General features: G+C 60.7%; 52 protein-coding genes and 2 pseudogenes (1 of these 54 cut by a window edge). 33 read left to right on the forward strand and 21 right to left on the reverse strand.

Translation table 11 applies throughout. The features are described from left to right. Both NK667_RS23800 and cueR read left to right on the forward strand, forming a co-directional pair. On the forward strand, positions 1–315 hold the 3' end of the coding sequence (locus NK667_RS23800) for a heavy metal translocating P-type ATPase (protein ID WP_054616324.1). Its footprint begins 2,076 nt before the window's first position; the window shows 315 of its 2,391 coding nt (coding positions 2,077–2,391); its start codon lies off the left edge, out of view; its stop codon occupies positions 313–315. Continuing rightward, entirely contained in the window at positions 312–725 is a 414-nt protein-coding gene (gene cueR / locus NK667_RS23805; protein WP_054616325.1) for a Cu(I)-responsive transcriptional regulator, read from the forward strand. The genes NK667_RS23800 and cueR overlap by 4 nt, the downstream gene beginning before the upstream one ends. On the opposite strand, the gene NK667_RS23810 is transcribed toward cueR, so the two are convergent. Then, entirely contained in the window at positions 679–1,893 is a 1,215-nt protein-coding gene (locus tag NK667_RS23810) for an MFS transporter (RefSeq protein ID WP_054616326.1), read from the reverse strand. The two genes, cueR and NK667_RS23810, sit on opposite strands and share 47 nt — an antisense overlap. A gap of 185 nt (positions 1,894–2,078) precedes the next feature. Continuing rightward, on the reverse strand, positions 2,079–2,972 hold the full coding sequence (locus NK667_RS23815; protein WP_054616327.1) for a PA4780 family RIO1-like protein kinase: 894 nt from the start codon (positions 2,970–2,972) through the stop codon (positions 2,079–2,081). Positions 2,973–3,062: 90 nt separating this feature from the next. On the opposite strand from NK667_RS23815, the gene NK667_RS23820 reads away from it, so the two are divergent. From NK667_RS23820 to NK667_RS32885, 3 genes and pseudogenes are all read left to right on the forward strand, one after another. Next, positions 3,063–3,272 (forward strand): hypothetical protein, encoded by a 210-nt coding sequence (locus NK667_RS23820; protein WP_152981071.1) that lies wholly within the window; start codon positions 3,063–3,065, stop codon positions 3,270–3,272. Positions 3,273–3,418: 146 nt separating this feature from the next. Beyond that, positions 3,419–4,507: pseudogene (locus NK667_RS32880) on the forward strand (cache domain-containing protein); the annotation flags it as partial. 129 nt (positions 4,508–4,636) lie between these two features. After that, positions 4,637–5,365, forward strand: a complete 729-nt coding sequence (locus NK667_RS32885) for a methyl-accepting chemotaxis protein (protein WP_401329489.1) — start codon at positions 4,637–4,639, stop codon at positions 5,363–5,365. 104 nt (positions 5,366–5,469) lie between these two features. Here NK667_RS32885 and NK667_RS23830 read toward each other — a convergent pair whose 3' ends face one another. Beyond that, the gene (locus NK667_RS23830; protein ID WP_054616329.1) at positions 5,470–6,261 is read right to left on the reverse strand and encodes an AraC family transcriptional regulator; all 792 of its coding nucleotides are present in this window, start codon (positions 6,259–6,261) and stop codon (positions 5,470–5,472) included. 363 nt (positions 6,262–6,624) lie between these two features. On the opposite strand from NK667_RS23830, the pseudogene NK667_RS23835 reads away from it, so the two are divergent. Continuing rightward, a pseudogene (locus NK667_RS23835) lies at positions 6,625–7,586 on the forward strand (IS110 family transposase). 29 nt (positions 7,587–7,615) lie between these two features. Here NK667_RS23835 and NK667_RS23840 read toward each other — a convergent pair. Further along, a complete protein-coding gene (locus NK667_RS23840) occupies positions 7,616–8,893 on the reverse strand; it encodes an acetyl-CoA C-acetyltransferase (RefSeq protein WP_054616330.1) in 1,278 nt (425 codons plus the stop codon). A 261-nt stretch (positions 8,894–9,154) separates the two neighbouring features. Between NK667_RS23840 and NK667_RS23845 the strand changes: the two genes are divergently transcribed. From NK667_RS23845 to NK667_RS23860, 4 genes are all read left to right on the forward strand, one after another. Next, positions 9,155–10,507 carry a 3-oxoacyl-ACP reductase gene (locus NK667_RS23845; RefSeq protein WP_054616331.1) on the forward strand — a complete coding sequence of 451 codons (1,353 nt, stop codon included), beginning with the start codon at positions 9,155–9,157 and terminating at the stop codon, positions 10,505–10,507. A 2-nt stretch (positions 10,508–10,509) separates the two neighbouring features. Beyond that, positions 10,510–11,364, forward strand: coding sequence for a MaoC family dehydratase (locus tag NK667_RS23850; protein WP_054616332.1), 855 nt, complete (start codon positions 10,510–10,512; stop codon positions 11,362–11,364). Positions 11,365–11,830: 466 nt separating this feature from the next. After that, positions 11,831–13,567 carry a collagen-like triple helix repeat-containing protein gene (locus NK667_RS23855; protein ID WP_054616333.1) on the forward strand — a complete coding sequence of 579 codons (1,737 nt, stop codon included), beginning with the start codon at positions 11,831–11,833 and terminating at the stop codon, positions 13,565–13,567. Between the two features lie 168 nt (positions 13,568–13,735). Then, entirely contained in the window at positions 13,736–15,403 is a 1,668-nt protein-coding gene (locus tag NK667_RS23860) for a ShlB/FhaC/HecB family hemolysin secretion/activation protein (protein ID WP_054616334.1), read from the forward strand. A 255-nt stretch (positions 15,404–15,658) separates the two neighbouring features. Here the strand turns inward: NK667_RS23860 and NK667_RS23865 are convergent, their stop codons facing one another. The 3 genes from NK667_RS23865 to NK667_RS23875 all read right to left on the reverse strand — a co-directional run bounded on the left by NK667_RS23865 (position 15,659) and on the right by NK667_RS23875 (position 16,613). Further along, positions 15,659–16,066, reverse strand: a complete 408-nt coding sequence (locus tag NK667_RS23865; protein ID WP_054616335.1) for a response regulator — start codon at positions 16,064–16,066, stop codon at positions 15,659–15,661. Positions 16,067–16,137: 71 nt separating this feature from the next. After that, positions 16,138–16,350, reverse strand: coding sequence for a Flp family type IVb pilin (locus NK667_RS23870; protein ID WP_054043992.1), 213 nt, complete (start codon positions 16,348–16,350; stop codon positions 16,138–16,140). Between the two features lie 53 nt (positions 16,351–16,403). Next, complete coding sequence (locus tag NK667_RS23875; protein ID WP_054043993.1) at positions 16,404–16,613, reverse strand: Flp family type IVb pilin; 210 nt, start codon at positions 16,611–16,613, stop codon at positions 16,404–16,406. Positions 16,614–16,943: 330 nt separating this feature from the next. Here NK667_RS23875 and cpaB point away from each other — a divergent pair, with 330 nt between their 5' ends. From cpaB to NK667_RS23915, 8 genes are read left to right on the forward strand one after another with little or no spacing between them, the layout of a single operon-like run. Then, positions 16,944–17,891, forward strand: coding sequence for a Flp pilus assembly protein CpaB (cpaB, locus tag NK667_RS23880; RefSeq protein WP_054616336.1), 948 nt, complete (start codon positions 16,944–16,946; stop codon positions 17,889–17,891). 20 nt (positions 17,892–17,911) lie between these two features. Beyond that, entirely contained in the window at positions 17,912–19,135 is a 1,224-nt protein-coding gene (locus NK667_RS23885) for a type II and III secretion system protein family protein (RefSeq protein WP_054043995.1), read from the forward strand. Continuing rightward, positions 19,132–20,322, forward strand: a complete 1,191-nt coding sequence (locus tag NK667_RS23890; RefSeq protein WP_054043996.1) for a CpaE/TadZ family protein — start codon at positions 19,132–19,134, stop codon at positions 20,320–20,322. Before NK667_RS23885 ends, NK667_RS23890 begins: the two co-directional genes overlap by 4 nt. Further along, positions 20,319–21,587, forward strand: coding sequence for a TadA family conjugal transfer-associated ATPase (locus NK667_RS23895; protein WP_054043997.1), 1,269 nt, complete (start codon positions 20,319–20,321; stop codon positions 21,585–21,587). Before NK667_RS23890 ends, NK667_RS23895 begins: the two co-directional genes overlap by 4 nt. Before the next feature lie 18 nt (positions 21,588–21,605). After that, a complete protein-coding gene (locus NK667_RS23900; RefSeq protein WP_054043998.1) occupies positions 21,606–22,490 on the forward strand; it encodes a type II secretion system F family protein in 885 nt (294 codons plus the stop codon). A 1-nt stretch (position 22,491) separates the two neighbouring features. Next, positions 22,492–23,376, forward strand: coding sequence for a type II secretion system F family protein (locus tag NK667_RS23905; protein ID WP_054616337.1), 885 nt, complete (start codon positions 22,492–22,494; stop codon positions 23,374–23,376). Positions 23,377–23,401: 25 nt separating this feature from the next. Next, positions 23,402–24,124, forward strand: coding sequence for a tetratricopeptide repeat protein (locus NK667_RS23910; RefSeq protein WP_054616338.1), 723 nt, complete (start codon positions 23,402–23,404; stop codon positions 24,122–24,124). Positions 24,125–24,133: 9 nt separating this feature from the next. After that, positions 24,134–24,397, forward strand: coding sequence for a DUF3613 domain-containing protein (locus tag NK667_RS23915; RefSeq protein WP_054044001.1), 264 nt, complete (start codon positions 24,134–24,136; stop codon positions 24,395–24,397). Positions 24,398–24,723: 326 nt separating this feature from the next. On the opposite strand, the gene NK667_RS23920 is transcribed toward NK667_RS23915, so the two are convergent. Continuing rightward, positions 24,724–25,509 carry a response regulator transcription factor gene (locus NK667_RS23920; RefSeq protein ID WP_054616339.1) on the reverse strand — a complete coding sequence of 262 codons (786 nt, stop codon included), beginning with the start codon at positions 25,507–25,509 and terminating at the stop codon, positions 24,724–24,726. 126 nt (positions 25,510–25,635) lie between these two features. Then, positions 25,636–26,106, reverse strand: a complete 471-nt coding sequence (locus NK667_RS23925; RefSeq protein WP_054044004.1) for an A24 family peptidase — start codon at positions 26,104–26,106, stop codon at positions 25,636–25,638. A gap of 75 nt (positions 26,107–26,181) precedes the next feature. On the opposite strand from NK667_RS23925, the gene NK667_RS23930 reads away from it, so the two are divergent. After that, entirely contained in the window at positions 26,182–26,628 is a 447-nt protein-coding gene (locus NK667_RS23930; protein WP_054044005.1) for a TadE/TadG family type IV pilus assembly protein, read from the forward strand. Continuing rightward, the gene (locus NK667_RS23935; protein WP_054616340.1) at positions 26,625–29,390 is read left to right on the forward strand and encodes an ATP-binding protein; all 2,766 of its coding nucleotides are present in this window, start codon (positions 26,625–26,627) and stop codon (positions 29,388–29,390) included. The genes NK667_RS23930 and NK667_RS23935 overlap by 4 nt, the downstream gene beginning before the upstream one ends. Here the strand turns inward: NK667_RS23935 and NK667_RS23940 are convergent. The 5 genes from NK667_RS23940 to NK667_RS23960 form a co-directional block, all read right to left on the reverse strand. After that, on the reverse strand, positions 29,375–31,207 hold the full coding sequence (locus tag NK667_RS23940) for a pilus assembly protein TadG-related protein (protein ID WP_054616341.1): 1,833 nt from the start codon (positions 31,205–31,207) through the stop codon (positions 29,375–29,377). The two genes, NK667_RS23935 and NK667_RS23940, sit on opposite strands and share 16 nt — an antisense overlap. Before the next feature lie 297 nt (positions 31,208–31,504). After that, the gene (locus tag NK667_RS23945) at positions 31,505–32,062 is read right to left on the reverse strand and encodes a DUF4136 domain-containing protein (RefSeq protein ID WP_054044008.1); all 558 of its coding nucleotides are present in this window, start codon (positions 32,060–32,062) and stop codon (positions 31,505–31,507) included. Between the two features lie 55 nt (positions 32,063–32,117). Further along, positions 32,118–32,732, reverse strand: coding sequence for a DUF4136 domain-containing protein (locus NK667_RS23950; RefSeq protein WP_054616342.1), 615 nt, complete (start codon positions 32,730–32,732; stop codon positions 32,118–32,120). Between the two features lie 12 nt (positions 32,733–32,744). Then, entirely contained in the window at positions 32,745–33,494 is a 750-nt protein-coding gene (locus tag NK667_RS23955; protein WP_054044010.1) for a methyltransferase, read from the reverse strand. Beyond that, a complete protein-coding gene (locus NK667_RS23960) occupies positions 33,494–33,796 on the reverse strand; it encodes a MazG-like family protein (RefSeq protein ID WP_007951009.1) in 303 nt (100 codons plus the stop codon). The genes NK667_RS23955 and NK667_RS23960 overlap by 1 nt, the downstream gene beginning before the upstream one ends. Before the next feature lie 265 nt (positions 33,797–34,061). Here NK667_RS23960 and NK667_RS23965 point away from each other — a divergent pair, with 265 nt between their 5' ends. Together NK667_RS23965 and NK667_RS23970 are read left to right on the forward strand one after the other, a co-directional pair. Then, entirely contained in the window at positions 34,062–34,355 is a 294-nt protein-coding gene (locus tag NK667_RS23965; protein ID WP_054044011.1) for a hypothetical protein, read from the forward strand. A 164-nt stretch (positions 34,356–34,519) separates the two neighbouring features. After that, positions 34,520–35,869, forward strand: a complete 1,350-nt coding sequence (locus NK667_RS23970) for an MATE family efflux transporter (RefSeq protein ID WP_054616343.1) — start codon at positions 34,520–34,522, stop codon at positions 35,867–35,869. Here NK667_RS23970 and NK667_RS23975 read toward each other — a convergent pair. The 7 genes from NK667_RS23975 to NK667_RS24005 all read right to left on the reverse strand — a co-directional run bounded on the left by NK667_RS23975 (position 35,863) and on the right by NK667_RS24005 (position 43,528). Then, entirely contained in the window at positions 35,863–36,738 is an 876-nt protein-coding gene (locus NK667_RS23975) for an alpha/beta hydrolase (RefSeq protein ID WP_054616344.1), read from the reverse strand. The two genes, NK667_RS23970 and NK667_RS23975, sit on opposite strands and share 7 nt — an antisense overlap. 18 nt (positions 36,739–36,756) lie before the next feature. Further along, positions 36,757–37,554, reverse strand: coding sequence for a DUF4123 domain-containing protein (locus tag NK667_RS23980; RefSeq protein ID WP_054044014.1), 798 nt, complete (start codon positions 37,552–37,554; stop codon positions 36,757–36,759). Beyond that, the gene (locus tag NK667_RS23985; RefSeq protein WP_054044015.1) at positions 37,551–38,843 is read right to left on the reverse strand and encodes a contractile injection system protein, VgrG/Pvc8 family; all 1,293 of its coding nucleotides are present in this window, start codon (positions 38,841–38,843) and stop codon (positions 37,551–37,553) included. The genes NK667_RS23980 and NK667_RS23985 overlap by 4 nt, the downstream gene beginning before the upstream one ends. Before the next feature lie 233 nt (positions 38,844–39,076). Further along, positions 39,077–40,990: an arginine decarboxylase gene (speA, locus tag NK667_RS23990; protein WP_054616345.1), complete on the reverse strand. Its 1,914-nt coding sequence runs from the start codon at positions 40,988–40,990 to the stop codon at positions 39,077–39,079. A gap of 213 nt (positions 40,991–41,203) precedes the next feature. After that, positions 41,204–41,575 carry a translation initiation factor Sui1 gene (locus NK667_RS23995; protein WP_054044017.1) on the reverse strand — a complete coding sequence of 124 codons (372 nt, stop codon included), beginning with the start codon at positions 41,573–41,575 and terminating at the stop codon, positions 41,204–41,206. A 324-nt stretch (positions 41,576–41,899) separates the two neighbouring features. Beyond that, entirely contained in the window at positions 41,900–42,457 is a 558-nt protein-coding gene (locus tag NK667_RS24000; RefSeq protein WP_054616346.1) for an NUDIX hydrolase, read from the reverse strand. Positions 42,458–42,460: 3 nt separating this feature from the next. Continuing rightward, complete coding sequence (locus NK667_RS24005; RefSeq protein WP_054044019.1) at positions 42,461–43,528, reverse strand: DUF2333 family protein; 1,068 nt, start codon at positions 43,526–43,528, stop codon at positions 42,461–42,463. Between the two features lie 438 nt (positions 43,529–43,966). Between NK667_RS24005 and gcbA the strand changes: the two genes are divergently transcribed. From gcbA to fis, 11 genes are all read left to right on the forward strand, one after another. Further along, positions 43,967–45,637, forward strand: coding sequence for a diguanylate cyclase GcbA (gcbA, locus tag NK667_RS24010; protein WP_054044020.1), 1,671 nt, complete (start codon positions 43,967–43,969; stop codon positions 45,635–45,637). 955 nt (positions 45,638–46,592) lie between these two features. Further along, on the forward strand, positions 46,593–47,636 hold the full coding sequence (locus NK667_RS32890; RefSeq protein ID WP_401329492.1) for a methyl-accepting chemotaxis protein: 1,044 nt from the start codon (positions 46,593–46,595) through the stop codon (positions 47,634–47,636). Between the two features lie 211 nt (positions 47,637–47,847). Next, a complete protein-coding gene (locus NK667_RS24020; RefSeq protein WP_054616347.1) occupies positions 47,848–49,611 on the forward strand; it encodes a protein-disulfide reductase DsbD in 1,764 nt (587 codons plus the stop codon). A 131-nt stretch (positions 49,612–49,742) separates the two neighbouring features. Continuing rightward, the gene (gene aroQ / locus NK667_RS24025) at positions 49,743–50,195 is read left to right on the forward strand and encodes a type II 3-dehydroquinate dehydratase (RefSeq protein WP_054044023.1); all 453 of its coding nucleotides are present in this window, start codon (positions 49,743–49,745) and stop codon (positions 50,193–50,195) included. 48 nt (positions 50,196–50,243) lie between these two features. Further along, positions 50,244–50,705: an acetyl-CoA carboxylase biotin carboxyl carrier protein gene (gene accB / locus NK667_RS24030; protein ID WP_054044024.1), complete on the forward strand. Its 462-nt coding sequence runs from the start codon at positions 50,244–50,246 to the stop codon at positions 50,703–50,705. Between the two features lie 17 nt (positions 50,706–50,722). Further along, the gene (gene accC, locus NK667_RS24035) at positions 50,723–52,078 is read left to right on the forward strand and encodes an acetyl-CoA carboxylase biotin carboxylase subunit (RefSeq protein WP_054044025.1); all 1,356 of its coding nucleotides are present in this window, start codon (positions 50,723–50,725) and stop codon (positions 52,076–52,078) included. A 157-nt stretch (positions 52,079–52,235) separates the two neighbouring features. Beyond that, a complete protein-coding gene (locus NK667_RS24040; protein WP_054616348.1) occupies positions 52,236–53,771 on the forward strand; it encodes a Fic family protein in 1,536 nt (511 codons plus the stop codon). A gap of 218 nt (positions 53,772–53,989) precedes the next feature. Further along, a complete protein-coding gene (gene prmA / locus NK667_RS24045) occupies positions 53,990–54,868 on the forward strand; it encodes a 50S ribosomal protein L11 methyltransferase (protein WP_054616349.1) in 879 nt (292 codons plus the stop codon). A 30-nt stretch (positions 54,869–54,898) separates the two neighbouring features. After that, on the forward strand, positions 54,899–56,113 hold the full coding sequence (locus NK667_RS24050) for a DUF3426 domain-containing protein (protein ID WP_054616350.1): 1,215 nt from the start codon (positions 54,899–54,901) through the stop codon (positions 56,111–56,113). Between the two features lie 185 nt (positions 56,114–56,298). Beyond that, the gene (gene dusB / locus NK667_RS24055) at positions 56,299–57,309 is read left to right on the forward strand and encodes a tRNA dihydrouridine synthase DusB (protein WP_008153758.1); all 1,011 of its coding nucleotides are present in this window, start codon (positions 56,299–56,301) and stop codon (positions 57,307–57,309) included. After that, the gene (fis, locus tag NK667_RS24060) at positions 57,306–57,626 is read left to right on the forward strand and encodes a DNA-binding transcriptional regulator Fis (protein ID WP_007907419.1); all 321 of its coding nucleotides are present in this window, start codon (positions 57,306–57,308) and stop codon (positions 57,624–57,626) included. Before dusB ends, fis begins: the two co-directional genes overlap by 4 nt. Positions 57,627–57,671 lie beyond the last annotated feature (45 nt).

The following is a 57,671-nucleotide window of genomic DNA, read 5'->3' on the forward strand; positions in this document are numbered from 1 at the left end:
GCCGCCGCAGACATTGGTATCGCCATGGGCGGCGGCACCGATGTGGCGATGCACGCGGCCGGGATCACCCTGATGCGCGGCGATCCGCGACTGGTGCCGGCGGCGCTGGAGATCAGCCGCAAGACCTACGCGAAGATCCGCCAGAATCTGTTTTGGGCCTTCGTCTATAACCTGATCGGCATTCCGCTGGCGGCGTTCGGCTTCCTCAACCCGGTGCTAGCCGGCGCGGCCATGGCGCTGTCGAGCGTCAGCGTGGTGAGCAATGCGCTACTGTTGAAAACCTGGAAACCCAAGGATCTGGAGGACAATCGATGAACATCGGCCAAGCGGCCCGCCACAGCGGCCTGAGCGCGAAGATGATCCGTTATTACGAGTCCATCGGCTTGCTCAAAGCTGCCCATCGCACCGACAGCGGCTACCGTGTGTATGGCGACGATGACCTGCACACGTTGGCGTTTATTAAGCGCTCGCGTGATCTGGGGTTTTCACTGGAAGAGGTCGGCAAGTTGCTGACTCTCTGGCAAGACCGCCAGCGGGCCAGCGCCGATGTGAAAGCCCTGGCACGTCAGCACATCGACGAGCTGAACCAGAAGATCCGCGAGCTCGGCCAGTTGCGCGACACTTTGCAGGACCTGGTCGAACACTGCCACGGCGACCACCGTCCGGACTGTCCGATTCTCAAGGAGCTGGCGTCGGGCTGCTGCGCCGAATCTGCCCGCGCCTGAGGGACAAACCCTTCACCACCAGCAACGTGGTGAGGGGAATACCGTGGAACAACAGCACCACCGCGCCGGGTGTCCACCAGGCGTAGAACGGCGCGGCGATCAGCATGCCGATGCCGAACCCGGTCATTTGCAGCAGAGTCAGGAAACTGAAGATCGGCAGGCGCAAGTGATCCGGTTCCCGTTGCAGACGTGACATCAGGCCGACTTCGGAAAACCCGTCGCCCAGTCCGGCCGGCAACGAGAACAGCAGCAAACCGTACAGCGTGTGCTGCTGGAACATCAGGATGAAACCGCAAGACATCAGCAGCACGCCGTAGAAAAAACGCCGCTCCAGGTTGATGTTGTCCGAGCCTTTGAGGCGGCTGGCGATCCGCGCGCCGATGAGTTTGCCGCTGGCCCAGACTGCCAGCATCAAACCCAATGTGGTGCTGGCGGATTCTGGCGTCAGTAGCCGCGAGATGATCGGGAACCCGACGTTGTGCGCCGCACTACCCAAGGTGTCCGCCATGGCCACCGCGAGCATCGCCGCCAGCACGGGAACCGAGCGCAAACCTTGCAGCAGCGCCGACCACTCCCCTCGTTCAGAAGTTGATTCAGCACTCGGGGCAGCTGCGCGGAAACGCAACGGCACCAGCAGCAACGCCGCCAGCAGGTACGTGACCACGTTCAGCGCGAACACTGCCTCAAAGCCAAACGCTGCAACGACCAACCCCGCCACCAGACTGCCGGCGACCATCGCAATCGACGCCGCCGAGGTGATCCAGGCGTTGGTCTTGAGCAAGTGCTCGCGGTCGATCAGGTTCGGCAACTGACTGTTTAGGCCGATGGCGAACATTGAATTGCCGAAGCCCAGGCCGAAGGCAATCACTGGCAGCAACAGGGCTTGCTGGGTCACCGGCAGAATCAGCAACAGACCGAGCACCCCGGCGCGCAGCAAGTCGAAGGCAATCAACGGGAGGCGGCCGGACCAGCGGCGATAGAACGTGGTGCCGATCAAACTGGCAAAAATCCCCCCGGCTACGCGGCTGGCGAGGAAAATCGCGACGCTCATGGCGCTGTTGCTCAGCACGTAGACGTAAGTGGCCAGGGCGACCATGTTGAGAAACGCACCGAAATCCGAGATCAGACGGGCGGTGATAATCAGGTGGGCATTGCGGGTGGAGTTCACATTCAATCCTTGAGTGTGGGGATGTCCTCTGTAGGAGCTGTCGAGTGAAACGAGGCTGCGATCTTTTGATCTTGTTTTAAAAAATCAAAGTCAAAAAGATCGCAGCCTCGTTTCACTCGACAGCTCCTACAGGGTATTTCGGAGCCTGCAAAAAACCCGGCCGAAGCCGGGCTTTTTTTAGCCGATCACTGCATCCATGGCGGAGGCGGTTCTTCGGTTTTACTCGGTGGAGCATCATCTGCCGCGCGCACCGCTTGCTTGCGCTCTTCGTCCAGGCGTGCCGCCTCGATTTCGCGGATGACGCCGCCAACATCGGCCAGCTCTTCCGGCTCATCGAACTCACCGGTCAACACGCTGGCCGGGTGCAAGGTGCCGGCTTCGTACAGGGCCCACATTTCCTTGGCGTACTTGGTCTTTTTCAACTCCGGCGCAAATCGCCCGAAATAGGACGCCATGTTGCCCACGTCCCGCTCCAGCATGCTGAACGCGTGGTTGTTACCCGCCGCGTCCACTGCCTGGGGCAGGTCGATGATGACCGGGCCGGTCGGGGTCAACAGTACGTTGAACTCAGACAGGTCACCGTGCACCAGACCGGTACACAACATCAGCACGATCTGGGAAATCAGGAACGCGTGATATTCACGGGCCTGGTCCGGTTCCAGCACCACGTCGTTCAGACGCGGCGCGGCATCGCCGTATTCATCGGCCACCAGCTCCATCAGCAGTACGCCTTCGAGGAAGTCATACGGCTTGGGCACCCGCACACCGGCGCCGGCCAGACGAAACAGGGCCGCCACTTCGGCGTTCTGCCAGGCGTCCTCGGTTTCTTTCTTGCCGAACTTGGAACCCTTGGCCATCGCCCGAGCCTGACGGCTGTTGCGCACCTTGCGGCCTTCCTGATACTCGGCCGCCTGCCGGAAACTGCGTTTATTCGCCTCCTTGTAGACCTTCGCGCAACGTAGCTCGTTACCGCAGCGCACCACATAAACAGCTGCTTCTTTACCACTCATGAGTGGGCGCAGCACCTCGTCGACCAGACCGTCCTCGATCAGGGGTTCAATGCGTTTTGGAGTCTTCATCAGCTTTTATTGTGGGTCCTTTATTACCAAACACGCGAAAGTCATTCGTTATACGGCAATCCTCGCAGCTCGGGGAGGGGTTACCGACCTATGAACATTGCCAATGCACACAATGTGCCGAATTTAAGCGGCAAATTTTGCGCCGTTCATCGACCGGTGGAGATCATAGCTGAGCCGCCGACACTTGTTGGCGAAGGGATGACAGGGCATTTACGACAGAAGCTGACATCCGTATTCCTTCTATTTGTAGGTTTTTTCTCAACGGTCCTCAATTTCCCGTTTTTTCAGCCGAAGTCCTGAGAGAGAAAAGGATTTGTCCGACAATCGTTCCGACTAAAACGACGATGCCGCCCTCAAGGAAACGAGTCGATCTATACCGTTTTCGGCTGCCAATAATCCGCGAGTCATCTGCACTGCGTGGGCCTACAAGAAAATCTGGAGCGCGGATGAACATCAAACAGAAGTTGACGTGGGCGTTTGCAATCATCGCCTGCTTGCCGGTGGTGTTGGTCGCCACCCTGGTCGTGTTGAACTTGCGCAGCGATGCCAAGGACAATTTCGTCGACGGCAGTGGTCGCGAGATCCGCCAGGTCGCGAATGCCATGCAGTTGTTTTTCGACGGCATCAGCCAGAACGTCGATTACCTGGCGTCCCAGCCGTTGATCAAGAACACCGACGACAGCCTCAAGACCTACATGGCCGCCAACGCCGAGAGCATTCCTCAGGGCGAGATGGACAAAAAGGTCTTCACGCTCCTCCAGGACCTGGGCAATACCCACCCGTCCTACGCCTACGCGATCGTCGGCACCGCGGCCGGCGGTTATGTGTCCTGGCCGGACGACGCGAAACTGAACAACTACGACCCGCGCCAGCGTCCCTGGTACAAAGCGGCGCAGGCCAAACCCGGCAAGCCGTTTCGCACCGAGGCCTATTACTGGGCCCAGGACGACGCGTCCTACGTCAGCACCGTGCGCACCATCGATAACAAGTTGGGCACCAACGGCGGCGTGGTCAGTATCGACGTGACGCTCAAGCAGCTCACCGAAATCGTCAAACAGATCAAGCTCGGTGAAACCGGCTACCTGATGCTGCTGGAAAACAGCGGCACCGTGCTGGTCGATCCGAAACAACCTGAGCACAACTTCAAGGCGCTGGGCAGCCTCGGCGAGGGCTACGCGCAACTGGCCAAGGCCGGCAAAGGCTTGGTGGAAGTAGAGCTGAACGGTGAGCGCTACATGGCCAACGTCTGGCCGTCGGAGCAACTGGGCTGGACCTTTATCGGTCTGATCAAGCAAACCGACGTGATGAGCTCGGCGACCCAACTGACTTGGCTGATCGCAGGCATTGCTGCGGTACTGGCAGTGTTCTTCGCCATCGTCGGCGCCAGTTTCGCCCGCGTCATCGTGCGGCCGATCAGCAGCGTGGCCAGTGGTCTGGAAGGTATCGCCCAGGGCGAAGGCGACCTGACCAAGAATCTGGAAATCCGTGGCAGCGACGAAACTGCGCAACTGGCCAGTTGGTTCAACCAGTTCCTAGCGGCGATCCGCAACCTGATCCAGAGCATCGGCGGCGCCGCGAACAAAATCCTCGCTACATCGCAGAGCTCGACTCGCGTCTCCAGCGACATGGCCGAAGCCGCCGGGCGCCAGCGTGAAGCGGTGGACATGGTGTCCACGGCGTTCCACGAAATGGTCGCCACCGCCAACGAAGTCGCGCGCTCGTGCAGCCAGGCCGCCGAGTCGGCCGACAGTGGCCAGCGCCAGGCCCGTGAAGGTCAGCAGCAGATCGATGCCGCGGTGACCAGCGTCGATCGTTTGAGCCAGGAAATCGAATCATCGGCCCAGTCGATGCAACAACTGGAACGCGACAGCAATGACATTCAGTCGATTCTGGGGACCATTCGCTCGATTGCCGAACAGACCAACCTGCTGGCACTGAACGCAGCGATTGAAGCAGCGCGGGCCGGTGAGCAAGGTCGCGGGTTTGCGGTGGTGGCGGATGAAGTCCGCGCCCTGGCCAAACGCACGGCCGATTCCACGGCGGAAATCGACGGTTTGCTCGGCAACCTGGCCAAGCGCACCAGCCAAGTGACCCAGCAAATGCATGCGAGCCTGGAAGTGTCGCAGCAATCCGTAACCCGGATTGGCGAAGCGCGCAGCAGTTTCGGGCAGATTCGTGAGTCGGTGGATGTGATTCGCGACATGAACACGCAGATCGCGACGGCGGCGGAAGAACAGCATCAGGTGGCTGAGGACATCAATCGGCACATCAGCCAGATTCATGGCGATGCGCAGTTGGTGGCGGAACTGGCGAACTCGGCACGACTGGATTCTCAGAGTTTGGCTGGTTTGTCGAATGAGCTGGATGGGTTGGTTCGACGGTTTAGAACCTGATCCAGAATCCCGGTGGCCGCTTCGCGGCCAATCGCGGGCAAGCCTCGCTCCTACAGGGGATCGGCGTCTAACTGTAGGAGCGAGGCTTGCCCGCGAAGACGGCCTCACTGCCGAAACAATTCCCCCGGGGTAAACCCGAACAACCCCTTGAACGCCGCAATAAACGCTGACGTCGAGTCATACCCGCAAGCCAGCGCCGCATTGGTCACGCTGTCGCCCTCCTCCAGCAAACTCAGCGATGACAACAGCCGCGCACGCTGACGCCAACCGCGAAAGCTCAACCCCGTCTCACGCTGAAACAACCGCATCAGGGTTTTCTCCGAGGTTCCCAACCGAGCCGCCCATTCCTGCAACGTCACGTTCTGCTCAGGGTTTTCGATCAGCTCGTTGCACAACCCAAGCAAGCGTTCATGCCGGGGCAGCGGTAGCGAGAATTCAACTTCGGGCAAACTCGCCAACTGATCCAGCAGCACATTCACCAGCCGCGCTTCCTGGCTGTCACCCTGTGGATACTCCACTGGCAGCAAGCAAAAACTCTTGATCAACTCCCGGGCCAGCGGCGTCACTTCCAGCACCCGACAGCGTCCGTCCGCCCATTGGCAATCCTCGCGACGCACATACAGGCTACGCATCTCGGCGCGCATCGAGGTGACGACTTGGTGTTCGAGATCGGCCGGAATCCAGATGCCCCACTGCGGTGGCGCGAAGAAACTGCCCTCAGCGGTGTGCACGCCGAGAACGCCGCTGATGGCGTAGGAAAACTGCACCCAGTCGTGGCGATGCGGCGGTGTCCATGAACCGGCGTTGAGGCTTTCGGCGCGGGCGAATAGTGGGCGCGGTAAAGCGGCCAGCGCTGGGATGGAGCGTTCGAGGGAGAGTTGTCCGTTGGACGTCATTGACGGGCCTTGTGTCGCAGGACGGCAGATAGCACGACGTTAGGCCAACTCGTCCGCCCTGACAAACACAATTCCCCTTGTGGGAGCGGGCTTGCTCGCGAAGGCGGTGTATCAGGCAATATTTATGTCGACTGACACACCGCTATCGCGAGCAAGCTCGCTTGTATGTTTAGACTTGAAGGGGTGGGCGGGACTAAAAGCTCGATTCTGACTCTGACCAGTACAGACCGTGGGAGACTTCTCATCCCGCCCCTTCTACCCAAAGCGCCGATAAGGAATTCATCGGTAAAACCGACGATAGAGGCAAGCCAGCGCAAGGGTAAACCCCGACAAGCACCTAAACCCTAGCTCCGAGGATTCGTCATGACAATCCTTACTTTGCAGACCGTGGTTGGCATCGATATCGCCAAGGCTGAAATCGTTGCTTATCGTACCGATCGTCAAATCACTGACACCATCAAAAACGATCGAACAGCCCTCAAACGCTGGCTTAAAACACTGCCCGCGCAAAGTGCTATCGCCGTTGAAGCTACCAACATCTATCACCTGGACACCGTCGAGCTCGCTCATGCAATGGGCCATCAGGTCTATGTCGTGGACGCTTATCGGGTGAGCAACTATCGCCGTGGTATCGGTCAGCGAGCCAAGAACGATCCCTGCGATGCTCGTCTGCTGGCGCGCTATTTGACGAATGAACAAGACGGGCTGCGGATCTGGAGCCCGCCACCCAAGGCCTACACTTCGCTGAAAAGCCTGCTCCACAGGCGTGCGACGCTGATCCAGAACCACGCTGGTCTGATGCTGAGCTGGGCCAATGAGCCCTTACTGAAGAAAGTGCAGGCCGCCCAGCAAAAGGCCTTCAAGCAAGCGGATCAGGCCATTCAGAAACTGCTGCGCAAGGTCAGCAAAGAGGCAGGTATTGACGACAATATCGACCGTTGCAAAGCCATCGAAGGGGTTGGCGAACTGACCGCCACTGGGTTGGCGACGACCTTTATGCGCGGTGATTTTGCCAATGGTGATGCGTTTATCGCGTTTCTGGGGATGGACCTTACGGTCGATGACTCCGGGAAGAAAAACGGGCCCCGGTATCTGACCAAAAAAGGGGATCCGGAAGTACGCCGGCTGGCTTACAACGCAGCCATGGCGGCCTGCCGTTCGGCTAAATGGAAGCCGTTTTACGAGGCGTATTTGGCAAGAGGCTTCTCAAAAACCCAAGCCTTGGTAGCCCTTGCCCGGAAACTCTGCCGGGTGGCATTTGCCCTGATGAAAAATCAGAGCGAATACCGACCGGCTTGAAGTTACAGGGTTGCCCTGCAACATAGAATCTCCCACAGGGGGGATTGTGCAGGGATCAGCGTTCGATGATGGCCGTGACGCCCTGGCCACCCGCCGCGCAAATCGAGATCAGCCCTCGCCCCTTGCCCGCCGCATCCAGCAACTTCGCCAGGTTGGCGACGATTCGTCCACCGGTCGCGGCAAACGGATGCCCAGCCGCCAACGAACTGCCCTTTACGTTGAGTCGGCTGCGATCAATGGAGCCCAGCGGCGCGTCGAGGCCGAGGCGGGTTTTGCAATATTCGGGATCTTCCCAGGCCTTCAGCGTGCACAGCACTTGCGCGGCGAAAGCTTCGTGGATTTCGTAGTAGTCGAAGTCCTGCAAGGTCAGGCCGTTGCGGGCGAGCAAGCGCGGCACGGCATACACCGGCGCCATCAGCAGCCCTTCGGCGCCGTTGACGAAATCCACCGCCGCCGCTTCGCCATCGCGCAAATAGGCGAGGATCGGCAAGCCGCGTTCCTTGGCCCACTCTTCACTGCCCAGCAACACCAGCGACGCGCCATCGGTGAGCGGTGTGGAGTTGCCGGCGGTCATGGTGCCCTTGGCGCTTTTCTCGAACGCTGGTTTGAGCGAGGCAAGTTTTTCCAGAGTCAGGTCCGGGCGCAGGTTGTTGTCGCGGGTCAGGCCGAGGAACGGCGTCATCAGGTCGTTATGCCAGCCTTCGGCGTAGGACGCGGCGAGTTTCTGATGGCTTTCGAGGGCCAGTTGATCCTGCTCGGCGCGAGGGATGTTCCAGGTCTGGGCCATCAATTCGCAGTGTTGGCCCATGGACAGGCCGGTGCGCGGTTCGCCGTTGCGCGGGAATTCGGGGATCAGGTGACCGGGGCGCAGTTGCAGGAAGGTTTTCAGTTTGTCGCCGGTGGTCTTGGCGCGGTTGGCTTGCAGGAGGATTCTGCGCAGGCCTTCGTTAATGCCGATTGGCGCATCGGAAGTGGTGTCGACGCCGCCGGCAATGCCGCACTCGATCTGACCCAAGGCAATTTTATTCGCCACCAGCAACGCGGCTTCAAGGCCGGTGCCGCAGGCTTGCTGGATATCGTAGGCCGGGGTGGTCGGCGACAGCCGCGAGCCGAGCACGCATTCGCGGGTCAGGTTGAAATCCCGGGAATGCTTGAGCACCGCCCCCGCCGCCACTTCGCCCATGCGCAGACCGTGCAGGTTGAAGCGTTCGATCAAGCCTTCGAGCGCTGCGGTGAGCATCGCCTGGTTACTGGCGGTGGCGTACGGCCCGTTGGAGCGGGCGAAAGGGATACGGTTACCACCAATGATCGCGACGCGGCGCAGCTGGGTCATGAAAAGCTCCTTAAAAATTATTTGTGAATGCGATCCCCTGTGGGAGCGGGCTTGCTCGCGAAAGCGGTGGGTCAGTCAACAAAGATGTTGAATGTGCTGGCCCCTTCGCGAGCAAGCCCGCTCCCACAGAGTCAGTGTTTTCCTGAAAGACCTGCTACACATCAATCACCTGTGTTCAAGCGTAGGCCTAATCTCATGGATCGAACGACTGATCGCCATTCGTGGTCCACACTTTGAACCCCAGCTGCCGGAGAGCGTTCCATGTCAGACCGTTATATCGACTTCGCCAATTCGTCCATCGGCCACCGTCTGGTCGGGGCCTTGGGCCTGCCGTCGCCGGTGCGTCTGGAACGCTGGCAGGCCGGACGCCTGCGACCGGTCGAAGGGGCACTGCTGATTGGCGGCGGACCACTGGCGGAAAATGTCAGCGTATTCGCCAATCGACTGACCGATGCGATCTACAGCTACGGCACCGAACCGTCCCTGGCCACCGCGTGGATTCCCGGGCATGGCCCGAAACTCAAGGCAGTGGTGTTTGACGCCAGTCACTTGGTGCAGACCGATCAGCTCAAACAACTGCGCGAGTTTTTCCAGCCACTGATGAAAAACCTCGATAGCAGTGCGCACGTGGTGATCCTGGGACAAGCACCGGAAAGCCTCAGCGATCCGATCGCCTCCAGTGTCCAGCGTGCCCTCGAAGGTTTCAGCCGTTCGCTGGCCAAAGAACTGCGCAGCGGCGGCACGTTGCAATTGATTTATGTCGGCGACGGCGCCGAGGATCAGCTTGAAGGACCACTGCGGTTTTTCCTCTCGCCCAAAAGCGCTTTCGTGTCCGGGCAAGTGATTCGCCTGGTCGCGTGCGATACGCCGGTGCAGGACTGGACGCGTCCGTTATCCGGGCGCAAAGCGCTCGTGACTGGCGCGGCACGTGGCATCGGTGCGTCCATCGCCGAAACCCTGGCGCGTGACGGCGCCGAGGTCATCCTGCTCGACGTGCCACCGGCCAAGGCAGATCTCGAAGCCCTCGCCGCACGCCTCGGCGGGCAGAGCATCACCCTGGATATCTGCGCCGAAGACGCCGCCGCACAGTTGATCGAACACCTGCCCGACGGCATCGACATTGTGGTCCACAACGCCGGCATCACCCGGGATAAAACCCTGGCCAACATGACCCCGGAATTCTGGGATGCGGTGCTGGCGGTCAATCTCAATGCACCTCAAGTGCTGACCAAAGCCTTGCTCGATGCCGGCACCCTGCGCGACAACGGCCGGGTGATTCTGCTGGCCTCCATCAGCGGCATCGCCGGCAATCGTGGGCAAACCAACTACGCCGCGAGCAAGGCCGGGTTGATCGGTTTGGCTCAGGCCTGGGCACCGCTGCTGCATGAGCGCGGCATCAGTATCAACGCAGTGGCGCCGGGGTTTATCGAAACCCAGATGACCGCGCACATTCCGTTCGGCCTGCGCGAAGCCGGGCGCCGCATGAGTTCCCTCGGCCAAGGCGGCTTGCCGCAAGACGTCGCCGAAGCGGTGGCGTGGCTGGCGCAACCGGGCACCGGCGCGTTCACCGGGCAGGCATTGCGGGTCTGTGGGCAAAGTGTCTTGGGGGCGTAGCGATGATTATTGACTGGCACACACTCAACCGCGAACCGAGCCTGCCCGGATTGTATGCGCGGGCAGCCCTGCGTCGAAAAATCACCGGTACGACCCTGCCGGATACGGGTTTGCATTGCTGGCTTGATGTCGATCCGAAACGCCTGGCGGATTATCGCAAGGTCTGTGGTTTTGCCGATAACGGGTTGCTGCCGCCGACGTATCCACATGTCTTGGCGTTTGCCTTGCAGATGCAGTTGCTGACGTCCGAAGAGTTTCCGTTCCCGTTGCTGGGGCTGATTCACTTGAGCAATCGCATTCGCGTGCTGCGGCCCATGGGCGGTGTGCATCGCGCGCGCGTCAGCGTGCAGGTGCAGAACCTGCAACCGCATGCCAAGGGCGCGACGTTCGATTTGATCACGACCCTGGATGATCAGTTGGGTACGCTGTGGGAAGCGCAAAGCCAGATGTTGTGTCGCGGGGTCAAACTCGAAGGCGAGCCGATTGAAGAGGTTTTGGCACCGACGCTGGCTCTGACGGAAGTGACACGCTGGAAAGCCCCGGCGGACATTGGCCGGCAATACGCCAAGGTGTCCGGGGATTACAACCCGATTCACCTGAGCGCGGCGAGCGCCAAGATATTCGGTTTTCCTACGGCGATTGCCCACGGATTGTGGAACAAGGCGCGAACGCTGGCGGCGTTGGCGGATCATCTGCCGACGGCGAACATCGAGATTTCGGTGCAGTTTCGCAAGCCAGTGCGTTTGCCCAGTGAGGTGACGTTGCTGGCCAGTGCGGCGGCGTCCAGTGGCGACCTGCAACTGGTCGGTGCCGGGGAGCTGGAGCATATGGTGGGGCATTGGCGGCCTGTTGCCTGAGTTTTTCGGCAGGTAGTTCTTTGGAGTCTGCCAGTCCGTCTTCGCGAGCAAGCCCGCTCCCACAGGGTGAACACGATATTTGTGTTCATCCTGTGGGAGCGGGCTTGCTCGCGAAGAACGATGACGCGGTACAACAGGAGCAGCCGAGGAATATTGACCGCAGAAAAACATGATTAATTGTGTATATATCTTAAGTGTCCTTCCCGCCCGCTCTTGCCTCGCTAAAAACCCGCGTCATTGATTTAAAACGAATTTACTTCAAGCAAACCACCCGACTTACACCCAAGGCATTAGTCCTTAGGCTGCATCCGCACGCCCCTGCATAAAGGGGTTAATACCAACTTGAGAATGGTACGAAAGCGCCCCCTGGATTGTGATGCACACAACGGACGAAGGCATTGCCGGCGAAAGATCGGCAGGCCATCGAAGACAACGAACGTTGTAACAGGTGCAAGGAATCTCTCTCATGAAAACTCCAGTGTGGTGCAAGTCGGCAACAGCTTTGGCGTTGATCCTTTCTCTCGGCCTCGCGGGTTGCAGCAGCGGCGGTGGTGGCCATCACAGTACTTCCGGCGGTTCTTCCGACGGTGCGGCAGGTGCGGCGGGCGCCGGCAGCGGCGGTTCCGCAAGCGGTGGGACTGACGGCTCGGGTGGTGGTACAGCCGGGACCGGAAGCACTGACGGCACCGGCGGCGGTACGGGTGGGACTGCCGGAACAGGTGGCACCGATGGCACGGGGGGCACAGGTGGCACCGCAGGTACCGGCGGAACCGGTGGCACGGCCGGAACGGCCGGAACGGGCGGCACCGGCGGCACCGGCGGCACCGGCGGCGGGACAGGTGGGACAGGCGGCACTGCTGGCACCGGAGGCACGGGCGGCACCGGCGGTGGAACTGGCGGTACTGGCGGTACTGGCGGCACAGGTGGAACTGGAGGAACTGGAGGAACCGGCGGCACACCCGTCACTCCGCTGGTCACCAGCACCGTGGTTTCCGACCTGGGCAAAACCGTCAGCGGCGTGGGTGACGGTGTCAGCGGCATCGGCAATTCTTTATCGACAGTGCCTGTCGTAGGAGGCGTTGTACAAAGCGCCGTCAACACCACCGGCAATGTCGTGGACAGTATCGGCGGCGGGCTGACTGGGGGCCTGGGCAAAATCGGCACCGACCCTCAAGCCGTCACCAAAACCACCGCCATCGTTGGCAACGTCGTGTCCGATGCCGGCACCGGCGTGACCGATATCAGCGGCAAACTGGCGACCGCCACCGGCAGCATTCCACTGGTGGGCGGTGTGGTCAGCAAAGTCACCCCGGTACTCGGTGGTGTCGGCGAAAAAGTCACCATGCTCGGCGATACCTTGAACGTCGCCACTAGCACCGGGCCTTTGGGATCACTCAGCAACGGCCTCGGCAACAAGGTCTTGGTGCCAGTGGTCACGCTGACCGAGGGCCTGACCGGCAAAGTCGGCAGCGCAACCGGCCTGGGCGCTCCAGTCAACGGCCTGGTCAGCAACGTCGCCGGTGCCGTCGGCGGTCTGGGCGGCAAAGTGACGGCGGCCGGCGACGGTAACCCGTTGACCAACACCTTAGGCGCAGCGCTGACCAATGTAGCGACCACCGCTGGTGCAGCCGGCGGCTTGGTGGCGGCTCCTGGCGCCGGTGCGGGCGGCCTCGGCACCACCGGATTGCTGCAAACCGTCGGCGGCGCCGTAGCGAATGTCGGCGCTGGTTTGAATGCCGGCAACACCAACCCGGTCGTCAGTGCCGGCGGTGTGAACCTCGGCGCGGTCGGCGGCACAGTGGCTTCGGTAGGCGGTGCATTGGGTGGCTCGAGCGCGCCCAACCTGACCCCGACCGCACCTCTTGCGAGTGTCGGTGGCGCCGTCGGTACGGCATTGAATCCAGTCACCAGCGCCGTCACCACCGTCACTCAACAAGTGGGCACCGCCACCGGCCTCGGTGCACCGGTCAACGGTCTGGTCGCTCAGGTTGGCGGTGCGGTCGGCAACGTCGGCAGCAGCATTGCCGCCGCCGCGCCCAACCCGGTGGTGGCAGCGGTCGGCAACACCGTCACGACTGTCGGCGCCACGGTTGGCGCGGTCGGTGGATTGGTCACCGGCGCAACCGGCGGCGGCACTTCCGGCACCGGCACAACCGGCGGAATTGGTGGCTTGCTGGGCGGCCTGACCGGCAACAAACGCTGAATTGCACCTGGCCGATTCGACGGCCTTACCTACAGCGCCTACGCTTGGTTGGAGGCGGAAGATTCGAATCGAGTCTTCCGCTTTTTCTTTTGGAGCATGACACCTCTGGGTTCCGGTTCAGTCAGCTGACGAACCTCGGGATGTTGCGATATGACCATGGAGTGTCCTATGCGCGTTATGGCTTCCCTGCTGTGCCTGACCGTCAGTACTTTCGCTTTCGCCGACACCCTTCCCACCTTCCTCAACAGTAACGAAACCATCCGCAATCTCCCCGCGCCGAACCTGCCCGCCGACGCCTACCGCCCGAAAGCTGCGCCGCTGCAAGTGCCGGAGCCCGGTGCGCCCCAGGCCCAACCGTTGACGATGGGCACCAAGATCACGATCAAGACCGTGCAGATCGAGGGCGGGACGCTTTACCCGCTCAACGAACTGGCGACGCTTTATCAACCGCTGGTCGGCCATGAAACCAGCGTCGCCGAGTGGATCGAAGCCACCCGCGGCATCACCCGCCGTTATCAGCAGGACGGCTACTTGCTGTCCTACGCCTTCCTGCCCCAACAGGATTTCAGTCAAGGCGTGGCGCGGGTGGTGTTGGTGGAAGGCTACATCAAGGATTACCAAGTGCAGGGCGACCTCGGACGGGTCAAGGGCCTGCTGGATAAACTGGTGGCCAAGCTCCAGGCCGAACGACCGCTGACCCGCAAGACCTTCGAGCGCTACACCACGTTGATGACCCGTATCCCCGGCGTGACCGTGCAAGCACAAGTGCCGCCGCCGGGCACCACTGACGGCGCGGCGTACCTGGCGGTGCAAGCCAGTCGCAAACCTTTCACCAGCAGCCTGAGCACCACCGAAGACAACCGCAACAGCACCCAGGCCCTGCTCGGTGTCAGCAGCAATTCCCAGACTGCGATGGGCGAACAGTTAAGCCTCAGCGGGTTGTTTCCGCCGGGACACGATGATGAGCATTACTATCGCCTGGACTACAGCCAATTCCTCAACGCCGAAGGCACGCAGCTGAGCTTGTCCGCCTCACGCTACCGCGCCGATCCTGGCACCAACGTATTGCTCGACAACGGCCTGGAGCTCAAGCCGCACCGGGAGAATGATCGCTACTCCATCGGCTTCAGCCATCCGCTGATCGCCTCGCCGACCGAACAACTCAGCGCCGGTGCGCGGCTGTATGCGGTCAACGACAAAACCCGCTACGACGTGGTCGACGACCCTCGCAGCGTGGAAATCCGCACCGACATCCGCGCCCTCGCCTTCGAGAGTGACTGGCGCCAGGCCGATGCCCGGCAACTACGGATTCTCAGTGGTGGCGTGTATCAGGGCCTCGACAGCATGGGGGCGAAAACCAATGCCGACGTTGACCTGAATTTCTTGCGCCTGCGTCTATCGGGCGTGCAGAGCGACAAGTTCTTCGACAACTGGCAAGGCGTGCTCTCGGGCGCGCTGTACTGGAGCGACGACACCCTGCCCGACAGCGAACGCGCGGTGTTCGGTGGGCAGAATTTCGGCCGCGGTTACCCCGACGATCAGGCGTCCGGCGACAAGGGTTGGGGTGTGGCGTATGAGGTGAACTACAGCTTCAACCGCGACGGCAATTGGGTGCGGGTGCTGCAACCGTATGTGGTGCTGGACCGCTCCAAGACCTGGTTCAACCAATTGCCGGTGCAAGGCAACAACTTGTCGTCGGCGGCGCTGGGGCTGAGGTTTGGCGATGCGAAGTACTACAACGTCGCGCTGGAAGCGGCCAAGCCGATGTCGGATGAAGCGCTGGACACGTTCAACCGACGGCCGCGTTATAGCATCAGTTTCAGTTATCAGTTGTAGGGGGGTGGTGGCGGTCAGGACGCCTTCGCGAGCAGGCTCGCTCCCACAGTTGATCGCATTCTCCTGTGGGAGCGGGCTTGCTCGCGAATTGGTCTTCAGCTTCGACATCATCGTCGACTGGCACACCGCCTTCGCGAGCAAGCCCGCTCCCACAGGGGAAATTTGGTGTGCACGATAATTGTGCCCGACGCCAAACAGTGTGGGAGCGAGCCTGCTCGCGAAAGCGCTGTGTCGGTCAACACATCAGCCGGGGAATTACCCACCCATTACCACTGGCTGCGGAAACAGATTGTTCAACGTCTCCAACAACCGCACGTGGTAGATGGGTTTGCGAAACAGGTCGAGCACCTGCAAGCGCAGCATGTCGCTGACGTCTTCCATGTCCGCATGCCCGGACGTGACGATCACCGGCAGATGCTGGCGTGAGGTGTGTTCGCGCAGGCGCTTGATCAGCGACATGCCGCTCTCCTCCGGCATGCGCAGGTCCGTGATGACCAGGGCGATATCCGGGTTGCGCGTCAGGTGATGCAGGGCGAGCTTGACCGAGGTGGCCGTAAAGCAACTGAAGCCCTCGCCCTCCAGCAATTCCGCCAGCTCCAGCAACGCGTCCTCTTCGTCGTCAACCAGAAGCAACTGTTGGCGCGGCGGCGAGGAAGCGTTCATGGGCAGCACCTGAGAACTGAATGTAGAACCGAGTGTAGCGGGTGATTCATCCACTGCGAGGTTCGCCGTGGTCAGGGGGTTTGCACCGGCGCGGTCTGGGCCGTTCCACCCAACGCCACCAACACACTGTTGAAAATCGCCAGGACCTTGGCGCCCACCGGAGTGATGAACACCACGACAACAACTGCGACCATCGCCACCACAATCGCGTATTCGATGGCCGATGCGGCTTCAGTGTTTTTCAGGAACAGACGTGCCCGCAGCATCAGGTATTCAAAGAGCATGGAATTCTCCTTTGTGCCGCAGGCACTCAGTCAACATCAATCCAGAACCTCGACTAAGGCACCACAGGTTTGACGACCGCCGTACCACCCAGCGATGTCAGAACCGCGTTGAAGATGTTCAGGACCTTGGTACTGACCGGCGACACAAACACCACGACCACCACCGCCACCATGGCCACCACAATCGCGTACTCGATCGCCGATGCACCTTCAGTACTTTTGAAGAACAACCGGGCTCTGAGCAACAGATATTCGAGAATCATACGTCTACTCCTTCGCGCCTCTGGCGCCGACGAAACGGTACTGCGACAGGGTTCCACTGTGCCATCAGAGCATTGCCAACAAACCTGCGACCAACAACTGTAACAACGGATTAATCACAAAGTATGAGTCGCAGCCCTCAGTCGAAAATCAGCGGTTAATTGGCCAATTCTCAGTACTTTGTACAGATATTTTCAAGCCCGTAATGGCGTTTTGCTTTAGATCGACTAGCGTGGAAATAGCGAAATAGTTGCATGTTCATAGCTGCCTGATTGCGAGAGCGACCCGTCAGGAATGCGGATTGTGAGAGCAGCGGGAAAGGGAGAGCCGTCATGAACAGCCGCGTCACCATAGGCCTTGCCGGCTTGCTTTTGCTCGGGGCGATTTTTGTCGGTTATTGGGGCTTGGTGCTCAGCCGTCAGCCGGTTCCCGTCGCTGCGCCTGTCGCCCCACCGATCGCCGCCGTGAGCGTGGAAAAAACCGTTGCCGCCGCCGAAGACCAGACCCGTCAACCGGTGGTCGTACTTACGCACGACGTGCCGCCGTTCACCCCGTTGACCGCCGCCGACCTGAGCGTGGAGAAACTTCGCAACCCGCCCGCCGGCAGCCTGAATAACATCGACCAGGCCATCGGCCGCACACCCTGGCGCCACCTCAGCGCCGGCACCTGGCTCAGCGATGACAGCTTCGAAGCTGGCGGCACCCTGGCGCGGATGATTCGCAGCAATGAACGCGCCCTCGCCGTGGCAGTGGACGAAGTGATCGGCGCCGCCGGGCAACTGGTACCAGGGGATTACGTCGATGTGTTGCTGTTTCTGCGCCAGGACACCAGCAACTTGCAGCAGTCGGCGCAGATCGTCGTGCCCGCGATGCGCGTGCTCGGTGTGGGCGAGCAATACGGCCTGACCAACGACGGCCAATCGGCCTCACCGGCCCTCAGCGCCGACGACAAACTAAAACAGGACCAACGCCGCATCGCCGCGCGCACCGTGGTGCTCGCGGTGCCCGAACAACTCTTGAGCCGGTTGATGCTGGCGACCCAGGTCGGCACCTTGCGCCTGGCGGTGCGCAGCAGTGAAGAGCAGCGCCTGGCCAAGTACTGGGCCGGCGAAAACCAAGCGACGGGCAAGCTCGACAGCGCCAACAGCCAGCTCTTCCAGTTCACTCAACTGGCCCTCGGCGCGGCACCGAAAAGTCCGGCCATTGGCGGCCACGGCGGCTCGACGCGTCCCGCCATCGAAGTGATTCGCGGCAATCAGCTGACGCAACAAACCCCATGACTGATCAAGGATGCCGCTGCATGCAGAGTCGTTCCATGCCGATAATCAAACCCGCGCTCTGGGCTTTGATGCTGCTGGCACTGCCCCTGGAAAACGCCTACGCGGTGACCGGCAATTGCGCCGCGCTGGGGCGTTTGCCGCCGGTGATCGAGATCGGCGAAGGCCTGCAACAGGACCTGCAATCGCCAGTGGCAATCACGCGCCTGGCCATCGGCGATCCGAAAATTGCCGACGTGCATCCCAATGGCAGCAGCTCGTTTCTATTGACCGGCATCGCCCCTGGCGCCACCAGCCTGATGATCTGGACCGCCTGCGCCAGCGAACCGCGCCAGAGCATGGTGTTCGTCCAGGGCCGCGCCACGGCTGCCCTGACCGGCGACGCGTTGCTGCCGTCGGATGACCCGTCGCTGCCGTCGCAGGTACAAACCGATATCCGTTTCGTCGAAGTCAGCCGCACCAAACTCAAGGAAGCCACCGCGTCGTTGATCGGCACTCGCGGCAACTTCCTGTTCGGCTCTCCCGGCACCTTGCCGCCCATCGACGGCGTGCCGACGCCCAGGCTGCCGGTGGATAACAGCCTGTTCAACTTCTCCTGGATTGGCGGCAAAACCATGATGATCATCAACGCGCTGGAGGGCAGCGGCTTCGCCTACACCCTGGCGCGGCCGAGCCTGGTGGCACTCAGCGGACAGAGCGCAAGCTTCCTCGCGGGCGGCGAAATCCCGATTCCGGTGCCGAGTGCCGGCAGCGATAACGTGTCTATCGAATACAAGGAGTTCGGCATTCGCCTGACCCTGACGCCGACCATCATCGGCCGCAATCGCATCGCCCTGAAAGTCGCGCCGGAGGTCAGCGAACTGGACTTCAGCAACGCGGTGAACATCGCCGGCACTACGGTTCCGGCCCTGACCATCCGCCGCACCGACACCAGTATTTCCCTGGCCGACGGTGAAAGCTTCGTCATCAGCGGCTTGATCAGCACCACCAACAGTTCTCAGGTGAACAAGTTTCCGGGGCTGGGCGACATCCCGGTGCTGGGGGCGTTTTTCCGCAGTTCTCAGATCAATCGCGAAGAACGGGAGTTGCTGATGATCGTCACCCCGCATCTGGTTCAACCCTTGGCCGCTGACGCGCAACTGCCGTCGTTGCCGGGGGAAAAACTGCGCAACTACGACCCGAATTTCTATCGCATGTTCTTCCTGGAAAACGGCAACTTCGACAAACGCAGCGGACTGTCGCAATGAGCCAGAGCCTGAGCCAGACCTTTCTCGCCATCACCCGCAACAGCACCGACCTGGAATGGCTGCAAGGCGCCCTTGCTCCTCTCGGTCAGGTGGTCAGCGCCGGTGGTGGCAGCCTCGATGAATTGCTAGCTCTGGTGGACGTGACCTTCGCCAGCCTGGTGTTCGTCGGCCTTGACCGCGAACACGTGGTGGCCCAGAGCGCACTGATCGAAGGTGCGTTGGAAGCCAAGCCGATGCTGGCCATCGTCGCCCTCGGCGACGGCATGGACAACCAATTGGTGCTCAACGCCATGCGCGCCGGGGCGCGGGATTTCGTCGCCTATGGTTCGCGTTCCAGCGAAGTCGCCGGGCTGGTGCGGCGCCTGAGCAAACGCCTGCCGCCCGTGACGCCGAATACGCAACTGGGCGGCCTCACTGTGTTGTATGGAACCCAGAGCAATGGCGACGGCGCACTGTTGGCCAATCACCTGGCGCTGGTGGTGCAAAAGAGCGGGCAGCAAACCTTGTTGCTGGACCTTGGCCTGCCCCGTGGCGACAGCCTGGCATTGCTGGGGCTGGAGAGTTCGTTTCACTTCGGCGACGCCTTACGCCACTTGCGCCGCCTCGATGCGACGCTGATCGACAGCGCCTTCACCAGCGCTGAAGCCGGCCTGCGAATCCTCGCCTACGCCAGCAATGACGCGCCGCTGGAAAGCACCAGCGCCGCCGAGCTGTACATGCTGCTCAGCGCCTTGCGCCAACACTTCCAGCACATCGTGGTGAACCTTACTGGCCAACCGGACAGCGAAGCGCTGCGCACGTTTGTCAGCCACTGCGACAAGTTGCTGTGGTACAGCGACCAGAATGTTCTCGACTGCCGCCGCAACCTGGCGGTGCTCAACCTGTGGCGAGAAAAAGGCATGAAACTCGATCACGGACGGCTGTTGATCGATCGCTACCTGGGCCATATCGCCCCGGACTCGGACACCCTCGGCAAGACCTTCAACCTGGAAGTCATCGCGGTGCTGGCCTACAGCCCGGAAGTGCGCCTGAACGCGAAAAATCAAGGCGTCACCCTGTTCGAACTGGCGCCGCGGGAGAAACTTACACAAAGCCTGCGGACCCTCGGCGAACGTCTGGCCAAGCGCTCCGAAGGCCTGGCCAAACCCAAGGCCGGTTGGTTCGACCGTTTGAGGGGCGCGCAATGAGCAGCGAAAAACTCTTCGGTGCGCCCCAGCGCAGCACCGCCGGCAACACCGACCATGAAGGCCTGAAACTGGTGCTGCATCGCTACATCATCGATGCCATCGAAGAGTCCGGGAAAAACTTGCTGGAAGGTTCGCGGCAACTGCTGTCGCAGTTCGTCACCGACAAAGCCGCCGAGTACATCGCGCGCCTGCACCTGGCGATTTCCCGTTATGAAATGGAGCGGCTGGCCGAGGAAATCGTCGACGAGCTCACCGGTTTCGGTCCGCTGGAAGTCTTGCTGCGCGATCCGGCGGTCACGGAAATCCTGGTCAACGGCCCGCACCGAGTGTTCATCGAACGCGACGGTGTACTGCACCAGAGCGACCTGCGATTTATCGATGCACACCATGTGGAGCGTGTCATGCAACGCATCCTCGCGCCGTTGGGGCGGCGGCTCGACGAGTCCTCGCCGATGGTCGATGCACGCATGCCGGATGGCAGCCGGGTCAACGCGATCATCCCGCCGATTGCGCTGGATGGTCCGTGTTTGTCGATTCGAAAGTTTCGCAAGGACATGCTCAAAAGCAGCGACCTGGTAGCGATGCAAACCATCGACCAATCGATTTTCGAATTCTTTCAGAACGCCGTCGGCAAGCGCTGCAACATCCTGATCAGCGGCGGCACCGGCACCGGTAAAACCACGCTGCTGAATATCCTCAGTCAACTGATCAACCCCCACGAACGGCTGGTGACCATCGAAGACGTGGCCGAATTGCAACTCGGCCACCCGCACGTCGTGCGCCTGGAAACCCGGCCGCCGAATGCCGAGGGCCACGGAGAAGTGAAGGCCAGCGACCTGATTCGCAACGCCCTGCGGATGCGCCCGGACCGCATTATCCTCGGCGAGATTCGCGGCGTCGAAGTGCTCGACGTACTGACCGCGATGAACACCGGCCACGACGGCTCGATGAGCACCGTGCACGCCAACAATGCCCAGGACGCGTTGCTGCGCCTGGAAACCCTGGTCGGCCTGACCGGGCGCGCGGTGGCGGAACGCACGCTACGGCAGATGATCTGCGCCGCGCTCGACGTGATCATTCAACTGACACGCATGCCGGATGGCCGGCGCTGTGTCAGCGAAGTGGTGGAAGTGGTCGGTGTGCGCGAAGACGTCTACGTCACCAACACCCTGTTCCGGCTCGACCGTCGCACCGGTTTCGGTTTCCTGCGCGAGGCGGTCAACCCGGCGGGTGACAAGCTGCGACATGAGTCGAGCCTGGGCTGATTCCATGGAGCATTCGGCATGATCGTCCCGCTGATTCTCAGCCTGATTTGCGTGGTGCTGCTCGGGCTGTCGGTGTGGTTGTTCTTGCACGGGATCCGCAAGACCGGCAACGAACGGGTGCTCAGCCGACTCGCTCAGGGACAGCCACAACTGGCGGCGGAAAAAGCCACATGGGTTGGCCTTGAGCGTATGTTTTTAAGGGCGGGCCTGGGTCGTCCCACCGAACGCCTGGGATTGTGGCTGACGCTGTGGGGCGTGGCGATATTGCTCGGCTATTTAATCGCCGACTGGGTCGGTTTGCTGACCCTTTTACTCGCGCCGCCATTGGCATTGAGGCTGTACATCTCATGGCTGTATCGCCGTCGCCTCAAGCGCATGATCGAACAATTGCCGCAGTTGCTCGATCACACCGTGCGCAGTCTGAAATCCGGGCGCACCTTGGCCGACGCGGTCATGGGCGGGATCGAGGCCAGTGACGATCCGCTGAAACGCGCCATGGGCCGGGTGCAGCGCAACGTGCAACTCGGGGTGAATCTGCCGGACGCCGTGAGTGATTTCGCCGAGCTGTATGAGCAGGACGAACTGCGCATGTTTGCCCTCGGCCTGAAGGTCAATCATCGCTACGGCGGCAACGCCAGCGAGTTGCTGGAGAACCTGATCAAACTGATTCGTGAACGGGACCAGGGCGCCCGGCAACTGCGCGCGATGACCGGCGAAACCCGCATGACGGCGTGGGTGTTGGGCTCGTTGCCGATGATTCTGGTGAGTTACTTCATGCTGACCAATCCCGGCTACATGCTCGGCATGTGGCACGACTCGGGCGGCCAGACCATGTTGATTATCGCGGTGGTGCTGCAGGTGTTTGGCTGCCTGGCGCTGTGGCGCATGTTGCGGAGTGTCTGACATGGTCTTGCTGGCGAGTCTGATGCTGTTGCTCGGGGCCTTGCTGCTGGTGGCCAACCACTTGCTGCAAGAGCGTCGCCGCGTGCGCCAGGTGACTCAACGCTTGCAAGGGCAACTGGTGCGCGAGAACCGTTTCGGCAGCTGGCTGCGGGTGCTCGGCAACAGTCGGTTCGGCCAGCGTTCGGTCAGCATCGACAGCGAAACCCAGACCCTGCTTAGCCGCCTGGGCTGGCGTCGTGCCAATGAGCGCGCGGTGTTTGCGGCGTGTCAGATCGGCACACCGTTATTGATGTTGGGGCTGGGGCTGTTCTTGAAAGAAATGTTCTTCCCCCTCGCGGCCAACGGCTGGTTGCTGCCGATGTTCGGTGCCGGCCTCGGTTATTTGTTGCCCAAACGCTTGCTGGCTTATGCGGCTGCACGCCGGCAGAAAACCATCGGCGTGGAAATAGCGACCTTCATCCCGCTGCTGCGCATCCTTTTCGAGTCGGGCATGGCGGTGGAACAGGCACTGCGGGTGTTGAGCAGCGAAGGGCAAAAACTCTTGCCGGAACTGACCAGCGAATTGCGCCTGATTCTGGCCCGCGTCGACTCCGGCCTGGAGCTCAGTCAGGAACTGCACAAAGCCGCCGTGATGCTGGCGGTGGATGAATTCAGCGACACCTGCGTGATCCTTGAGCAACTGATTCATCAGGGCGGCGGAGCGATGAAATCGCTGCTGGCGCTCAAGCAACTGCTCGATGATCGGCGCCTGACGCGGCTGCAAGAATACATTTCGAAAATGTCGGCCAAGATGTCGGTGGTGATGATGCTGTTTCTGTTTCCGGCCCTGTTGATCGTCTTGGCCGGCCCCGGATTTACCGCGATTACCCGGGCGTTTGCCAATTGAGTTGCGCACTTTTTGAGGGACCAAGATGAAAGCATTGATCGCTGTTGTGAGCCTGCTGATGCTCGCGGGCTGCGCCACCGATGGCCAGGCGCCGTGGTCGGCAATGATGTCGCCGGCCAGTTGCAGCAAGCTGAGTTCTGATCAGGAACTGGCCCTCAACCTGGCCGATGATTTGGCCAACGACGGCAAGCTGCACGCCAGCCTGGCGAATTTGCAGAGCCTGCCCGATAACCTCAGCGAAGTGCGTTTGCGCAAGGCCAAGGTTTATCGCCTGCTAGGACGCAGCGAGGCGGAGCCGTTGTATCGCAGCCTGTTGGGGACGTGCTTGTCGGCGGATGCCGAACAAGGCCTGGGCCAGTTGTTCGCCGCACGCGGCGACTACGGCCAGGCCCAGGCTCACCTGCAACGGGCCGCGCGCCTGGCACCGACCAACGAGAAAATCCGCAATGATTTGGGCGTGGTCTACCTCAATCAGTTACGCCTTGAAGACGCGCGTTTCGAATTCCTCACCGCCATCGAACTCAAGCAGCAGGACACGTTGGCGGCGGCGAATCTGGTGACGTTGTTGCTGTATCAGGACAACTGGCAGCAAGCGGCAGAAGTTGTCAGCCGCTCGCACCTGACGCCCGAACAATTCACCGATGCCCAGGCGCGAGCGGAAAAACTCAAGCAGCCGGGCAAGGGTAAAGCGGCGGTGGGTGATCAGGTGGCGACGGTGACGAGTGCACAAGCGGTATCGGTTAAATAGGAGTTGGCGATGATGAAATTATTCGGCTTGAGCCTGTTGATACTCCCGTTGAGCGCGATGGCCATTGACGCCGGTCCATCGTCGGCGCAACAGCAGGAAACCGAGGGGTGGCTGGTGCTGCAAAGCCGTAACCAGGCCGCCTCCAAGACACCGCAAACCGCGAGCGCGGCGGAGCGGGAAGAAGCGATGCAGCGCTGGCTGAAGAAATATCGGTATGAGATTCCGGATTTGTACGACCCGGATGCGGGCGGGAAGATTGAGATCAGCAAGTAGGCGGGAGATGGGGTGACTGTGCGGCCGCCATCGCGAGCAAGCTCGCTCCCACAGGGGTTCAGCATCAATCACAGATGTTGTGTTCACTGAAGAACAGCTGTGGGAGCAGTGTCGATTACAAATGTTGTGTTCACTGAAGATTAACTGTGGGAGCGAGCTTGCTCGCGATAGCGGTGTGTCAGCGACTGAGATATTGAAGGTCAGTCAGTCTGTGGGAGCGGGCTTGCTCGCGAAGGCGGTGTGTCTGGCGCCGTTGATATTGAATGTGCCTACGCTTTCGCGAGCAAGCCCGCTCCCACAGTTTTGATCGGGTACATCCGGGGGATTTAGTGGGCAGTCACGCGCTGGCGCATCCCGGAGTTACTCGGCGATAACGCCAATGCCAGTTGTGTGCGGTTATGCATATGGGTCAACCGCAACACTTGCGACACGTACAGCTTCACCGTGTTCTCGGTAATCCCCAGCTCACAGGCAATCTGATAGTTGGTCTGCCCCTTGCCGACCAACCGCGCTACATCCAGTTGCCGGGGTGACAGCTGATTGAAGATCGACGGCATTTCCTCCTGATCCGCTTGGCTGACCACAAAATCCCCAGGCTCGGAAGACCCACGCGGGCTGCGGCGCACCTTGTCCAGGTCCTGGTAAAGATCATCGATCGACTCGGACAGGTATTGCAGCTTCTGATTCAAGTGCCCCAATTGCACTTCTTTCTGGCGCTCCTGCAGCGACACTTCCTGACGCTGCAAACCCTCGAGCAACTCATCCAGATCAATCGGCTTCTGGTAGTAATCGGCAATCCCGGCGCGCAAGGCCTTGATCACGTCCTGCTTGTCGGCGCGCCCGGTGAGCATGATCGCCTCGAACGCCCGATGTCGGCCGCACAGCCGTTGCAGTTCTTGCACAAGCTGGATGCCATCCATGTCCGGCATGTGCAGATCACACAGCACCAGACCGATGTCCGGATCCTGTGTAAAGCGCTCGATCGCCTGCGTACTGGATTCACACGGTACACAGCGATAACCGCTGCTCTCCAGGAATTCACACAGTTCTTCGACAATGAGTGGCTGATCGTCGACCACAAGGACTTTTACCGCAGACGTAAGCTTGTTCACGTGCTACTCCATGCAGACTGAAAGCTGACCATTCCTGTACTAATAGCCACCAGTTGTATAACTACTCTAACTTTGAAAGTAGACGCACTTTCCGACTATGTACATAGAACGGGTGGCGTCTGGCGACTAATGGATCCAAACGAGCGTACACGCCATGCCTACCAACACGAACGGCGCATATGGCTGTTTTTCTGACAATTTTGGATTCACATGTCGACGTTCATGCTTAAGCCTTTGATTCATATGCAGCCAGACTTTTGGCGCAAGCAGCAGCCAAATCGCACTCGCCACTCCGGCACCGATAAACGCGCCGAGCAGGTGCATACCGTCGGTCGCCAAACCCAAAGCTGTCATTAGTTTCACATCACCGGCGCCCATTCGCTTCATCGCGTAGCCCGGCAAGGTGAAGGCCAGCGCCAGTAAAAACGCCCAACCACCCTGCTTTGCCTCCGCTCCGAGCCATGTGCTGCCGGTCCACAGCAGATACACCAGCGCCGCAGCGCCAGCACCGAGGGTCAGTACGTTGGCGATGTGGCGGTGGCGCGCATCCTGAACCGCGCAAAGGGTTAGCCAGACAATCACGACAAGGCTTTGCATCCGGTAAAAACCGTCCGTTTTGGCTGAATGATTCTATGCTGATATTACGCAGTGACTGTCAGGGTAGACGCACTCATGAAAGTAGGCCTCCCCAGCAAGCAAAAAGGCGCTGTGGCGATTGAATTCGCCTTGGTGTTCGTGATCTTTTTCGCGGTGTTTTACGGCTTGGTCAGCTACAGCTTGCCGTTCGTGCTGATGCAGTCGTTCAACCAGGCCACCGCCGAAGCCGTGCGCCGCAGCGTGGCGGTGGACCCGAACACGCCGGGCTATGCGACCGTGGTGCAAAACACTGCAAATGCCACGTTGCAGCAGCAATTGTCGTGGGTGCCGACTGCGCTGAACCTGGTGATCGGCGTGGATACCAGCGCGGTCTACGACGCCAGCAAAGGCACCCTCACCGTCAGCGTGAATTACCCCACCAGCAAGTTGAATCAGGTCATGCCGTTTCTGGTGCTGCCGGGCGTGGGCACGGTGCCCAACCTGCCGACCAACCTGAGCGCTACGTCGAGTCTGCAATTTTGACCTCCGGGGACAAGCTTTTCGCTCGCTTGCTCAAGCGCCCCACCCTCCCCGCCATCGAGGCGTCCGAGCCGTTGCGGGTACAACCGCTGGGCTTGCATTTGCATCTGGACGACGAGGGTCGAGTACTGCACATGACCGGGCCACTGCGGCACTCGCTGGCCCAACAACCGCCCAATGATCAGCCGTTGCCGTTGCATCGATACGTGCAAGTTCATAGCACCCTGGCGATCGAGGGTCAGCCCGCCGACTGGCAAGGGCAAAGCCTGGACCTGGATTTCCTCGGCCTGGCCGACCAGACCTTGCACCTGCGCGGCTGGGTGCAGCCGTGCCCGGGCGGATGGCTGTTGCAGTTGATGGACATCGGCGACCTGTTGCTCGAACGCCATCAGGCCCACAGTCGAGACGAATGCCACGCCGTGGCCGGGCAGATCAGCGAGCATCTGCGCGCGTGCAGCCTGGCGCGGTTGCCGGTGATCGTTAGCGAACAACTGCAAACCATCGCCCAGCGCTGGCACATGCCGTGTGTGGCCCTGGCTTTGCTCGACGAGCAAGAAGAAGGCTGGCAAATCCATCGCCAGTTCAGCGCCCACGACGCACCGCAGTTGTGGCAAAACGATCAGCGCCTGGGCACGGTGCTCGACAGTATGAATGGCTCCGCGCCCCAGCGTTTGAGCATCAGCCACGGCATCAGCGAACACCTGCGCGTGCAAGACTTGTTCGGCAATGCCGAGGGTTTTGCCGTGCCCTACAGCGACGATCACGGTGTCGCCGCATGGCTGCTGTGCGGGTTTTACCCGGTGCATGAACACGCGCCGGACCTGGGTGATCGCGACTGGTTGCTGTTGGTCAGCGCGCTGGCCGGGCCGTTGCTCGGTCGCTTGCGCGAGCAGCATCACCACTTGCAACTGGAGCGGCTGGAATCGTTGCAAGTCTTGCTGGGGACGGGATGGTGGGAGGCCTTTGGTGCCAGCGATGAAATCCTCCTGGCGCCGTCCCTCGCCGCCACTTTGCATTTGGACACTACTCGCCTGACGCTGAATGACTGGCTGCTGCAAATCCATCCCGCCGACCGCGAGGAGATGCGCAGTCGCCTGCATGCCTTGCAACAACACGACGAGCCGCTGACCCTGTGCGTGCGCCTGCATCGCTGCGACTCGGATCAGCATCCGCTGTGGTACAGGCTGCAAGGGCAAGCCATCGGTAGCGGCGACAGTCGGCGGCTGGTGGGTTTCATGCTCGACATCAGCGACATCAAGAACCAGCAACAACACACCGCCGCCGCCCATGCGCGGCTGGACAACCTGATCGCCAGTTCGCCGGCGGTGATCTACGTGCAGCGCTACGTCGAAGGCGCGCTGCACCCGACGTTTTTCAGTGCCAGCCTTCAACCGCTGTTGGGCTGGAGCCTGGAAAACTGCGACGCCGCTGCGTTGATCGAACGTGTTCACCCCGAGGACCGCGACCGCTATTTCGAGCGCACTCGGCACTTGCTGCGCGAAGGCTCGGTGCGCGCCCGCTATCGTCTGCGCGACAGTCGCGGCGATTATCACTGGCTGCTCGACGAAGCCAAGTTGCTGCGCGATGACCTCGGGCTGCCAGTGGAAGCGGTCGGCCTGTGGCTCGATGTCACCGAGGCGACCCTGGCCGCCGAGCAGGTGAAACAGAGCGAAGAGCGCTATCGGATTTTGGTGGAGGATTCCCCGGCGATGATCTGCCGTTATCGCCCGGACCTGATTTTGAGTTTCGGCAATCGTCCGCTGGCGACGTACCTGGAATGTGAGCCCGAACAACTCCCCGGCGTGAACCTCGGCAGCTGGATGTCGGACGAACAACGCGCAGCGTTTCTCCAGCGGCTCAGCCTGCTGACGCCGGAGCACCCGGTCAGTAGCGCCGAGATCAATCTGCAACTGCCCGGGCGCGAACACGCCTGGTGGGTCTGGTCGGATCGCGGGGTGTTTGACGATCAGGGCCAGTTGGTTGAAGTCCAGGCTGTGGGCCGCGACAACACCGAGGTCCGACGCTCCCAGCAACAACTGACCCAGAGCGCAAAAATGGCCACCCTCGGCGAAATGGCCACCGGGCTGGCCCATGAAATCAACCAGCCGCTGAACGTGATGCGCATGGCCATCGTCAACGTGCTCAAGCGCTTGAGCAACGGCGATGTGCAAATCGATTACCTGACCGACAAGCTCAATCGCATCGACACCCAGGTGCAGCGGGCGGCGCGGGTGGTGGATCACATGCGCGTGTTTGGCCGCCGTTCGGAGGTTGAGCAGCACCCGTTCAACCCGGTCGACGCCATCGAGGGCACGTTGTCGCTGTTGGCCGAAGGCATGCGCGGCAAGGGTGTGGAGCTGCGGGTCAGCGAGACTGGGTTTACCGTGCAGGTGCGCGGTTATGTCGATCAATTGGAGCAGGTGCTGATCAACCTGATGGTCAATGCGCGGGATGCGCTGTTGAGCAAGCGCGAGGCAGATCGTGACTTCAAACCGTGGATTTCGGTGTACGCCGAGCGCGATAAGCAATCGGTGCGGTTGTGGGTCGAGGACAACGGTGGCGGTATCGATCCACGCTTGCTGGAGCGGATTTTCGAGCCGTTCTTCACCACGAAACCGGTCGGCGTGGGGACTGGGCTGGGGTTGTCGGTGAGCTATGGGATCGTCGAGAACATGGGTGGACGGTTGAGTGTTGTGAACTCAGCGCACGGTGCCCGATTTTGTATTGAGCTGCCGATTTATCAGGAGGATCAGATCACCAGATAGGCCTTGCCGGGTTGGCCGCAGCTGAGGTTGGCGCCGACCTGGATTTTCCCGACTTCGATGCCCAGGACTTTCAGGACATTGTTGAGCAGGTTGTCCAGCAGCGGGCTCAGGATCGAATTCAGGGTTGTCGTCAGCAGCGTTATCACACCGCTGAGCAACGTGTTCAGGGTGTTGAAGACGATCGCCAGCAAGGGACCTGCATTGAAGGTCGGTGTGTGCAGGATCAATTGCACGCCATTGACCGCTTGCGACATCCCGGCAATCGCGTTGGAGGCGGTCAGGGTGTAAGGCGGATCGGAGGGAGCCAGCCCGACTTTCGGCGGGTTGGTAAATGTGCTGCTGGCGCTGGTCTGCAAGGCGGGACTGTCGATCCGCAGCTCCGCGCCGCCGCCCGAGAAGGGAACGCCTGCGTAGCGGATATCGAGCAAGGTCACAGGACTGACGCTCATGGGCGATGTCGATGACGCCCAGTCCGAATTGATCCGCCCGACACGCAGCTCAGCCACGGAGGTGGTCGTATTGGCGGTCAGGCTTTTGTTGGTGTCGCTGACGCAGGTGAAATCGGTAACGTAACTGCTGCCGCCACCTGCTTCGAGGCTGACGTCCAGATTGGGATTGGGCAGGACGTACAAGTCCAGGCCCAGCAACCCGGTGACCACTGACAGCGTGCTGGTCACGACACCGATCAGGTTGGTGACCAGGGACAAATCCACGGACACCAGCACCCGGACCTGGGCGGTACGCACGTAGATTCGACTGGCACCCAATGGCGCCAGTTTTGCCAATGCGGGATTGCCCACTACCGAAAATTGCGCGGGCTCGATGACTTTGAGCTTGGCGGTAGCGCCGACGCCCAGGCCCAACAAATTCACCGGAATAGTGCCTGCGACGGCACTCTTGCTGTTGCCGAGTTCGAGGAAGGCCTGGACCAGTTGAAGCGCGTTCACGCTGGCATTCAGGGCGGAAGGCGTGGTGCCGGTTTGCAGATTCAAGATGTCACCCAAACGCACCTTGACCGGGCTGACGACTGCGCTGACCAATGAATTCAAGCCGAGTTGTACATCCGCAGTCGCGCCGTTGAGGCGAGCCACAGTAGCGGCGGCCTGCAGCAACTGGCCGACGGTGGCATCGGCGGCGAGCAGTTGGGTGTAGTTGCCTGCGGTGACATGCAGGTCAACGGCTAGCTGATCCATGAAGTTGAGCAGGTTGATATTGGCGGCGAGCAAACCGTTCCAACTGGCGACGGTCAGGTTGATCGGTACTCCGCCCATGGCGGAGCTGATCCCGTTCAACAAGTTGACGTCGACCAAGGTGCTGCTAATCGTCAGTTGGGCCACTGGCGGCACCGGCAGCGCGGCTACGGCTGTGGCATTGAGTTGAGTGTTCAGGCTAACCGACGTGCCGCTGACCAAGGCCTGCACACCGCCGGCAAAACTGGTGGTGACGGTGCGGCTGGCAACCACTTTGATCGCTGCGGCCTGGGTGGCATCCCCGGTGAAATTGCGCAGCCCGGTGGCCGCCGTCAGCAGCGTGCCGCAGGTGGTGGCGAGGGTGTTGCTGGCGTCGAGGGTGAAGCCGTTGCGAGTCGCACTTTGATTGGCATAACTGGCGGCGGTGAGCCCCGGCAGGCAGGTGCCGCCACGGCTGACGGCTTCCAGCGCGGCGGTGTCGACCACCCGCTGCAGTTTGCGCTGCTCCATGTAGAGCCGGCCGGTATCGACCACCAATAGCATCAACAATAGCGCCAGCCCGAGGGTCGCCGCCGCCATCAAACCGATAGCCCCGCGCTGCCGGGCCGGACCGCGAAACCGCGACATCGCGCACTCCTTCGCTGGCGCACTGATCAGTGCCGCCTCCATTGGTGAAATGCAGTGTAGACAAGGGTTGGCGAGGTTGCTGGCGACACAAATCGATGTGGGAGCGGGGTTGCTTGCGAAGGCGGTTTGTCAGGCACATCCTGATTGAATGTACTGCCGCCTTCGCGAGCAAGCCCGCTCCCACATTAGATCTTCGTGGACACGGAATCAGCGTATGGCACAGATCCCCTGTGGGAGCGGGCTTGCTCGCGAAGGCGGCAGTACATTCACCACAGATCCCACATTGAATGGTGGTGGTTAGCGGGGTGGGTAGTTTGCCAGGATCCGGCCTACCGTTTCGCGCACGGCATTGCTGCGGTCAGTCGGGTTGGGGGTGCTGCTGAGCATTTGCTCATCGCTGCCGCGCCACACCAGTTTGCCGTCCTTGCCGTCGAGCAGGTCGATCTGGATGGTCGCTACTTTATAGGTGATGTTGCGGGTTTCGTTGTACATCGGCCCGCCCCAATAACCATTCCATGGGCCACCCCAACCGCCGCCGTAGTTGGTGGTCACTTGCTGCTGGCGGTCTTCGACAATCAGGTAGGTCTGCACGCTCACATCACCCTTCTGGCCCGCGGCAGCCGGGCGTAAACCGCGCTGATCCAGCTGATCGGCCACGGCCTGGCGAATCCGTTGTTCGGTCAGGTCGCTCTTGATCCGTGGGTCATCGGGGCGGTATTGCAGGGCAGGTTCTTTCCAGCTCCAGCTGCGATAAGCGGCGAAGTCGCGGCTGGCATCGAAGTCATGATTGACCTGGTGAGCCGCGCAAGCACTGAGCAGCACGGCCACGGCCAGTAAAGCGAGGGGGCGGAACATGATAATTCTCCGTTGGAAGACAAGAACCATGGGAATGCTTCTTATCTACAAGAAGCTAACTGGGAGGATACGCCGACATTGCCTTTTCCACAGCCTCCCGAATCGCATCCGCGCGCTGGCTCTGATTGCCCTGGCTGGCGGTTTCGGCGCTGGCGCTCCAGACCGGCTGGCCGCTGCCCGCGTCGAACAGATCGACCCGCACCACCACAACCTGCTCCTGATAAGTACGCACGATCGGCACGCTGTTGTACATGCCGTAGCCACCACCGTAACGGTTGTAGCCACCATAACCGCCGCCGTAATAACCGTAGTCGTCCTGAACCTGACGCAAGCGGGTTTCCAGGTGCAGGTTGGCGCTGACAAACAGGTCCGCCGGGCGATTGTCGTGCAACGGCCGCAAGCCACGCTGATCGAGAGCATTGCTGACCGCTTCAGCCACTTGCGCCGAATCCGCCCAGGCCGAGCCCGGCGGCAGTTGCCCGTTGAGCCAGGCCCAACTGCGGTAACGCCCGTAGTCCCGGGGCGGCGCTGGATAAGCGCTGCGGTCGAAGGTATTCGCCGCTTGCGGTGGGGCTGGCGGCAAGGGGTTGGACGTCGCCACATACGGGTTGCTGCCCTGGCAGGCCGCCAACCCCAGACACATCAGCAGTAACCCTGAACGCGCTTTCATTTCGTTCTCCGATCAGATCGGCCGACAGATCCAGTGCAAGTAGCGCCCAAGCCCGGCAAAGCTTGGGTGACGACGGTGGGCCAGCTCCATTTCCAGCAAGTCCACCAGTTCGGCGCGGGCCTGGAATTCCACCGGCATGTAGTCGTGAAAAACCCGTACCCCGCTCTGGGTTTCGACCTGCCACATACCTTCAAGTTGCGCCGCCAGTTCTCGCGGATCAAGGGGCTGTTGCGGGGTCAGACTCTGCTTCTCGCCGGCCATGTCGTTCTTGCGCATCTTGCGGAAGTGGCCTTTGAGCAGGTTGCGGTAAATCAGCGCGTCGCGGTTGTAGAAGGCCAGGGACAACCAGCCATCCTTGGTGGTGAGTTGATGCAACACCGGCAAGATCGCGTGGGGTTCGGCCAGCCATTCCAGCACGGCGTGGCACAGCACCAGGTCGTAGGGTTCGGTGAGTTGGCCGAGTAAATCCTGCCACGGCGCTTGAATAAACGTCGCCGTCTGCCCAGCGTCCGCGAAACGTTGACGAGCGCCTTCGAGCATCGGCGCGGCCGGTTCGGCGAGGGTGACGTCATGCCCGCGTTGGGCCAGCCACAACGACATGTGGCCCAGGCCAGCGCCGATATCCAGCACTCGCAGCGGACGATCAGGCAAGGTTTCGGCCAGATCGGCCTGCAACACCGCCAGGCGAATCGCGCCTTTGGCCCCGCCGTAGATTTTTTCGGCAAACCGGGTCGCCAACTGATCGAAATGACGGTCGCTCATCAGCTGAACCGCCGTTCGCTGTCCGCGAGTTTGCTGCGCACCACTTCGTTCATGTCCAACCCCAACTCGCTGCACAGCAGTAATAGATAGAGCACGATGTCGCCGACTTCCTGTCCGGCATGCGCCAGTTTGTCCGCCGGCAACTGGCGCGACTGGTCTTCGGTCAGCCACTGGAAGATTTCCACCAGCTCGGACATTTCCACGCTCGCGGCCATGGCCAGGTTTTTTGGGCTGTGAAATTGCCGCCAGTCGTTGCGGTCGCGAATGGCGTGCAGGCGTTCGGTCAGTTCAACAAGGTTCATCGGGCTCTCCTGAAGGCGTATAGCTTCGGGGGGATGGGCAATGAAGGCAAGGGGCACGGATTGGGCGCTTTTCCTGTGGGAGCGGGCTTGCTCGCGAAAGCGGTTGGTCAGTCACATTGATGTTGGATGTACCGCCCCCTTCGCGAGCAAGCCCGCTCCCACAAGTGCGAGGCAAACCCTCTATGCTAGTAGGGAACTCGGCACCGCGATCCGTGGCCCAAGTCTGGCGCGGCAACCTTGCCACCACTTTCATCAGGACGCCCACATGCAGGTAGAAAGTTTTTTCGAATGGCTCGGCCAGGCACTCGGTTCGGTCATCCGCTTTATCGTTGACGGCCTCAGCGGCCTGTTCAACCTTCTCAGCCATGCCGGCGGCAACTTTGTCGAAGGGCTGTCCCGGGCGCTGGGCATGGACACGTCGATCATCAGCATCATCGCGCTGATCCTCGGGCTGATGCTGCTGTGGTCGGCGATCCGGGCGTTCATGAATGCGTCGATCATCATGGGGATTATCTGGTTGCTGCTGGGGCTTTGGTTGCTTAGCTGGATAATCCACTAACACCGCCAATCTCCCCTGTGGGAGCGGGCTTGCTCGCGAAAGCGGTGTGTCAGGCGACTTAAATGTCGGATGTCAGTCAGCCTTCGCGAGCAAGCCCGCTCCCACAATGAATCGCTGCGGATTCAGATGTGTCGCTACAATGCCCGCTCCCCCAAGGAGCCTGCATGTCCAACCTGATCGCCGACTGGCGCGACCGCCCGACCCACCGCAAGGTCTGGGCCCTCGCCGCGCCCATGATCCTCTCGAATATTTCCGTACCGCTGGTGGCGCTGGTCGACAGCACCGTCATCGGTCACTTGCCCCACGCTCATCAGTTGGGCGCCGTCGCGGTGGGCGCCAGCCTGTATACCTTTCTGGCCTGGGGCATGGGTTTTCTGCGCATGGGCACGACCGGGTTCGCCGCACAAGCGGCCGGGCGCGGGGATGGCGCGGCGTTGCGGCAGATCTTGTTGCAGGGTCTGTTGCTGGCGATGGGCCTGGCCATCGTGCTCGGGGCGGCGGGGATTCCGTTGAGCGGTGTCGCACTGCACTTCATGCAACCCTCGGCGGAACTGGATCAACTGACACGGGAATTCTTCCACACCCGACTATTCGGCCTGCCCGCCGCGCTGGCCAGTTATGCGCTGGTCGGCTGGTTCCTCGGCACCCAGAACGCCCGGGCGCCGCTGGCGATTCTGCTGGGCACCAATTTGGTGAACATCGCGCTGAACCTGTGGTTCGTCCTCGGACTGGATTGGGGTGTGGTCGGCGCGGCCCGGGCATCGGTGATCGCCGAGTGGACCGGCGCCTTGATCGGCCTGTTCATGACGCGCAAAGCCCTGCGCGCCTATCCCGGTCACATCGCTTGGGCGGCCCTGGCGTTATGGCAGAGCTGGCGCCCGTTGCTGGCGGTCAACCGCGACATCTTCATTCGCAGCCTGGCGCTGCAATCGGTGTTTTTCCTGATCACCGTGCAAGGCGCGCGACTGGGCGATGCCACAGTCGCCGCCAACGCGCTGCTGCTCAACGGTTTGCTGCTGACCGCCCACGCCCTCGATGGTTTGGCCCACGCCGTGGAAGCCCTGTGCGGCCACGCCATCGGCGCGCGGGATCGCGATTCTCTGCGCCGTTCATTGGTGGTCGCCGCCGGCTGGTCGCTGATCGCCAGCCTCGGTTTTGCCGCGCTGTTTCTGTTTGCCGGGCACTTGTTTATCGAGATGCAAACCAACATCCAGAGCGTGCGCGACACCGCGTTCATCTACCTGCCCTACCTCGCCGCCCTGCCGCTGATTGCGGTCTGGAGTTACCTGCTCGACGGGCTGTTTATCGGCGCCACTCGCGCCCGGGAAATGCGCAACGGCATGCTGTTGACCGTCGTACTGTTGCTGCCCTTTGCCTGGGCGCTGCAAGGCTTGGGCAATCATGGACTGTGGATAACTTTCCTGTTGTTCATGTTGCTGCGCAGCCTGACCCTCGGCGTGATTGCCTGGTATTTGCGCAAGAACGATGGCTGGTTTACCGGCCGTGCTCACTGAGTCGGCGTGGCCTTGATGAAGGAAGTGACCTCATCCAGCACCGGCGCTAAACCGCGCATTGGCCGGGACAGCGTCGCCACCAGCGTGGCGTGGCCGGTGCGCGAATAATACCGATCCTGAACCGGTACTCCGGCGGCACGCAGTTTGCTCGCCAGACCACTGGTGTTGCGGGTCGGGTTGACCACCTCATCGTCTCTGGACGCGATCAGCAAGGCTGGCGGCGCAGCGTGACTGACGTGATTGATCGGCTGAGATTGTGGCGGTGAGTGCGGCCAGAAAAACACCGGGCGCACCTCGGGATTCTGAATCGGCAGGAAGTCATAGGGCCCGGCCAGGCCGATCCAGCCACTGAGATCGCCCGGCGACATGCCCACCGCTCCGAGCAACTGTGGGTCCAGCGCCAGCATCGCCACGTTGTAGGCCCCGGAGCTGTGGCCCATCAGGTACAATCGTTTCGGGTCACCGGAGAACTGGCGAATGTGCTCATGGGTCCACGCCACAGCCTTGGCGCCATCCTCAAGAAACAACGGATAGCGCACCTGCGGATACAGCCGATAATCGGCCAGCACCGCGACTATCCCTCGGGACGCCAATGCCTCGCCGACAAAGCTGTAGTCGCTGCGAGAACCGCTGTTCCAACTGCCACCGTAAAAAAACACCACCACCGGGGCGTTTTCCGCAGGGTGCAGAGGCACGTACACATCGAGCTTCTGCCGTGGATCACTGCCATAGGCAATGCCCTCGGTTTTGTTGAAGCTATCGTCGGGTGTCAGGGCATTCAACATTTTCAGCGGCGAGCACGCGCTTATCGCGGCGAGTAAAACCCCGCCGACCAACAAACTGAACAACTTGCGAATTGCGCTCGCCATAGGGGTGAATCCTCGTGTTCAGGGTTGATAGCCCTGCCACCAGTTGCGCAGATGATCGAGCCGTTCCTGCTGCGTCAGCCCCGGCCAGGGCTGCGCCGGCAACGCGCCGGGATGCTGCAAGCGTAGCCACAACCAGCCATCCAGCGCCGGGCGTTCGCTGAAACCCAGCGCCAGGCCTTCCTGCACATGGGACCACAAGCGGTTGTAATCAGTGCCGGTGGATTGGCTCCAGCGCCAGGTGTGTTGCTCCAGCAGGCAAGTTTGCAGTTTTTCCCGTTGGCGCAGGCTGAGGGTTTCTTCGACTGCCAACAGACTGCCTTCCAGCCCGGGATTGAGCAATCGCTGCCAACCCTGACTGCCGATTGCCCGGTCGGCCCAGGTGCCGCCGAACCAGCGCAACTGGCTGATCGGGCCGAGCCAGCGACTCAGTTCCTCGGCATCACAGGCATCGAAGAAGTAGCTGGCGCAATGCGGGTTGTAATAGCTCAGCAATGCCCGGTGATGCAGGCCGAACGTCACTGTGAGCATGCGCCGCAGGTGCGCCAGCAAGTGCGCTGCCGGCGCCTCGCTGACCAGCAGCAGGCCTTGCCAGGCATGCGGCTCGCTGTAGCAAAACTCGATCAACGCCGGACAATTCCGCAGCTCCACCAGGGCAGGTCCCTGCTCGCGCATCCCGTGCAACTCCGTGCCTTCGAATAACCAGGTTGGGCGGACATCGCGAAATTGCTGCAGCAACGTTGTCGCCGCCAAAGGTGCGCCGGGCACATCCAGCAACAGCCATTGCGAGGTCAGGTCAGGCGTCTGCACGCCGATCATGCGGCACCACTCTGACCAAACAACGTCGCCGCCCGACAGGCGCAGACCGATTCCCGGCAATGACTGAAACTGCCGCCACCGGGCATCAGGCACAGCAGCACCAAGGGCTCACTCGATTGCAGCAACGTCAGTAAGCCGTCGGGTGCTTGAGGCTCCGGGGGCGGTACTTCAATGACCTCGGTGGCGGGCGGCCGTTGAAGTAGTCCAGTGATCAGCGGTTGATCCGGATCGCCTTCAATGAAACTGACCACCACCTCAGCCCCCGCCAGCCATTGCCCCGTGCCCTTCAACTCAGGGGCCAGCGGCAACCAACAATGGCCGTGCGTCGCGCCTTCACCTTGATAAAGCCAGTCGAACTGCACCGCAACCGGCCGCGACGGATCGGGGTGCACCTCTTCGACATCGACAACCCAGGCCCTTTGCAGACTGAGCATCCGCGGTTTCGCCGGCACATGCGTCGTCATCCAGGACGCTTTCCATGGCACCGCACGGATGGTGTTGGAGTAGGAAAACAGCGGATCCTGGCCGGCCTGATGCTCGACCTCGATCAATCGCCACAGCGCATTCCACTCGCTGACCGGGTGCCCGGTCAGTGGCATCAATTGACCACTGCGCAATGTCATCAAGTCCGTACGGGCCTCGGCCACCGGCACCGTCCGCATACCGACCTGAACCTCGAACTGACACACGGTTTCGTCCTGAAGAACCAACGTTTCAGCACGGCGCGACGCCCCGGGGCCATCACCGATAACCAGGCAATGCCCGCGACGGGAATGCTCGAAATGGTAGTGGAGGCGTTCCTCGGCACACAGGCGCTGGAAAAACTGCAAATCCGATTCGCGGTATTGCGTGCAGAAATCCCGGGGCGGGTAATCGCCACTCAATTCCAGACGCCAATCCTTGCCGGCAATGCCGTGCTCCTTGAGCACCTGGGCAAGAATTTGCGGCACCGATTGCGCGCTGAAAATACGTTGGCTGAAGCGCTGCGCCAGGCACGCCAGCTTCGGCCGCAGGCGCACACGGCACAGTCGCGACAAAGCGCCGTGCTCACGCTGGACGAGTTGATGCAATTGCCCGTGGATACCGTTGCCGGCGTCTTCGAATTGCAAGAACGCCGAACGGTACAGCAGGCTGGCAAGGTCCAGGCTCGGGTCATCGATCAGCAGATCCACTTCGAACTCAAACGGCTCGCTAATGGCTTCACTGCCGGTAAAGGCCAGGACCTCAAAGGCGTCGGGCAGGCCCGCTACATCCAGCCGAAAGGACGGCTCGTTGAGTGGATCGAACATCGGCGATTCTCTACAGGAGGGGCGGCTGGGGATTCTCGCTGAGAGACATGGCCGAGTAGAGTGCCGAAATACAACTTAGGAAATGACCTACGCGAAAAGAAGACCACATCGCTTTAATAGCCGTTGATGTCAGTCGTTTCGCTTGGAAAGAGAGAAGTGTCTCACCAGGTCATCTGAAATTTCCGCGGTGTGCGGAACATTTTCAGACAACCTGATGGGAACGGTGCCTTACCTCAAGAAGACAGGTAAGACGAACGGGTCAGGCCCAGGCGCAGTGCGTCGAGGAACTGGGTCCGCTCGGCTGCGGTGATGCGCGCACTGGCGCACTTGTCACGGTAGTGAGTCATCAGTTCTTCCGGCGACAAGTGCACGTAGCGCAGCATGTCTTCGATAGTGTCGTGGGTCTCGATACCGGCGTGGTACACGCTGCCGTCGGCATTCTGGTAGATGTTCACCGAGTCGGTGTCACCGAACAGGTTGTGCATGTCGCCGAGAATTTCCTGGTAGGCGCCGACCAGGAAGATCCCCAGCAGGTAGTCCTCACCTTCATTCAGGCCGTGGACCGGCAGGCTGGTTTCGATGCTCTGCTCGTCGACGTATTGCTTGATCTTGCCGTCGGAGTCGCAAGTCAGGTCTTGCAGCACTGCACGGCGCATCGGCTCTTCGTCGAGACGGTGCAGCGGCAGGATCGGCAGGACCTGGCCGATGGCCCAGGTGTCCGGCAGGCTCTGGAATACCGAGAAGTTGCAGATGTACTTGTCGGCAAGCTTGTCGTTGAGTTCGTCGAGCACCTGGCGATGGGAACGCTGACGGGCCTTCAACGAGTTGTGCAGGCGACGGCAGACGGCGAAGTAGCATTGCTCGGCCAGGGCTTTTTCCGCCAGGGTCAGCTTGCCATCGGCGTACTGGGTCGCGATGTCACTCATGTAGTGCGTGGCGCGCCAGTAGGTTTCGGTGACCATTTCAATGTCGGTCGGACCCAGCAGGTCAACCAGCCATTGCACGGTTTCCGGCAGCGATTCCTTGTTTTCGATGACCGGCACGTCGTCGTTGTGTTTCTCGACGTCAGTCACCTGCACCACCAGCATGGCGTGGTGGGCGGTCAGGGAACGGCCGCTCTCGGAGAAGATGTTCGGGTGCGGCAGGCTCTGCGCGTCGCAGAACTCCTTGAGCATCCCGACCACGACACCGGCGTAATCGTCCATGTCGTAGTTGATCGAGCTGGCGTTACGCGAGTGCGTACCGTCGTAGTCCACGCCCAGACCGCCGCCGACGTCGATGTGGTCCACCGGCAGGCCGAGGTTGCGCAGTTCGCCGTAGTAGCGGATCGCTTCCTTGAAACCGTGCTGGTAGTCCGCCAGGTTAGCGATCTGCGAGCCCATGTGGAAGTGCAGCAGCCGAATGCCCTGATCCAGGCCAGCGGCGCGGAAACGCTCGACCACCGACAGCAGTTGCGCCGCCGACAAACCGAACTTGGATTTCTCGCCACCGGTGTCCGCCCACTTGGACGATGCCAGGGACGACAGACGCACGCGCAGGCCGACCTGAGGCTTGACCTTCAGCGAGGCGGCTTCTTCGATCACCAGCCCAACTTCGGATTCTTTCTCGATCACGATGAACACGTTGTGACCGAGCTTCTGGCCCATCAGCGCCAAACGGATAAACTCGCGGTCCTTGTAGCCGTTGCAGACGATGGTGCCGCCCTTCGGCGCCAGTGCCAGCACCGCCAGCAGCTCAGGCTTGGAGCCGGCTTCCAGGCCAATGGACACGTCTTGAGTGGCGATGATGTTCTCGATCACCGCTTCTTGCTGGTTGACCTTGATCGGGTACAGCGCGGTGTACTTGCTCTGGTATTCCAGGCGTTCGATGTTGGAATCGAACGCGCCGGTCAGCTGACGCACGCGGTCTTGCAGGATATCCGGGAAACGCACCAGCAATGGCAAGGACAAACCGCTCTTGCGCAGCTGGTCGACTTGCTCGAACAGGTCGATAGGCGAACTGGTCGGACCGTTCGGACGAACTTCGACGCGACCGGCGTCATTGATCGCGAAATATCCGGCCCCCCAATGGCGAATCCCGTAAACACTGCGGCTGTCCGCAACTGTCCATTGGCTGCCATCGTCTTTGCGTGTGCGTCTTACGGACATTGAAGTCCCCTATAAAGAAGTCATAGAGCGTCGCCTGGGTTCAGGCCGGCGCAGTCTAAAGTATGAAAATGACGGTTCGTCGACGAGGGATAGACCTCGCTGACTGCAGTGAGTTTAGAAACCAGTCAGAACAGGCTCTGTGAAAACCATGTGGGCGACGCCAGGCCTGCTGTCAGGACCGGATCAAGCCGAGGGTGGTTTTCACAGAGGCTGCTAGCCGCCGGACTTCTTCGCCTTGAAACCCAGTTTGATCAGCTCAGCCAAGAGTAGCTCGACATGATCGCCTTGGATTTCGATGATGCCGTCTTTCAACGCACCGCCGGTGCCGCAACGTTTCTTCAACGTGGTCGCCAGGGCCGTGAGCTCGTCGAGGGCCAACGGCACGCCGGTGATGGTGGTCACCGTCTTGCCACCACGGCCCTTGCTTTCGCGACGCACGCGAGCAATGCCGTCGCCGGCCGGGATCACGGTTTGTTTGCAGATACAGGCGTCCACCGGTTTGCTGCAATCCGGGCAATGACGACCTGCGTCGGTGGAAAATACCAGGCCACCAAGGGCGGCGAAGGATGCGGCTTTTTTGGCCACCGGCAATCCTCTTGGGAGGACAAAGACTGGTCGCGGCACTTGGGCAAGTGCCATCGACCGCGAAGCCCCACTCAGGCAGGGGCAGCGCTACTGAACCGTTACATCTCTGCGTAGGAGCGCAGGATCGTAGGAGCTGACGAGTGCAACGAGGCTGCGATCTTTTGATTTTTCTTTTGAATCAAGATCAAAAGATCGCAGCCTCGTTGCACTCGTCAGCTCCTACGGGCCCTTCGAGCCCAACAACAAGCCATACCGGTTCAGCTTGAAAAGGTCGCGCAGTGTAACGGCAAAAAGCCGACTTGCTAAGAGCCAATCAGCGCCAATTTATGCCTCTTTTGCGACGCCGGTTTGCTGCGCCTTCAGATAACGCTTCAACGCCGCCAAAGAGTCCGGGCAATAAGGCTTTTGCTGGATTTCCAGCATCACCTGATCGATCGGGATAAACCGCGCTTCGAGCACCTCTTCCGGCTGCAGGATCAATGGACCGTCCCACACCGCCGAAAACGCCGAACACCACAGCCGATTGCCGGTGTCTTCGAAGAAAAAATGATCATGGGCGGTCAATTCCACACCGCTCACACCCAATTCTTCTTCCAGCTCACGGGCGGCGGACTCGGCATAACTCTCGTTCACCTGCACCATGCCCCCCGCTGCCACGTCCCAGTAACCGGGATAAATGGCTTTGCTCAGGGTGCGTCGATGCACGCAAAGCTCACCGGCCGAGTTGAACAGCATGATGTAGGTGCCGCGCCCGATCAGCCCGCGTTCGCGCAAATCGCTGCGCACCAGGGCGCCGAGCAGGTTGTCCTGCTCGTCGACCCAAGCGATATGTTCGGCATCCGAGGCCGCGCGATGGGCGGCCTCTTGTGCTTTATCGACCATGACTCAGCCCTGATTGAGCAGTTGACGCAGATCGATCACGGCCGCGTTGGCCCGGGAAATATAGTTGGCCATGACCAGCGAGTGGTTGGCCAGCACCCCGAAGCCGCTGCCGTTGAGGATCATCGGGCTCCAGACCGGCTCTTGCGAAGCCTCCAGTTCACGAATGATCTGACGCACGCTGACCGTGGCGTTTTTCTTCGCCAGTACGTCGGCGAAGTCGACTTCAATGGCGCGCAGTAGGTGGGACAAGGCCCAGGCCTGACCGCGCGCTTCATAGAACACGTTGTCGATCTGCATCCACGGGGTTTCGACGATTTCCTCGTCAACCTGCGGCACTTGGCCCGGCACCACCACTTCGGTTTTCAGCGAAGTGTTGAGCTTGACCCGGCCAACACTGGCCGACAGGCGTTGCGACAGCGAACCCAAACGGGTCCCGACGTCACCCAGCCAGTTGTTCAGGTTGTCGGCACGCGCATAGAACAAGGCGTTTTTCTGCGCAGGATCGGAGAGTCGTGCCTGGTAGCGGCTCAGGGAGTTGATACCTTCCTGATATTCCGACTCACTGGATGGCAACACCCAGCTCTTGTTATCGAAGTTGAAACGCGGCTCGGCCTTGGCCAAATCCGAATCTTCCGCCGATTGCGACTGCGACCGCGCAAAGTCTTTACGCAGGGCGCGAGTCAGGTCGCGGACCTGGACCAGCACGCCATATTCCCAGCTCGGCATGTTGTCCATCCACAGGCCCGGCGGGAAGCGGTCGTTGGAAATGTAGCCGCCCGGCTTGGTCAGCAACGTGCCGGCGACGGTCTTGAGGGTTTCCACCGTGGTGTAACCGACGACCATCTGCTTGCCTTGTTGCTCAGCAGCCACTTGGGCATTTTGCTGGACCGGAAACAGCGCAGGCTCTTCGCTCCAGTACCAACCCAGGCCAATGGTCACCAACAGGTAAATGACAATCAGAGTGGCCAGCGCCCGGCTGAACAACAGGCCGCTGATATAGCTGCGGGTGGCCGATTTCGGTTCAGCGGCACGTTCAGGTGCGCTGCCCGCGCGGTTCTTCCAGTCCAGCATGGCGATATCCTTTCAATCACTTGAGTTCATCGGTTCGACCACAACCCTACGCCATCGTGCCGCTTTTTACCGCACCTGAATCCTGCGCGAAACAGCGAGCCATACAATCGCAGTGATCGAGGCGTCACTATAAATGAAGCACAGACTTTGTAGCAGCTGCCGAGCCTGCGAGGCTGCGAGGCTGCGTTCGGCTGCGCAGCCGTCGTGAAACCTGAGCACGAGGTCTTCCTGGAACACCGAGCGGCCTGATTTCACGACGGCTTCGCCGCCGAACGCAGGCTTCGCCAGCTGCTACAAGGACCTGCGCGACCAGTCGGTCAGGAACTGAATGAGGTCGCTTTGCAGATTATTGACGTACGACACTCATGTTACGGAAAAGAGGTGCTAGCATAGAGCCACCAGTCGATCTCAGCATGCACCCTAACTAGTAGTCAGGATATGACCGAGCCAGAAGACCCCAGCCGTGAGCGCCTCAAGCACCACTTTGCCCAGCGGGTAATTCATCAGGCACGTCAGATTCTTGAGATATGGCAGCGCCTGCAACGCAGCGAGTGGTCCACTACCGATTTGTCCGAGCTGAGCGAGGCCAACCTGCGCCTGCTGCGGTTTGCCGAACGCTTCGAACAGCCGGAACACTCGCAACTGGCGCGCCACATCGGCCAGTCGCTGGAAGCCGTGGACGCCAATCGCGGACGCCTGAGCAGCGGCCTGATCACTGACCTCAATCGTTTGATGCAGCGCTTGTCGCGCACAGGCCTGCGTCACGGCGATCAACTGGACCAGACTTTCCTGCCACCGCTGCGCAAGCCCATCTACGTGATGCTGCAAGATCACGATCGCGCCGAGCGGCTGGCCAAACAACTTGAGTTCTTCGGGCTCAGCGCCCAGTCCCTCGACAGTGTGTCGGCGTTTCGCTCCTCGATGGTCGAGCGTTTGCCGGCGGCGATTGTCATGGACGTGGACTTCAGCGGTCCCGGTATCGGCCTGAAACTGGCCGCCGAAGCCCAGGTTGGCCTCGACGAACCTTTGCCGCTGTTGTTTTTCAGTCTGCACGAAACCGACACCCCGACCCGGCTCGCTGCCGTGCGCGCCGGCGGCCAGGAATTCCTCACCGGCACCCTCGAAGCGTCGAGCCTGCTGGAGAAGATCGAAGTCCTGACCTGCGTCGCCCAGTACGAACCGTATAAAGTGCTGATCATCGACGACTCCCGCGCCCAGGCCTTGCACACCGAGCGCCTGCTCAATAGCGCCGGGATCGTCACGCGGACCTTGATCGAGCCGATCCAGGCGATGGCGGAATTGGCAGATTTCCAGCCTGACCTGATCATCCTCGACATGTACATGCCGGCCTGCACCGGTACGGAACTGGCCAAGGTCATCCGCCACAACGACCGCTACGTCAGCGTGCCGATCATTTACCTGTCCGCCGAAGACGATCTGGACAAGCAGCTCGACGCCATGAGCGAGGGCGGCGACGACTTCCTGACCAAACCGATCAAGCCTCGGCACCTGATCACTACCGTGCGCAACCGCGCGGCCCGGGCGCGCAACCTGAAGGCGCGGATGGTCCGTGACAGCCTCACCGGTTTGTACAACCACACTCATATTCTGCAATTGCTCGAAGACTGCTCGTTCCGCGCTCGCCGCGAGAACAAGCCGCTGAGCTTTGCGATGCTCGACATCGACCACTTCAAACGGGTCAACGACAGCCATGGCCACCCCATGGGCGACCGGGTGATCAAGAGCCTGGCGCTGTTTCTCAAGCAGAGGCTGCGCAAGACCGACTTCATTGGCCGGTACGGCGGCGAAGAATTCGCCATCGTCATGCCCGACACTGATGTCGAATCGGCCCACAAGGTGTTGGATGAAATCCGTCAGCGCTTTGCCGAAATTCACTACCCGGCCCAGCCGCAGGACCTTTGGTGCACGTTCAGCGCCGGAGTGGTCGAGCTGCGCGAAGATTCCGACAGTCTGATGATGGCCAGCCAAGCGGACGAGGCGCTGTACCGCGCCAAGGACGCCGGACGCAATCGCGTGCAGGCCGCGCGGGCGTCAAAGCAAAGTGCCACTTTTTCATCGGAATCCACCGAATCGGTCATAACCCTGTAACACAAACGCAATAAATTCAGGCGCTTACCATTCTGCCGTTGGTAGATCCGCCATGCGCCTGAAGCTGCTGACCAATCTCAATACCCTCCTGCTTGTCGCCGTGTGCGTCGCCCTCGGCGCCACGCTGTGGTGGTCGCAAAAAGCCCTGGAGCGCCCCTATCTGTTGATGGAGCGCTACTTGGGTTTGTCCCAGCAATTTCAAAATGAAGTGGCGCGCAACGTCGAGGATTACCTGTCCAGCGGCGATGCCTTGCGCTTGAGCAGTGCCAGCCAGGCCATTGATGGTTTGCAAAAAGAACTCACCGAACTGCCGCCGGCCCTGGCCGAAACCTTGCGCCCGAGCCTGTCGAGCCTTGAAGAATTCAGCAAGACCGACCTGCTGGCCGCCGGCAAACTCGCAGGCGACCCGCAAGCGCTGTTGCTGCAGGCTGAACGGGAGTTGGGCGCGAGCCTCGACCAGCTCAGCCAATACGCCAGCGCCAACGCGACGTATCTGGCGCCGCTGCTCGCCGCCTCTCAGCACTTGGGCAAGCTGTCCCTGGCCCGGGACAAACTGGTCAGCAGCGGTCGCAGCGAACTGGCCGCCGATGTCGAGCGTGAAGTCGCCAACATCCGCACCCAGGCCGAGCAACTGGACGCCTTGCCGTTGCTCGGCGTGGCCACCAGCAGCGAATCGAGCACCGACGACTTCGCCTCGCTGATGGGGTTGGAGAACACTGAGAAAGCGGTGGTCGAAGATGCCGGCGTCGGCCTCAAGCGCGAACTCAACAGCCTGCTCACCCGCTACCCGGCGGAGCTGGCGCGCACCCGCGATCAGATTCAAAAACGCGCAGATCTGAGCGCCGCCACCCACACCAAAATCACCGCCGTGCAGCAAGCCATCGCCGGCCTCGAACCGGTGGTGCGCGCCCAGCACGGGCAGATCCAGGGCGAAGTGCGCTTGATGCAAGGGCTGATGATCGGCCTGATTCTGCTGATCGCGCTGCTGATCGACACCTTGCAACGACGTCTGGCCCGCACCTTGACCAATCTGGCGCCCGCCCTGTCGACTTGGGCCGAGGGCGACTTCAGCCAGGACATTCAACTGGGCAAGACCAACCGCGAATTGCATGACATCCAGGCCTCGCTCAACCGCTTGCGCGCCTATCTGGTGGATCTGGTGGGGACCATTCGCCTCAACGCCGAGCAGGTTGCTGGCAGCAGCCGAACCCTGGCCGAGCTGAGCAACGACCTGCACAGCGGCGCCGAACATCAGGCCGGCGACACGGCGCTGATCCGCGATTCCCTCGGCGAACTGGAAGCCACCATCCAGCAAGTGGCCGGCGATGCGAGCCAGGCTGCTGACGCCAGTCGCAATGCCGGGCTGGCGGTGGAGCAAGGGCAGAAAGTCATCGGCCTGAGCCTCACAGGTTTGCATGCGTTGGTCGGCGAAGTGCAAGGCAACGCGCAGATGATTGAACACCTGGCCGAAGAGTCTGCAACCATCGGCGGCGTGCTGACGGTGATTCGCTCGATTGCCGACCAGACCAACCTGCTGGCGCTGAACGCGGCGATAGAAGCGGCACGCGCCGGGGAGATGGGTCGCGGTTTTGCAGTGGTCGCCGAGGAAGTGCGCTCACTGGCGCAACGCACTGCCGGCGCCACGTCCGAGATCCAGACCTTGATCGCCGGCCTGCAAACTGCCGCGCGGCAATCGGTGGAAGGCATGCGCGCCCAGGTCGAACACGCCGAAGCCACCGCCAACCAGGCGCAAGCGGCAGACGGTGCGCTGGATAAAATCGTCGGGGCAATCCAGACCATTGCCGACACGGCAGTGCGCATCGCCGATGTCACGGCGCAACAGAGCGGCGCGGTGAGTGAAATCCGCGATCACAGCGAGCGGATTCACCAGTTGGGTGGGGATAACTTGCTGAGGATTGGTCAAGGGCGCGAGCAGGGTGAAAATCTTTTGGTGTTGGGTGGAAGACTTCACACAGCTGTTCAAGCCTTCCGCGTCTGATACACCGCCGCATACCTGTAGGAGCGAGGCTTGCCCGCGAACGATGCGACGCGGTCTTCAAGACAAACCGCGTTATCGTTCTTCGCGGGCAAGCCTCGCTCCTACATTTGGAATGCGCGAAGGCGCCAGAACAATCACCACCGAATTCCAGGCCCTGCACACCCGCCGACTGTCCGCTATCATGCCCACACTTCCGATACGCGAGATTGTCATGCGCCGTTTGCTTTGCCTGCTGCTTTTAGTGCTCGCCCTGCCGGCCTCCGCCACCGGGTTGCTGGACAGTCGGCCCAGTTCGACGCTGGGCTCGATCAACAACAGCGCCGACTTCCTGCCGGTACGCGAAGCCTTCCAACTGAGCCTGGTAGACAGCACACCGCAATCGATCAAGCTGCGTTTCGTCGCCACCGAGGGTTATTACCTCTACCGCCACCGCTTCCAGTTTCGCGCCGATCCGGCCGATGTCACGCTGGGCGCTGCGCAACTTCCCGACGGTGAAAAGAAGCACGACGAGTACTTCGGCGACGTCGAGGTTTACCACGGGATCCTCGATGTAGAACTGCCACGCACTGATCAACGCGCATTCACCCTGGCCGTGACTTATCAGGGCTGCGCCGACAAAGGCCTGTGCTATCCGCCGGAAACCGAGCGGTTGAGCATTGATGGCAGCGGTGCGGTGGTCTCCGACAAGGTCGTCAGCACAACCGCGAGCTGGAGCTGGCGCGAACTGGCGCTGTTCTTCCTCGCCGGCCTGGGCCTGACGTTTACCCCGTGTGTGCTGCCGATGCTGCCGATTCTTTCCGGCGTGGTATTGCGCGGCCAGGTCGGCGGGCTGCGGGGGTTCAATTTGTCGTTGGCGTATGTGTTGCCGATGGCCGCGTGTTTCGCCCTGCTCGGTGCGTTGATGGGCATGTTCGGCGCGCAGCTCAATCTTCAGGCGCGGCTGCAATCGGCCTGGGTGCTGGTGCCGTTCGCGACGTTCTTCGCGGTGTTTGCACTGGCGATGTTCGGCGTCTTCGAACTGAAGCTGCCGCACTTCATCAGCAGCCGACTGGACCGAATTGCCGGACGCACCGAAGGCGGCTCACTCTGGGGCGCGGCGGTGCTGGGCGTGGTTTCCAGCCTGCTGGTTTCGCCTTGCGTTTCGGCGCCGCTGGCCGGTGCGTTGCTGTACATCAGCGCCAGCGGCGATGCCTTGGGCGGCGGTTTGAAACTGTTTGTGCTGGGCCTGGGCATGGGCACGCCGCTGTTGCTGGTGGCCACCGGCGGCGCGGCGTGGTTGCCGAAAAGCGGGCCATGGCTGGTTTACGTGAAGAATGCGATTGGCGTGCTGCTGCTGGGGTTGGCGGTGGGTTTGCTCAGTCGAGTGATACCCGGCCAGATCACCTTGTTGTTGATCGGTTTGTTGGCGGGCGGCGTCGGTTTGTTCATGGGCGCGCTGGAGTTCGTCTACAAACCTCCTCGAAAACGCCTCGGGCAATTGCTGGGGATGTTCCTGGTGTTTTATGCCTTGGCCTGTTGGTACGGCGCCTTCAGCGGCCAGACCGATCCGCTTAACCCCATCGGCCAGCCGCGCACTGTCGTTTCTACCGAACAGACGCAAAACACCAGCACCTGGCAAACCGTCAGCACGCCGGCCGACCTCGACCGCGTCCTCGCCGAAGCCAAAACGTCTGGCACCCCGCTGCTGCTGGACTGGTACGCGGACTGGTGCATCAGTTGCAAAGTCATCGAACACGAAGTGCTGAACGACGCCAAAGTCGTCGAAGGCCTCAAGGGTTATCGCCTGATCCGCTTCGACATCACCGCCAGCAACGCCGAGCAACGCGCCTTGCTCGACCGCTATAAATTGTTCGGCCCTCCGGCGCTGATGTTTTTCGCCAAGGACGGCGCCGAACGCACCGATGTGCGAGTCATTGGCGAGATCAATGCAAAAGACTTCGCCGAACGTGTTGCGAAAGCAAATGACCGGATTTAATAAGCCGGTCACAAATTTCGCGCAAACATCGGCCATCGTGCTGGCTATTGCATAGAACTGGACAGTCACAAAGGCTTTGCGGCATAGTCGCCGGGTTCTGACAATTGCACACAGATAACAAGGAACAGCAGATGGCGACGCTACTGGTTCTGCACGGACCCAACCTGAACTTGCTCGGCACCCGCGAACCGGGCACCTACGGCGCTACGACACTGGCGCAGATCAACCAGGACCTGGAACGCCGTGCCCGCGAAGCCGGCCATCATTTGCTGCACCTGCAAAGCAACGCCGAGTACGAGTTGATCGATCGCATCCACGCCGCTCGCGGCGAAGGTGTGGATTTCATCGTGATCAATCCAGCAGCTTTTACACACACAAGCGTCGCATTACGTGACGCGCTGCTGGCGGTGAGCATCCCATTCATCGAAGTGCATTTGTCTAACGTGCACAAACGCGAACCTTTCCGCCATCACTCTTACTTCTCCGATATAGCGGTGGGAGTGATCTGCGGCCTTGGCGCCAGCGGTTATCGACTGGCCCTGGAGGCCGCACTAGAGCAGCTTGAAAGACAGGCAACGGCTTGAACAACAAGCGTTGAACGCCCCTGACCGACCCTTGGGAGTTGATGATTCATGGATATCCGTAAAGTTAAGAAACTGATCGAATTGCTGGAAGAGTCCGGCATCGACGAGCTCGAGATCAAGGAAGGCGAAGAGTCCGTTCGCATCAGCCGTCACAGCAAGACCCCGGCTCAGCAGTACTACGCACCAGCGCCAATGCACGCTCCGGCCCCGGCACCTGTTGCCGCCGCTCCGGTTGCTGCCGCTGCCCCTGCTGCTCCGGCCGCGCCAGTACTGAACGGCACCGTTGCCCGTTCGCCAATGGTCGGCACCTTCTATCGCAAATCTTCGCCAAGCTCGCCGTCCTTCGTTGAAGTTGGCCAGACCGTGAAGAAAGGCGACACCCTGTGCATCGTTGAAGCGATGAAGATGATGAACCACATCGAAGCTGAAACCAGCGGTGTGATCGAATCCATCCTCGTCGAAGACGGCCAGCCGGTTGAGTACGACCAACCGCTGTTCACCATCGTTTGAACCGCGGAGAGACTTTGATGACTGCGAAGTTGGAAAAAGTTCTGATCGCCAACCGCGGTGAGATCGCCCTGCGGATCCTGCGTGCCTGCAAAGAGATGGGCATCAAGACCGTCGCCGTTTATTCCACGGCTGACAAAGAGCTGATGCACCTGGGTCTGGCGGATGAATCCGTCTGCATTGGTCCGGCATCGGCTGCAAAGTCTTACCTGCATATTCCGGCAATCATCGCCGCTGCTGAAGTGACCGGCGCTACCGCCATTCACCCAGGCTACGGTTTCCTCGCGGAAAACGCCGATTTCGCCGAACAGGTCGAAAACTCCGGTTTCGCCTTCATTGGCCCGAAAGCCGACACCATTCGCCTGATGGGCGACAAGGTATCGGCCAAGCACGCCATGATCGCTGCCGGCGTACCGACCGTTCCAGGTTCCGACGGCCCGCTGCCGGAAGACGAAGAAACGGCCCTGCGCATCGGCCGTGAAGTCGGCTACCCGGTGATCATCAAGGCCGCTGGTGGCGGTGGTGGTCGCGGCATGCGCGTTGTGCATAAAGAAGAAGACCTGATCTCCTCGGCCAAACTGACCCGCTCCGAAGCTGGCGCGGCGTTCGGCAACCCGATGGTCTATCTGGAAAAATTCCTGACCAACCCACGTCACGTGGAAGTCCAGGTGCTTTCCGATGGCCAGGGTCACGCGATCCATCTGGGCGACCGCGATTGCTCGCTGCAACGTCGTCACCAGAAAGTTCTCGAAGAAGCGCCGGCACCGGGCATCGACGAGAAGGCTCGTGCTGAAGTCCTCGCTCGCTGCGTCAAGGCGTGCATCGACATCAACTACCGTGGCGCAGGTACTTTCGAGTTCCTGTACGAGAACGGCGCGTTCTATTTCATCGAAATGAACACCCGCGTTCAGGTTGAGCACCCGGTATCGGAAATGGTCACCGGCATCGACATCGTCAAGGAGATGCTCAGCATCGCCGCTGGCAACAAGCTGTCGTACACCCAGGAAGACGTTGTCATCCGCGGTCACGCACTTGAATGCCGGATCAACGCCGAAGACCCGAAAACCTTCATGCCAAGCCCAGGCACGGTCAAGCATTTCCACGCTCCAGGCGGCAACGGCGTTCGCGTCGATTCGCACCTGTACAGTGGCTATGCCGTTCCGCCGAACTACGATTCGTTGATCGGCAAGCTGATCACCTACGGCGCAACCCGTGACGAAGCCCTGGCGCGCATGCGCAATGCGCTGGACGAAATCGTTGTCGACGGGATCAAGACCAACATCCCGCTGCACCGCGACCTGGTCCGCGATGAAGGCTTCTGCAAAGGTGGAATCAACATCCACTACCTGGAACACAAGCTGGCCAACCAGCATTAAGATGTGATCCAGACCAACAAAGCCGCTTTCGAGCGGCTTTGTTGTTTCTGGAGGTTTCATCCACTCGTTGTGGGGCTTAACTGACAGGCATTGGCCGGTAAGGGCTGGCTATAATCGCCCTCTCATCAGCGCAACGCCGACGAACCAGAGCCCGCCTATGTCTCAAAAACTCCCGATCAATCTCAACGATTTGCTGCGCCAGCGAACAGTCGAGAGTGAGCGAATCGAATACAAAGCGGGCTGGAACCCTGACCCGATCATTCGCACGCTTTGCGCTTTCGCCAATGACTTTGAAAATCTGGGCGGCGGGTACGTGGTAATTGGGCAAGACTGCGATGCCAACGGCCAGCCGATCTTCCCTCCTTCGGGGCTTGCCGATCAGGTGCTCGACAAGATTCAGCTTGAATTACTGGCTGCATGCCAATCAATTCAACCCGCCTACTTTCCGGTGCTTAGCGTAGAAGAGATCGAGGGTCACAAGTTAATCGTGCTGTGGGCGCCGGGAGGGCAAAATCGCCCCTATAAAGCCCCTGCCGCAGTGACAGCCAGGCACCGCAGCTTGCACTGCTACATCCGTCGCTATAGCAGCACGGTGGAAGCCAAGGGAGAAATCGAACAGGAACTCCTGAGCCTTACCGCCAAGGTGCCTTTCGATGATCGATTCCACCAAGGCGCCCGTGTCAACGACCTGTCTAAACCGCTGATGAAAAACTTCCTGCAAGAGATCGGCAGCGCCCTTGCAGAAGACGCTGACAACCTGTCAATCGAGGCGTTAGGCCGACAAATGAACGTTGTAGGCGGCCCAACTGAATCACCGTGGCCCAAGAATGTAGGTCTGATGTTCTTCAGCGACACGCCCGAGCGATTCTTCGCCGGGACACAGATTGATGTGCTGTGGTTTCCAGAAGGAGCGGGTGGCGACCGTTTTGACGAAAAAATCTTTAAAGGGCCTGTCGCAACCATTACCCGCGAGGCCTTGGCCTACATTCAGCGCAATTATCTCCGTGAAACAGTGATCAAGCATTCAGATCGTGCCGAGGCCTCGCGAGTCTGGAACTTCCCTTTTCCGGCGGTTGAAGAGGCATTGGTCAACGCTGTGTATCACCGCTCCTATGAGGAGCGCGAACCCATCGAGGTTCGAATCAGCCAGGACGAGTTGGTGATTTTGAGCTTTCCAGGGCCTGATCGATCTATTCATCTGGAAGACTTGCGAGCCGGTCGCGCCGTGAGTCGTCGTTACCGCAACAGGAGAATCGGGGAGTTCTTGAAAGAACTGGACCTGACCGAAGGCCGCTCGACCGGCATCCCTAAAATCCTCAAGGTCATGGCTGCCAATGGCTCTCCCGCCCCTATATTTGAAACCGACGACGAGCGGATTTCCTATGTGGTGCGGCTGCAGGCACACCCTCAATCGCAGAGCACTGAAGCAATGACCATGGAAGTCACCATGGAAGTCACCATGGAAGTCGCTGCGCTTTTGCAAGTCATGGAAGGTGATATGAGTAGACAGGAACTACAAACCGCCATGAGCCTGAAAAACGCAGATCACTTCCGCAAGGCTTACATACTGCCGGCCATTGCTGCCGGAGCTCTTGAAATGACGCATCCAGGGCAACCCAACAGTCGGCTGCAACGCTATCGCCTGACGAGTAAAGGCTTGCAATGGCTCAAAGCCAATGACACTAAAATGTGATGCAGCCCTCTGTAGGAGCGAGGCTTGCCCGCGAAGAACGATGACGCACTCTACTTGATAGATCGCGTCGCCTGGTTCGCGGGCAAGCCTCGCTCCTACAAAGAGCACGTCGGCGCGGCATGCACCGGCCTTGTCGTCTTCTGACGCGCGCTCGCGTAAACTTGCGCGCTTCTCGCAGCCCGCTAGGCTGCAATCAATATTTTTCAAAGGTGCCCGCCATGCCTTGGCTGCAAGTCCGTCTCGCCATCAGCCCAGAACAAGCCGAAACCTACGAAGACGCTTTCCTTGAAGTGGGCGCCGTGTCGGTGACCTTCATGGACGCCGAAGATCAGCCGATCTTCGAGCCGGAACTCAACACCACGCCGCTGTGGTCCCATACACACCTGCTGGCCCTGTTCGAGGACGGCACCGAAGCCGCCAGCGTATTGGCCCACATGGAATTGCTGACCGGCGGCCCGCTGCCCGAGCATCACAGCGAAATCATCGAAGACCAGGACTGGGAACGCAGCTGGATGGATGGCTTCCAGCCGATGCGTTTTGGTGAGCGCCTGTGGATTGTGCCGAGCTGGCACGCCGCGCCTGAACCGGACGCGGTGAACCTGCTGCTCGACCCGGGCCTGGCGTTCGGCACCGGCACCCACCCGACTACCGCGCTGTGCCTGGAATGGCTCGACGGCCAGGACCTGAAGGACTGCAAGGTGCTGGACTTCGGTTGTGGCTCGGGGATTCTGGCCATCGCCGCCCTGCTGCTGGGCGCCAAGGAAGCCGTCGGCACTGACATCGACGTGCAAGCCCTGGAAGCCTCCCGCGATAACGCCGGGCGCAACAACATTGCCGAAGCGTTGTTCCCGCTGTACCTGCCGGAAGACCTGCCGCAGGTTCAGGCTGATGTGCTGGTCGCGAATATCCTCGCCGGCCCGCTGGTTTCATTGGCGCCGCAACTGTCCAGCCTGGTCAAGCCGGGCGGTCGCCTGGCGCTGTCGGGCATCCTTGCCGAGCAAGGTGAAGAAGTCGCCAAGGCCTACGCCCAGGACTTCGATCTGGACCCGATTGCCAATCGTGATGGCTGGGTGCGCATCACTGGCCGTCGGCGCTAGAATGAGCGCCTGCATAATCCGGATCGCCGCATGACCGACAGCTTCGTCACTCAGTGCCCGCATTGCCAAACCAGCTTCCGCGTCAGCCATGCTCAATTGAGCGTGGCCCGTGGAGTGGTTCGCTGTGGCTCCTGCCTGCAAGTGTTCAACGCCGCCAAGCAACTGCTTGAGCAGCGCGCCAGCCAGGACGCGGTCAAACCGGTCGCCCCGGCTGTCGTCGAGCCGCCGGTACGGGCCATCAGCCAAAAGCAGTGGTCTGCCACCGAGATGGATCTGGACAGCCTCGACCTGGATCAGGAACTCGCCCGGCTTGAACAGCGGGAAATCCAGCCGACCACGGAATTTGGCCGGCACCGCGAAAACGGCCTCAGCGCTCGCCGCGACTCTGTGGAACACGACGAAGAGCCTTGGTCCGACAGCCTCTTCAGCGAATCGGCGGCGGATCGCGCCCAAGCGGTCGAAGCCGACCAACGGAACACGCAGGCAGAATCGAGCAAGCACGCGCGCACTGAACCGTCGTTCTCGCTGGAACCGGTTGATCTGGACGACGAGCCGCATGTGCCGCAACTGCGGCTGAATGATCCGCTCGACATGCCCCTGCACCACGATCGCCTGTCGGCAACCGATGCACCTGACGATGACCTGCCCCCGGTCGCCCACCTGCGCAAGCGACACGAACGCAGCGAGTCGACGGAACGTGTCGATGCCTTGCAGGACCTGAGCGACGACCCGCTGCAACTCGATTGGCAAAAGCGCCGCTCACCCTGGGGCCGACGGTTTTTCTGGCTGGTGCTGATCCTGCTCGGTGCTGGCGCGCTGGTCGGTCAGTACGTCGCCTACCATTTCGAAGAACTGGCCCGCCAGGACCAATACCGTCCGTGGTTCCAGCAACTGTGCCCGCAAATCGGCTGCACGGTGCCCTCCAAGGTCGACATCGCCAAAGTAAAAAGCAGCAACCTGGTGGTGCGCAGCCATCCGGACTTCAGCGGCGCGCTGGTGGTGGATGCCATCATTTATAACCGCGCGGCCTTCTCCCAGCCTTTCCCATTGCTGGAACTGCGCTTTGCCGACCTCAATGGTCATCTGATCGCCAGTCGTCGCTTCAAACCCGGCGAGTACCTCAACGGCGACCTCGAAGGGATGGCAGAGATGCCACCCCAAACGCCGATCCACATCGCGCTGGATATCCTCGATCCAGGCCCCAAAGCGGTGAACTACAGCCTGAGCTTCCATTCGCCCGAGTGAAACGCTTCAGTGCTCCGGGATTGACGGCGGTTTTCTGACTTTGCCCGCCTGGACCAAACCGCTGGCGATAACAGAATAACTGTTCAGATTTTGTTCAATTCAGCCTTTATCCAGTCATCGAGAGCGGGTATCATGCCAACCCTTTTTCGAACTCTCATGATCCGGCCCCACAACAGGGAAGTCCTATGTCGGCGGTACGCATCGGTCCATATACATTGCACAACGGCTTGATCCTCGCCCCGATGGCGGGGGTCACCGACCAGCCCTTTCGTCAGCTGTGCAAGCGACTGGGCGCAGGACTTGTAGTCTCGGAAATGGTCACCAGCGACATGAGCTTGTGGAACACCCGCAAATCGCGGATGCGCATGATTCACGAAGGTGATCCCGAGCCACGCTCGGTACAGATCGCCGGTGGCGATGCGCAGATGCTGGCGGATGCGGCCCGGGCCAATGTCGAACTGGGCGCACAGATTATTGATATCAACATGGGCTGTCCGGCGAAAAAGGTCTGCAACAAGGCCGCCGGTTCCGCGCTGTTGAAAGATGAAGCACTGGTTACCGAGATCCTGCAGGCCGTAGTGGCTGCGGTTGATGTGCCGGTCACCCTGAAGATCCGCACGGGCTGGGACCGGGACAACAAGAACGGTCTGACCGTGGCGAAGATCGCCGAGCAGGCAGGCATCACGGCGTTGGCGGTCCATGGCCGCACCCGTGCCGACCTGTACACCGGCGAAGCCGAGTACGACACGATTGCCGCGATCAAGCAGGCGGTGTCGATTCCGGTCTTCGCCAATGGCGACATCGATTCACCCGAGAAGGCCCGGTACGTGCTCGACGCGACCGGTGCCGATGGCCTGTTGGTAGGCCGGGCTGCCCAGGGGCGGCCATGGATTTTTCGCGAGATCGACCATTTCCTGCGTACCGGCGAGAAACTCCCGGCGCTGGAACTGATCGAGGTGGAACGCATTCTGCTAGAGCATCTGGCTGCGCTGCACGTCTTCTATGGAGATGTCATGGGCGTACGCATTGCTCGAAAGCATGTGGGCTGGTATCTCGCAACCTTGCCGGGCGCCAGGGAGTTCCGCGCCCACTTCAATCGTTTGGAAGATACGGAAGCACAATGCGCCAACGTTCAGGGCTTCTTCGCCGAACGTTACAAGAGCCTGACAGGGGACGGAGACGAGGTGGCCGCATGACGATGATGACCGAGACTTTAGTGAGTGGAACAACACCCGTGAGCGACAACGTGAATTTGAAACAGCACCTCAATACGCCGAGCGAAGAAGGTCAGACCCTTCGCGGGAGTGTCGAGAAGGCGCTGCACAATTATTTCGCCCACCTTGAGGGCGCTGCCGTCACGGATGTGTACAACCTGGTGCTCTCCGAAGTCGAGGCTCCCCTGCTCGAGTGCGTGATGAACTACGTCAAGGGCAACCAGACCAAGGCCAGCGAGCTGCTCGGGCTGAACCGAGGCACGCTGCGCAAGAAACTCAAGCAGTACGATTTGCTGTAAGCATTCAATCAAACCAGAAAGGCGCCCGCGTAAAAACGGTCGCCT

The sequence above is a fragment of the Pseudomonas nunensis genome (assembly GCF_024296925.1).
GTDB classification, from domain to species: domain Bacteria; phylum Pseudomonadota; class Gammaproteobacteria; order Pseudomonadales; family Pseudomonadaceae; genus Aquipseudomonas; species Aquipseudomonas nunensis.

Coding starts and splice junctions, on each gene's coding strand:
- cueR (WP_054616325.1), top strand. CDS start 312: ATGAACATCGGCCAAGCGGCCCGCCACAGCGGCCTGAGCGCGAAGATG.
- NK667_RS23815 (WP_054616327.1), bottom strand. CDS start 2,972: ATGAAGACTCCAAAACGCATTGAACCCCTGATCGAGGACGGTCTGGTC.
- NK667_RS23820 (WP_152981071.1), top strand. CDS start 3,063: ATGAACATTGCCAATGCACACAATGTGCCGAATTTAAGCGGCAAATTT.
- NK667_RS32885 (WP_401329489.1), top strand. CDS start 4,637: ATGGTGTCCACGGCGTTCCACGAAATGGTCGCCACCGCCAACGAAGTC.
- NK667_RS23830 (WP_054616329.1), bottom strand. CDS start 6,261: ATGACGTCCAACGGACAACTCTCCCTCGAACGCTCCATCCCAGCGCTG.
- NK667_RS23840 (WP_054616330.1), bottom strand. CDS start 8,893: ATGACCCAGCTGCGCCGCGTCGCGATCATTGGTGGTAACCGTATCCCT.
- NK667_RS23845 (WP_054616331.1), top strand. CDS start 9,155: ATGTCAGACCGTTATATCGACTTCGCCAATTCGTCCATCGGCCACCGT.
- NK667_RS23850 (WP_054616332.1), top strand. CDS start 10,510: ATGATTATTGACTGGCACACACTCAACCGCGAACCGAGCCTGCCCGGA.
- NK667_RS23855 (WP_054616333.1), top strand. CDS start 11,831: ATGAAAACTCCAGTGTGGTGCAAGTCGGCAACAGCTTTGGCGTTGATC.
- NK667_RS23860 (WP_054616334.1), top strand. CDS start 13,736: ATGCGCGTTATGGCTTCCCTGCTGTGCCTGACCGTCAGTACTTTCGCT.
- NK667_RS23865 (WP_054616335.1), bottom strand. CDS start 16,066: ATGAACGCTTCCTCGCCGCCGCGCCAACAGTTGCTTCTGGTTGACGAC.
- NK667_RS23870 (WP_054043992.1), bottom strand. CDS start 16,350: ATGCTCTTTGAATACCTGATGCTGCGGGCACGTCTGTTCCTGAAAAAC.
- NK667_RS23875 (WP_054043993.1), bottom strand. CDS start 16,613: ATGATTCTCGAATATCTGTTGCTCAGAGCCCGGTTGTTCTTCAAAAGT.
- cpaB (WP_054616336.1), top strand. CDS start 16,944: ATGAACAGCCGCGTCACCATAGGCCTTGCCGGCTTGCTTTTGCTCGGG.
- NK667_RS23885 (WP_054043995.1), top strand. CDS start 17,912: ATGCAGAGTCGTTCCATGCCGATAATCAAACCCGCGCTCTGGGCTTTG.
- NK667_RS23890 (WP_054043996.1), top strand. CDS start 19,132: ATGAGCCAGAGCCTGAGCCAGACCTTTCTCGCCATCACCCGCAACAGC.
- NK667_RS23895 (WP_054043997.1), top strand. CDS start 20,319: ATGAGCAGCGAAAAACTCTTCGGTGCGCCCCAGCGCAGCACCGCCGGC.
- NK667_RS23900 (WP_054043998.1), top strand. CDS start 21,606: ATGATCGTCCCGCTGATTCTCAGCCTGATTTGCGTGGTGCTGCTCGGG.
- NK667_RS23905 (WP_054616337.1), top strand. CDS start 22,492: ATGGTCTTGCTGGCGAGTCTGATGCTGTTGCTCGGGGCCTTGCTGCTG.
- NK667_RS23910 (WP_054616338.1), top strand. CDS start 23,402: ATGAAAGCATTGATCGCTGTTGTGAGCCTGCTGATGCTCGCGGGCTGC.
- NK667_RS23915 (WP_054044001.1), top strand. CDS start 24,134: ATGATGAAATTATTCGGCTTGAGCCTGTTGATACTCCCGTTGAGCGCG.
- NK667_RS23925 (WP_054044004.1), bottom strand. CDS start 26,106: ATGCAAAGCCTTGTCGTGATTGTCTGGCTAACCCTTTGCGCGGTTCAG.
- NK667_RS23930 (WP_054044005.1), top strand. CDS start 26,182: ATGAAAGTAGGCCTCCCCAGCAAGCAAAAAGGCGCTGTGGCGATTGAA.
- NK667_RS23940 (WP_054616341.1), bottom strand. CDS start 31,207: ATGTCGCGGTTTCGCGGTCCGGCCCGGCAGCGCGGGGCTATCGGTTTG.
- NK667_RS23945 (WP_054044008.1), bottom strand. CDS start 32,062: ATGTTCCGCCCCCTCGCTTTACTGGCCGTGGCCGTGCTGCTCAGTGCT.
- NK667_RS23950 (WP_054616342.1), bottom strand. CDS start 32,732: ATGAAAGCGCGTTCAGGGTTACTGCTGATGTGTCTGGGGTTGGCGGCC.
- NK667_RS23955 (WP_054044010.1), bottom strand. CDS start 33,494: ATGAGCGACCGTCATTTCGATCAGTTGGCGACCCGGTTTGCCGAAAAA.
- NK667_RS23960 (WP_007951009.1), bottom strand. CDS start 33,796: ATGAACCTTGTTGAACTGACCGAACGCCTGCACGCCATTCGCGACCGC.
- NK667_RS23965 (WP_054044011.1), top strand. CDS start 34,062: ATGCAGGTAGAAAGTTTTTTCGAATGGCTCGGCCAGGCACTCGGTTCG.
- NK667_RS23970 (WP_054616343.1), top strand. CDS start 34,520: ATGTCCAACCTGATCGCCGACTGGCGCGACCGCCCGACCCACCGCAAG.
- NK667_RS23975 (WP_054616344.1), bottom strand. CDS start 36,738: ATGGCGAGCGCAATTCGCAAGTTGTTCAGTTTGTTGGTCGGCGGGGTT.
- NK667_RS23980 (WP_054044014.1), bottom strand. CDS start 37,554: ATGATCGGCGTGCAGACGCCTGACCTGACCTCGCAATGGCTGTTGCTG.
- NK667_RS23985 (WP_054044015.1), bottom strand. CDS start 38,843: ATGTTCGATCCACTCAACGAGCCGTCCTTTCGGCTGGATGTAGCGGGC.
- speA (WP_054616345.1), bottom strand. CDS start 40,990: ATGTCCGTAAGACGCACACGCAAAGACGATGGCAGCCAATGGACAGTT.
- NK667_RS24000 (WP_054616346.1), bottom strand. CDS start 42,457: ATGGTCGATAAAGCACAAGAGGCCGCCCATCGCGCGGCCTCGGATGCC.
- NK667_RS24005 (WP_054044019.1), bottom strand. CDS start 43,528: ATGCTGGACTGGAAGAACCGCGCGGGCAGCGCACCTGAACGTGCCGCT.
- gcbA (WP_054044020.1), top strand. CDS start 43,967: ATGACCGAGCCAGAAGACCCCAGCCGTGAGCGCCTCAAGCACCACTTT.
- NK667_RS32890 (WP_401329492.1), top strand. CDS start 46,593: ATGATCGGCCTGATTCTGCTGATCGCGCTGCTGATCGACACCTTGCAA.
- NK667_RS24020 (WP_054616347.1), top strand. CDS start 47,848: ATGCGCCGTTTGCTTTGCCTGCTGCTTTTAGTGCTCGCCCTGCCGGCC.
- aroQ (WP_054044023.1), top strand. CDS start 49,743: ATGGCGACGCTACTGGTTCTGCACGGACCCAACCTGAACTTGCTCGGC.
- accB (WP_054044024.1), top strand. CDS start 50,244: ATGGATATCCGTAAAGTTAAGAAACTGATCGAATTGCTGGAAGAGTCC.
- accC (WP_054044025.1), top strand. CDS start 50,723: ATGACTGCGAAGTTGGAAAAAGTTCTGATCGCCAACCGCGGTGAGATC.
- NK667_RS24040 (WP_054616348.1), top strand. CDS start 52,236: ATGTCTCAAAAACTCCCGATCAATCTCAACGATTTGCTGCGCCAGCGA.
- prmA (WP_054616349.1), top strand. CDS start 53,990: ATGCCTTGGCTGCAAGTCCGTCTCGCCATCAGCCCAGAACAAGCCGAA.
- NK667_RS24050 (WP_054616350.1), top strand. CDS start 54,899: ATGACCGACAGCTTCGTCACTCAGTGCCCGCATTGCCAAACCAGCTTC.
- dusB (WP_008153758.1), top strand. CDS start 56,299: ATGTCGGCGGTACGCATCGGTCCATATACATTGCACAACGGCTTGATC.
- fis (WP_007907419.1), top strand. CDS start 57,306: ATGACGATGATGACCGAGACTTTAGTGAGTGGAACAACACCCGTGAGC.